Source organism: Methylomicrobium sp. Wu6 (assembly GCF_035916875.1).
Lineage (GTDB): Bacteria > Pseudomonadota > Gammaproteobacteria > Methylococcales > Methylomonadaceae > Methylomicrobium.
The window spans coordinates 1-57,671 of record NZ_JAXUHN010000068.1 but is presented as its reverse complement, the minus strand read 5'-3'; the positions used below and the strand labels follow the sequence as shown (position 1 = coordinate 57,671).

The window sequence follows — 57,671 nt, the reverse complement described above, 5'->3', positions numbered from 1 at the left end:
TGATTTGCTCGACCTCCTGGTAAAAATCGTTCCAGTTCCAGACATCCCGCAGTACCGTAACGTCCGCATGGTAGCGGTCCCGATAAAAGGCTTTCAGAATGTGGGCAGGCTGCTCCGACCACCGTGGGCTCTCGGTCGTGTGCGGATCCCTGCTCAGCAAAGGCGCAAGCAGCACTCGCCTTGGCGGGTTCCGAAAATGCAAGTTGTTCAAACTGCCATGAAAAGGCTGGCACGACGATAAGTGACTTTCATGACCGTAAACATCGGCCGTACCTATCCACAGTAACAGCAAGGAAACCAAAAACCGGATGTGCGTGATTAAGTTCACGTTAAATTCCTATAAAACGGCCCTTTTGAGGCGCCCTCATAAAATACGATTAAAATCGATTTTACCAGTTTCCGTTGGCATAGGCTCCGGAATTGCACTGATGCATTGAATCCAAAACTCAATCGTGAAAGTCGTAAAGCAATGGAAAAAACGGCTGTCGCCTATCAGCAAATAGATTCACCCTTACAAATTATCATAATCCGCTCAAGGGCGTGGGCATGGCCAACCCTTCCATGTTATTCGATACGTCGACAAACCGTCAAAACGTCTTGAACAGGGCTCGTACCAGAGAAGCCGAGACAAGGAGGCCCTTCTGATGATTGAGTGGCCACACTCGTGTATCCTGTCTAGCAGCAAATGTTTTCCACATAATCGCCTAATGAGTGTCAGTATGAATGGTGGCGACTCCAATTACGCCACCACGGCAACTTCATCGGCCATTCTTTTCTGCCCATTCGGCAGCATTCCATACATTCCCAACTTATGCCGCAATACGTTGCGGCTGATATTCAACAGCTTTGCGGTCTGCACCTGGTTTTCCTCGCAAAACTCGAAAGCGGTGCGGATGACGGTTTCCTCGATCACATCGTATAGCTTCGGCGGCGCCTGTTCGCACAGCCGCAATAACGCATTTTCCAATGACGTGGTGGATACCGACGGCGAAGTTTCTACGACTCTGATCCCTGAAAGTTTGAAGTCTTCCGGCCGGAGACGGTTGCCAGGGCAGACCAGCAATGAGCGGTGAATGGCGTTTTCCAGTTCGCGGATATTGCCGGGCCAATCATAGTTCAACAGTAACTGTTCGGCGGCGGGCAGCAACTTGATCTCGCCATAGCCCAGGCGGTCGCCGTAGATTTTTAGAAAATGCCGAGCCAACGGCAGAATATCACCAGGGCGGTCGCGCAGCGGCGACAGATGAACGGTGGCGACATTGAAGCGATAATACAGATCGGCACGAAAATGTGAGGCCGCCACAGCTTCTTCCAGATTGACGTTGGTGGCGGCGATAATCCGCACATCTACCGGCACCGGCTGCCGGGAGCCGACTCTGACCACTTCGCGCTCCTGCAATACCCTGAGCAGCTTGGCCTGCAAGCTCAACGGCAAATCACCGACCTCGTCGAGAAACAGGCTGCCTTTGTCGGCGATTTTGAACCAACCATCCTTACTGGTGACCGCGCCGGTAAAAGCGCCTCTTTCGTGACCGAACAGTTCGCTTTCGATCAGGTTTTCGCTCAGCGCCGCGCAGTTCAATGCGCCGAAAGTATTCCGGTTGCGCCGACTAAGAGCATGAATATGACGAGCGACCAGTTCCTTGCCGGTTCCGGTTTCGCCGATGATCAATACGGTGGCATCGCTGGGCGCAATGCGTTCGATCTGTTCGAGCAAACGGTGAGAAACCGGGTCCTCGAAAACCATCGCCGTCGCCCGAAGCGAAAGCGATAGCGAGCGCGACTGCAGTTCGTCAAAAGCCAGTAATGTCATCTGTATGCCTCCTTACCAGAATCGGCGGCATTGCCGCCAAAAAAATATATTTTATTCAAGCGATATCTCCGATGGGCGGAACCTCCCGGTGCCGCATTCACCATCCGAACCCGCTCTGCTCTGGCCTGTATAATAGAGTCTTTGCGATCTGCTCAAAAACGATATTATTCGAATTATAAATGCATTTATGGCATATGATAGTGACACCTCATTGCAACAAGGATCTATTTCTGAAAGAAGATGACGAGAGAAGTAAATGTTGCCGATAAGGCACGAGGCTATAACAATCCCTATGGCTCTGGGGTACCGGCCTCGTGGCCGGCGATCGGGTCCGCAAAAGCCTCCATCGCTGCGTTGATGTCTATGATGGCGGCCTCGCTGTCGTCCAGCGCGCTTTGAAACTCGGCGGCGATCAACTGTTGCCGGAGTTCTTCGATCTGCAATTCGCGTTGCATTTCGGCTTTGACCGCAGCGATCGACCTGCGCGTCTTGCCCAGCCAGAAGCCGGCAAGACGCGCCACAGCAGGCAGCCGTTCCGGGCCGATTACGACCAGCGCCACTAGACCGACCATCAGCACTTCGGATAAGCCGACCTCGAACATGGTTACGGTTCAAACCTTGTATTTTTGCGGCTCGGCGAGATCGGCTTCCAATGCTTCGCCGTCTCGACGGACGATGGCCTGTGACTCCTCGCCTTCCCTGACCGCGCTGCGAAAACCTTTGATCGCCTCGCCCAGATCGGAACCGACGGTTTTGAGACGCCGGGTGCCGAATACCAAAATGACGATTGCCAGTACCATTAACAGATGGGGAATACTAAAGCCCATGTTTATTGCTCCAAATTAAAATGTTGATTTAAGTTGCATAGACCTGCCAGGTTTTTAAAACCTAGCAGGCCTTCTGATAAGCTGTCAGCTCGCGTTTTCGGTCTTTAGTCTGGCGGTAGCTAAGCCCTGCGGGACAGCCTGTTTTTTCCGCGCTAGCGCCTTCTTCAACCGCCGCCAGCCTATCACCACTGAACTCGCCCCCAGCACCAGGCCGAACGAAATCCAGACCAGCATCCAGGCATCCCATAGCGGCCGATAGTACAACCAGCCGAAATCCCAATGGTGCAATGCCGAATACAGCCAGCGGAACACGCGGCGGCTGCGGTCGAATTTGCCGATCAGGCGGCCGTCTTGCGGATCGAGGTAGATCAAGGTGCCGCTCTCATCGCCCAGTGTCGCCAAGCGCACCGGCAACGGCTTTTCGGCTTGGCCTTGATGATGCCGGGGATAATAGTAGCTGTCGTATTCGTGTAATTCTTCCAGACTGACCACCTCGGCCTCGCCTGCCAGCCGCTGCACCGCATCTCTTATTGCGGCTTCGCCGAAGCGACTGCTCGCGCCATTCGGCGTTTGCGGCAGGTGCTGGCCGTCGCGGGTATCGGCGAACAATACCGCTTCCCCGCCCAAACGCCGCCAGCCTAGCTCGACCACCTCACGGCCGTCCGCCGCGAGCGTCTGATACTCTGGCCGCCAGTCGCGCATCGCCGCCGGCAACTCGCCGCCCAGGAAGCGGCTCAAGTCCGCCCTGCCGTAATTCTCCTCGGTAAACCATTTGCCCGGATTGGTATCGAGAAAACCGCTGAACGCCCAACACAACGCGATGCTGCCGCCGAGCAGGCCGCTCCAGAAGTGCCATTTGGCCCAGAATTCGCGGTAAGGCTGTGTGCGGCCTTGCGAATAAGTCGGCCTGCCGCCGAAGCCCGGCCGCCAGCGCAACCAGCCGATGATCAGGCCGGTCAGCGACGCCGCCGTTGCGAACAAGCCCAGGCCCAGCTGGATGCTGTGACGGTATTCACCCAGACCGATCGCCTCCAGCGGTTTAAGCAGATGCAGCCAATTGCCGCCCCAATAAAGCGCCCGGTCCAGACGGGTTGAGGCATGCAATACCTCTCCGGTACGCGCGGAAATCAGCAACTCCTTGCCGTCGCCGGTGGAGATATGATGGAACGGACGCAGGGTGTCTTGATTGCGCAGAATGATGGGTTTTTCGACCGCTTCCAAATAGCTGAGTACGACCGGTTCAGCGCCCTCGGCCTTGAACCAGTTCCTGGCGATCGTTAGCGCCTGCTCCGCCGAGGTTTCGCGCAAAGCGCCGTCCACGGCCGACAACGCAAAGCGCATGCCGCGCGTATCCTCGACCAGCCACACCGGTTCGCCGGCCATCCTGAGCAAACGGGCATCCGCTATCGCCAGAGGGATGATCGTTTTTTTACTTGCCGCCTCGGCGTTGCCGGCGGGTTCGACTCTGCGCTCGGCCGCCGCCGCTTGACGTTGCTCGGCGCTGCGCTCCCAAACATCGCCCAGACTCAGCCAACCGGGTTGCGGCATCAGGATTTCGGCGTGGGCCAGTTGCTGAATCCGACTCTGCGTGGTCGGCGTCGAATACATGATCGCGATGCCGGTCGAAAACCAGGCAAACATAAACACGGCTAACAGAATGCCTAGCCAGCGGTGAACTTCATAGAGCAGCCAGTTCAAAAGCTTCATCATTGTGATCCTAAACTTTGTTCATTAATTACTACGGCGGCTGGAGCCCGGACAGATAATCGGCCAACGCGTCGATGTCGTCCTCGTTCAGTCGCTTGGCGACTTCGTTCATCACCCCGTCAGGGCTGTTATGCCGCTCGCCCAGCTTCCAGCTGACCAATTGTGAGCGCAAATACGCCTTGCGTTGGCCGCCTAGCACCGGATAAACCGTGCCGCCATCGCCGCTCACCCTGCCCTCGCCGTTCTTGCCGTGACACTCGGCGCAAGGCTTAATTTCGCGTGAGGCATCGCCGTTCACGAACAGACGGCGCGCCGAAGCATTGCCGATGCCGTCACGGCCACGCATCGGTTTTTGCGCGGCAAAATAGGCCGCGATATCCGCGATATCGGCGGCATCGAGGTCTTCTGCCATCACCGACATCACCGTATGTTGACGCGCGCCGGCCTGAAAATCGCTAAGCTGTTTGGCCAGATAACCGGCATATTGACCGGCATGATTAGGAATCCGGGTGTCGCCGCTGTTACCATCGACGCCGTGACATTCCTGGCAGCGGCCGGCATCCGACTTTTCCTTGCCCGCGACCGGATTGCCGCTGCCTAGGCGTTGGGACAGCTCATTGCCGCCAGACCCGGCCGAGGCAACCTCGATCGGTGTGAACAACGCCAGCATAAACAACGCCATCCATTGCGCCAGCGTCATCCTCAGATAGCCTTTTGTCCGGTTTTCAGTTGCTGCACGACTTCCAAGGCTTTGTCGACGTTTTCCTTCGGCTTCAGGCCGCCGATATTGGCAGCGATCTTGCCGTCGGGGGTAATGATGAAAGTAGCCCGCTCGGCGAACCCGTGATTGATTTCCGCGCCGCGCGTGTCTTTCTTGCCGGGCGCCGCATCGCGAACGGCCACGTCGAAGGACTTGGCGATCTTGCCGTCGGCATCCGCGACCACCGGAAACTTGCCGGCGCAATACTCAGGATCTGCGGAAAAGTCGTTCAGGCGCTCGATGCTGTCCAGCGAAACGCCGACGATGCTGGCGCCGGCGGCGGCGAATTTGTCGTGGTTGACCGCAAAACTATGCGCCTGAATGTTACATCCGCCGGTATAGGCCGACGGAAAAAAATACACGACGACAGGGCCTTTTTTCAGTTTCTCCTGCAGCGAGTAATCGAGAGCTTTGCCGGCCAGAGACGCTTGCGCCTCGATAGCCGGGGCCGGATGGCCCTCGGGAAGTACGGCCAGCGCCGGTAAGGCGAACAGATGAGAGAGTACAATTTTCAAAAATAAGCGTTTCATGGTCATTCCGTTTACAGGGGTTTGTATTTGTCGTGGCAGGCGCCGCGGCATTGTTTGGAAAAATCGGACGCGACACTCGCCGCGGTATTGGCATCGCCGGCGCTCAGCGCGTTCTGAATCGCCTCGGCTTTTTTCTGGTAATCCTGTGCATTGGTTACCGCGTCGGCGGCATCGCCGCGATCGGCAAAATACCCCTCGACCAGCTTGAAAGCGTCTTGCAGTTCCTTGGCTTCCTTACCCGCGGTAGCGAAGTCCTTGGCCGCAATATTGTTCTGCACGTTTTGCGTCTTGGTTTCGACATCGTTCATCAATTCCTCGAAATCGAAATCGCTTTCGGCGGACGCGCTACCGCTCCCCAGCGCGAATGCTATCGCGAACATAATCATTGTGCTGCGCATCTTAACAATCTATCCTCTCGTTAATCCCTGCCGCGCCACCAACCGTCGGTTTATCCCGAACGGAGCCGACCGACCTTGATCGGTTGGCAGCGCAAGCGTTTGTATGGCTGCGTCCTCAGGCGATCAATTCTTTGATCACCTTGCCGTAAACCACGGTCGGCCGTTCGGAACGGCCTTGATGTTTGTAAATCAATTTCAGGTGATCGAGTCCCAGTTGATTGAGGACCGTCGCATGCAAGTCATAGGTATCGACTTCGGTACCCTTGACAGCCTGCACGCCGAGTTCGTCGGTGCCGCCGTGGGTATAACCGGCCTTGATGCCGCCGCCGGCAATCCATTGGGTGTAACCCCAAGGGTTGTGGTCGCGGCCGTCGCCGGATTCGCTCCACGGCGTTCTGCCGAACTCGGAGGTCCACACCACCAGAGTTGAATCCAACAAGCCCTTTTCCTTCAAATCCTTCAACAAACCGGCAATCGGTTTGTCGACGATGTGCGAATGTTTGCTGTGATTGTCTTCGATATTTTGATGGGCGTCCCAGTCGCGGCTGTCGCCTTTAATGTCGGTCGGACCGGAAACCACCTGAATGAAGCGCACGCCGCGTTCGGTAAGCCGTCTGGCGCGCAACAGCAGTTCGCCGTAGGGTTTGGTCAATTCGTCATTGAGGCCGTACAACTCCTTGGTGGCATCGGATTCCTTACTGAAATCCACCGCTTCCGGCGCGGTTTCCTGCATCCGGTAAGCCAGTTCGTAGGATTCGGTGCGGGCTTTCAGTTCGCTGTCTTGCGGATAGTGCGTGCCGTGTTTTTGATTCAATGTTTTCAACAAATCCAGCGCATGGCGTTTTTCCGATGCTGCCAAATATTCCGGGTTGTTCAAATGCAGAATCGGCGAATTACCGGGACGGAACGGCGTACCCTGATAAACCGCCGGCAAAAAGCCCGAATCCCAGTTGGTGACGCCGCCTCTCGGTTCGCGTTTGTCGTTGTAGAGCACCACATAGGCCGGCAAGTTGGGGTTGGCCGAACCCAGCGCATACTGTACCCACGCTCCGAGCGTCGGACGGCCGGGATTCAAGCCGCCGGAGTTCAGTTTCATAATAGAAATATCGTGGGTTGCGCCAATCGTGACGCTGGATTTGATGAAGGCCAGTTCATCGGCGTGTTGCGCCAGATTCGGCAGCCAGTCCGAGAACCAGGCTCCGCTCTGTCCATGCTGTTTCCAGGTACGTTTGGTAGCAATCAATTTGGTCACGCCGCCCTGCGTACTGGTTTTAATGCCTTGCAGATACGATGCCGGCACTCCGGTTCCGGCGAGTTTGACCAATTTCGGTTTGTAATCGTACAAATCCAGGGTACTGGGAGCGCCCGCCATATGCAGCCATATCACGGTCTTGGCTTTGGGGGCGAAATGAGGCGCTTTCGGCGCCAACGGATTGGCGCCGGCCAAAGCCGACAGACCGGCATCGTCAGCCAAAGCAGTGGCGATGACGCCGCCGCCCGGCATCATGCCGGTAACAACCAGTCCGCCCAATCCATAGCCGGTGTTCACTAAAAAATCTCGACGCGATTTATTCTTCATGCTGTAACCCTCTAAGTATCAATTATTTTTTCAGTCATCTATCGGGGTCGAGAGGCGCCCGCAAAACCGCGGGGCACCCGGCCATCATGCCTCGACAGCGCTCATTTTTTTTAAAACCGATAGATGAACTCGTTCGAATTGGCCACGACATGCACCAAATCCACGAACGCGGCCGCTCTGATCGGATCGTCCAGTTTCTTGTCCTTGATGCCGGTCGGCACGTTGATCTCGAACTTGCCGTCCGATGCCTTCTCGCGAATGACACCTTCCTGTTCTTTCAAAAACGTCAGCAGCGACTCTTTTTCGTCATCGTAGGCATTTCGGGCGAACAAGATTTGATACAAACGATCGATTTGACTGGATTCATCTTTGCCGGCCTCGTTGATGACTCGCCCGGCCAGAGATTTCGACCAGTCGAAAATCAGTTCGCTATTGAACAGGGTCAGTGCCTGCAATGGCGTGGTGGTGACCTCGCGCTTGCTGTGAGCTTCCTGCGGCGACGCCATGTTGAACGAATCCAGTATCGGATAGGGGATACTGCGGCGAGTAAACACGTATAGACTGCGACGATTGTGATCGTGACTGTCCTTGGAAGTTTTCCAGGCCGGATCGTTGGCGAAGTTGCCGCCGTTGGCGTTGATAGCTTTAGGCAGCGGCGGATAAACGCTCGGACCGCCGACTTTGTCTTCCAGCTTGCCGGCCGCGACTAGCAGCGAATCCCTGACTTGCTCGGCTTCCAGACGTTTGCGCGGAAAAACCGCCAGCAATTGGTTGTCGGCATCGGCTTTTTGCACGTCTTCGCGATAATCGGACGACTGGCGGTAAACGCTGGACAGAAGAATTTCGCGATGCAGCTTTTTGATGCTCCAGCCATTCTTCATGAAATTGTTGGCCAGATAATCCAGCAGTTCCGGATGCGTAGGTTTTTCGCCGGCCTTACCGAAATCGCTGACCGTCGCCACGATGCCTTTGCCGAAATATTGATCCCACACCCGGTTCACATAGACGCGCGCGGTCAACGGATTGGTCGGACTGGTTAACCATTTGACCAGCGCCGAACGACGGCCGGACGAGAACGGTAACGGCTTGATGTCCGGTTTTTCGTCGGTGATCGCTGCCGGGAATGCCGGCTGCACTTCTTCCAATGGCTTTTCGTGATCGCCAACCGCATAGACAAAACTCGGCGGCGCGTCAGGATGACCCAGCTCGGTCATCGCCGAAATGGTGTTAGAACTGGTGGCCGGCTTCAGATCATTGAATTTTTTAAGCTGTTTATCCAGTTTGTCCAGTTCCGCCCATTGCGCCGCGATCTGTTTGTTATAGGTTTTCGGATCGGTGCTTTCGCCTTTTTCCTGGAAGAAAGACTCCAAGCTGCGCTCGTCGGTCACATTGGTCAGCCGATGGTTGACCCAGCGATCCTGCGCCGTCCATTTTTCTTTGGGCTTGAAGATCGCTTCCCGTGAATCGGTCAAATAACGTTCCTTGTGATATTTGAGCGCTTCTTCCCGATGCGTATCGATGATGGCTTTTTGTTTGGCGCGGATATCTTTGGTCGCCTCATCCCATTTGGCGTACTGCTGTTCATATGCACGCTCGATATCGCCTTTTTTGGCCGGTATATTGTCTACCGGCGCGATATTCGCAAAGAACGCTTGCAGCGAGAAATAATCCTTCTGACTGATCTTGTCGAATTTGTGATTGTGGCAACGCGCGCACTCGACCGTCTGCCCCAAGACCACCTTGCCCACGGTATCGGTGATGTCGGTGGTGATCTGGTATTTGCGCTGCACCAAGTCGCGCGAGTTCGCGTTGTCGGGGAACTGCGCCATGAAACCGGTAGCGATCAGGGCTTGCTCGTCGCCCGGCCATAACTCGTCGCCGGCCAATTGCTCCTGAACGAAACGGCTATAAGGTTTGTCCTGGTTGAAGGAATTGATCACATAATCCCGGTAACGCCACATGTTCAGCCGATCGTTATCGTTCTGAAAACCGGTGCTGTCGGCATATCGGGCCAAATCCAGCCATTTCCGCCCCTGACGTTCGCCATATTTCGGCGAAGACAGCAGGCGGTCTGCCAGTTTTTCGTAAGCATTGACGGACTTGTCGTTAACGAAGGCCTCGACTTCTTCCGGGGTCGGAATCACGCCCCAAACATCCAGGGTCGCGCGACGGATGAACGCTGCACGATCGGTATCCTTCGACGGTTTCAAACCCTTGGCTTCCAATTGCGCCAGAATATACGCATCAATGGGTGTTCTAACCCAATCCTGCTGTTTGACGGCTGGAACCCCCGGTGCTTTTACCGGCTGATAAGACCACAATTTCGACTTGGACTTCGCCGCCGGCGCGCTTTCATTCGCCGCTGACGGCTTGTCGTCCGCCGTGGGGGTATCGATGCTCAACGCCACCGCTATCCCCCAAACGACGACATAAGATAATTTTCTTTTCATTGATCTACTCCAAAACAAACGAAGACGAGGCGTCGGGGCTCTACTTGGCTTTCGGCGCAGGCGGCACGATCCGGATGATCTTGCCGCCTTCTTCTTCATAATTCTGCGAACCTACCGCGCCGGCCACCTTGAAACCTTTCTCGGCCAGCGCATCAGCCGCAGCGCCCGCGCGGCCGGCGTGATTAGAAACGGTAACGATCGCTCTTTCTCTTGGAATGAAAGGCAGCGCCGCTTCCAGCTCTTTGGCCTGAACACTCAGATAAACTGGAAAGCTTCCGATTTTGCTGACTTCGTCGGGACGGCGCACGTCGATAATCAACAACTCCTCCGGTTTGGCCAGCAGGGCATCGAATTGAGCGCGGCTAAGTTTCGGCGTTTTGTAACTATAAGGTTTGGCGCCTGAAGCGGTCGATTTATGGTCATGCTCCGCCGCTGTCGCCGGCCCGACCTGACTGACCAGCATCATCGTCAGCAGAAATAGTGTTGTGGTATTTTTGATCATCGCTTTTCTCTTTTCTTTTTTTGGCAAAAAACGCGCCTAGGCGGCGCACATGGGTCGTGTTGTACCCAGATCATTTTGCAACATATGTGCCAGACGCGACGGTTCTCGACGACCTGCCAAAAAAAAATCGTAATTAACTGTTTTATATTGATTGTTTTATATGTAGGTGGAATGATGAACGAAAAATAGGCGACCCTAACTAGCGCCCCGCAAACACGCTGATGAAATAACAACAGCACGACAACACACGCTGTTGCTGGACTAGCAAGGCGGGCTCGCCTCGTCAAGGCCCAGGATAATGGTTAGAGCAATAGCGCTAAACACACGCCCTTCCAATACTGTTGAGGTAAGCCGTTCACTGGGCGGAGCCGAAGCGAACAGCCGGCTTCGGCTCCGTCCAGTGAACGGTCGCTATGGAGGGCCATGGTGTTAACTCAACAGCATTGCCCCCGAACGGGTTTTGTAAACCCGTCCGGTACCTTTATTGGGATTGAAAAATGAGGATGAAACGTTCAGGACGGGGTCGAAAACCCAGACCTGGTTGATGCTTGAAGGCCGCAAACAAAAAAACGGGCCAAGGAATAAATCCTTAGCCCGCCAAGAGAGCACACTACGAGACTAAAGCTTATGATATTACTTGGCTCGGCCGCTGATCCCCTGCGCCAACAACGCTATCTTGTATGCGGCGCCGCGCCCTACCACATATAGAGTTTTTTTGTCGGAACCGGCAAACGCCAAATTTTGCGGCTTTTTCGGCAGCGGAATCACACCCAGCGCTTCACCCTTCGCATCAAACACTTCGATGCCGGCGTTCGACGCCACATAGAGCCTGCCCTCGTCATCCAAGGCCAGGCCGTCGGCGCCGCTCGACCAGCCGTCTTCCCCTTTTTGCCAGCCCGCCAGTTTGGCGAAATTGCGCCGATTACCTATCGAACCGTCCGCGGCGACATCGTAGGCCAGAATGTGTTCTCCCAATGTATTGGCGACGTACAGCACACTTTCGTCCTTGCTCAACTGAATGCCGTTGGGACGTTCGATGTCGTTGGCCAGGCGTTTCAATTCGCCGGCGGGACTGATGTAGAACACGCCCGGATGCGACGGCGGCGGATTGGGGTTTTCCTTGGTCGGCCGGGTGCCGCTATCGGTAAAATAAATAGCGCCGCTGTTCGCGCGCACCAAATCGTTCGGACGTTGGAATTCGACACCTTCGAATTTCTCGGCCAAAATCTTTTTCTTGTTGGCCGGATACACGATGCCGACCTTGGTCTTCACGGTCTGTACCGCAACGATTTCGCCGCCTGGCGTCAACGCCAGGCCGTTGGCGCCGTTGGAATCCTTAAGAAACACCGAGACCTTGTCGTCGGGACCGATGCGCACGATGTTGTTGGCCTGGGTTTCGGTGAACAACAGGCTGCCGTCGCTGTAGCCGATAGGGCCCTCTGTGCCTTTGAAGCCGTCCTTGATCAGTTCGATCACCACACCGCCGGCCGCCACGCCCGGAATCGCCGGGGTCACCGGATCATCAGCCTGCACCGCAGCCGCAAAGAGTAAAACGCCTAATGTAGAAAATGATTTGAATAACATATAATTCTCCTGAAATTGCAAATTGCGGAATAACTAAACAAGGTTAGGCGGCATCCTTTAGAATTTGGCTCTGAAATGCACGCCGTAATAACGGGCTTCGCCGAAAGTCCCGGTCGAGGCCCCGGTGCTGGACCAGTTACTGGAGTTGGTCAGATAAATGGTGTCGAAGAAATTTCTGCCGACCAGATCCAGGTTGTATTGACCGTTTTTAGTGCCTATGCCGATACCGCCGTCGGTTACGTGATAGGCAGGCTGTTTGCCTGAGGTGGATAGGCTGGCGTTATAGTTGGCTGCGGATTTGAAGCTGTCCACCATAAAGGCGTGCCACTGGAGGCCGTAATCGTCCCCTATGCCGAAACCGAAAGGCACCCGGTAATCGAAACCGAAGTTGGCGGTAAATGCCGGCGCATTCGGCAAGGTCATGCCGGTCTGGTCGCATATCGGTTTATTGGCTTCAGGCGGGCAAGGCGCGTTTCTAAAGTCGGTGTAAACCGCGTGGTTGTAGGAACCGTTCAGGAACAGATTCAAACCGCGCGTGACATCCCAACTGGTCTCCAATTCGATACCTCGCAATTGGATGCCCTCGATATTGCCTAGCTTGGTTCGGTACTGGCCCGGCCGGGTTTCATCGGGCAACACCAACTGCGATTGAAAGCCGTTCACATCGGTTTGATAAAGATTCAAATTGGCTACCAATTTCCGATTAAACCAGCTGCTTTTAATGCCCAATTCGTAATCCATCACATCTTCGGGATCGACGTTTTCGACCGCGCCGGTATTGGCGTTGAATTGCGCGGCGCCGGACTTTTGTCCGCCGGACACCGAGAAATAAGCCATGACATCCTTGGTGATTTTATAACTCGGGTTAACCAGCCAGTTTTGCGAGTTCTGATCGAAACCCTGCCTTTCAGCCGTCCAATTCGACTTTATTTGGCCACTGCGAATGGCCTGCGCATCGGTCAGGTTTTGCGCGCTGGCGCCTATCGAGGAGGCCAACGCGGTCAAGTCGGCACCGCCGAATGCAGTATGGTTGCCCGAATTGGATCGTTGTTCGAAGGTATTGCGCAAGCCCAAAGTCAGCGTCGCCGCGTCGGTAATATGCCAGTTGAGCTGACCGTAGCCGGCATAACTGTCGGTGGCCGGATTCAGATAAGCGGTATCCATCACCTCAAGTAACGATGCCCGCATCATCTGGCGGCCAATGGCGGTCGAATTCAAGCGGCCGTATTGCCCATTGGAGGCATAAAAAGCGCCCGCATCATTGCCATAAAAGTTTTGGCTAAAGGTATCCGCGATGCTGCGCATCGTAAATATACCGGCCTGATAATCGATCGGCCCCGGCTCTTTGGAAGAGATACGAAACTCCTGCGACCATTGTTGGTTTTTGACGGTGACCCCGCCGATACGCATGATGTCCGCAACTGAACGGTCGCCGTCATGATGCGGTTCGAACAATGAATCCCGATACGCCGAAACCGAGGTAAACCGGTGCCCCAGCACATCCCAGTTGATTTCAGCAGACACGCCCTCGCCATCGGCGCGGGACACTTGCTTGTTGTCTTGCGCGACTTTTCGTGGATCGCCGATCACGGTTATCGGTTGCCCGGAACGAGTGAAGACATCGAACCAGTCGCGTCCCAGGCGGGAACTATAGGTTATCGGCCGCGCCGTGCCATCCGCAAATGTAGCTGGATCTTCCATGTTTGGGTTCACACTCATGCTTTGCGTGGACGAGGTGCGATCCACGATCAGGCGTGCGGACAACTCGTCGCTGGGCGTCAGTAAAAACTGCAGGCGGCCGCCCAGTGAATTGGTTTCCTGCAGCTTGCCATCGGTGACCGCCACATCGAGGTTTTCAACGAAGCCGTCGCGCCGGTCGATATAGCCGGAAGCGCGGTATGCGAGCAATCCTGGGAGAATCGTACCGGTCGCGCCGAACTTGCCTTGCAGCGAATTGCGATTACCGGCAAAGCCATCGGCGTAATAACCTGACTTAAAAGTAGGAGCCTGGGAAACGACATTGACCAGACCCAAGTTGCTGTTCTTGCCTTGTAAGGTTCCCTGGGGTCCGCGCAGCACCTCGACATGATCGATATCGGCAAAGTTAGCCCAGGTCGAGCCGACCCACGACTGCCAGACGTTATCGATCATCACGCCGACGCTGGATTCCATCGATTCGTTGCCGCTGTTCTTGCCCAAACCACGCAACGCGATACTGGTTTGCCGCGCATTGGTGGCGGTGACGCCGAGGTTGGGCACCCGGCGCGCGAAATCCTGCACACTGACGATGTTGTCCCGCTTCATCTGCTCCCCGCTGATCACCGCAATAGGGATTGGGACTTCCTGCAACTTTTCTTCCTTACGCCGCGAGGTGACGGTCACTTCCGCCAGATTCTTCGGCTCTTCCTGAACCTCCGGCGCTTTACTTTCCGGTTCGGCCGCCGCCACTGTACTGCCCTGCCCGACCGCTCCGGCAACGGCGCCAGTTTCAGCCGCCGGCGTTTCCGTGGCCGCCGCGGCAGTACCCTTGGTAATCAAATCCTGCTCGCGCTGCTTTGACGCTTCCAACTCACGAGTCAAACGCTCGACCTGGGCTTTCAGATCGGCCACGGATGGATCGCCTCCGACCTGCGCGTCTTTAGTCTGCTTAACCGGCGCCGCAGACACATTCTGCGATGCCAACATGGATGCGCCCGCGATAGCCAAAGCCATGCAGGATACTAGGTTACGATGGCGACTGATCGAGGGTGGAACACCCGGTCGCTCAGCGTATGTCGAAGATACGCCTGTTCCTTGTTCTTTCACTAATTCACCTATGCGTTAAAGATTGATAAAGCCGTTAATCGCCAAGGCAGGCCGTTTTGCCGCGAGGACTCAGATGCCTTGGTAGTCAAAAAGCTTTAACGCAAACGGTGTGCCAATCATTACTTCATGACCGGACCATGCCTGCAATAACAGATAACACAATGATATTCGTATTGTTTTAATTCATTTCCTGATACTGAAACCGTATTGGAAAACGGCGGACACTTAGCCAAGTCCTGCTGATTTGTCCACATACACTGCTGCCAAACTGTGCTTCAGCCAGCAGAAAACTCTCTGTGACATCAAGGCGCTTCATGCTATCTCTGACGAACGGATCAGGAACAAGAACAGGAAAAAAGCTTTGGCGATAAAAGCCACGAAAGCCGTTCAATCTCAACCGTAACGGCATCGCCGCCGCAGTCGCGAGTGGAATAAAACTTGCTGTACTTGAAACTCACCCCATTTCCACAATCCAGCCACCTTTACTCAATATGACAAAATTCAGTATATCGAAACCTTTTCCAGCACGTGGCTTAGCGCTGATGTCGCCGGTATTGCACACAACCCTGCGCGGCGCTGCTTACACCCTGGCCAGCGGCTTGCTTGCCGTCACGGCCTCTGCATCGCCCAGCATTTATCCAACCGGAACGACCCGCTATGATCCGGCCAAAGCCTTCAACAGCTTCGTCCTGTTTACCGGCGGCGACAATATCGCCCACCTGATCGACATGAACGGCAATTCGGTTCACGAATGGAAAGACGCGGCCAGCCACAGCACGCTGATCGATCCGGCCGTGAACGGCGGCAAGCTGGGGCATGTGTTCGTGACGCTGGAAACGACTGAAGGCAAAGGCACCGGCCTGGTGCCGGGCCAGATCAACCGACGTATAGCCAAGACTATCGGCGAGTTGGACTGGGAGGGGAAAACAGTGTGGAATTTCGGCGACAAGGCACCCGGAGGCGCCGCGCAACAACATCACGACTGGGCCAGACTGCCGAACGGCAATACCGTGGTGCTGGCCAATTGGGTCCATCCGGTGAAGGGTTTCAAACAGCCTCAGGTTCTGGACGATGTGATTTATGAAGCCAATCCGGCCGGCGAAGTGGTCTGGAAATGGGTCGCTTCCGAACATTTGAGCGAATTCGGTTTCACGCCGGCAGAGCTGAAACTGGTCAAAAATTCGGCTATTGCGGACTATTTACACGTGAACAATCTGAAGGTAGTCGGCCCGAATCACTGGTTTGCCGCCGGCGATAAACGCTTCGCTCCCGATAATCTGCTGTTCGACGCCCGTAACGCCAATTTCATCGCGATCATCGACCGCAAGACAGACAAGATTGCCTGGCCTGGGGCCACACTATGTCGCGGCCTCCCTCGAAGAACAATCGGCGCGCAAGGTGCCGAGGCCGGTCGATCAGATCAGCGCCCAGCATGACGCACACATCATTCCGGAAGGTCTATCCGGCGCCGGCAATATACTGGTATTCGACAACCAGGGGGTAGCCGGCTACCCGCCGGCCGCCGTGCCGCGAACCGGAGGATCGAGAGTATTGGAAATCGACCCGGTCAAAAACGAAATCGTCTGGCAGTACAGCGGCGAAAGCTCCGGCGGGCCAGCCTGGTCGTTCCGAAGCACGCACATCAGCGCCGCTCGCCGCTTGCCGAATGGCAATACCTTCATCGACGAAGGCCAGAGTGGCCGACTGTTTCAGGTGACGACCGACGGCGACATCGTCTGGGAGTACGTCAATCCTTATAGCAAAGCGGGAAAGGACGCACTGACCGGCAAGGAAACCGCCAACCATCAACTTTATCGCGGCCAACCGGTGCCGTACGAATGGGTGCCGGCAGGTACGCCGCACAGCGAAACCGCCGTGATGCCGCCTGAGTTAGCCCACTATCGAGTTACGGCGGCCCCTTGAGCCGTTCGCCACATCGAACCCACATACTTTTCCACCCGTCCGAACAGGAGTCTCATAATGGTACGTATATTTAGCGCGCGCCGCCCTCAAAAACTGGTGCTGGCGATCGGCATGTCCCTGGGCTTAGGCTCCGCCATCGCGGCGGACCTTGACCCCAAGGCCATTTCAATCAAACTGCCGGATCAAATCAAATGGGTTGCTAACCCCAGCGGATCGGAAAGCGCCGTGCTGGTCGGCGATCCGTCCAAGCCCGGCCTGTATGTGGTGCTCAATAAATGGAAAGCCCACCACAACAGCAAGCCGCACTCGCATCCCAACGACCGCTTCATTACGGTCATTTCCGGCACCTGGTGGGTTGGCACCGGCAGCGACTACAATCCGGACAATTTGCAACCGGTGCCGGCCGGCAGCTTCGTCACCCACTTCGGCAATGAAATCCACTACGATGGCGCCAAGAATGAAGACACAATCTTACAGATCGTCGGCATCGGTCCTGCCACTTCCACGCCCTCACCGGCCAAGTAACGGCAATTGACCACCGGAGTTTTCACATGAAATAGAATTTCTCCGGCCTAGTTTGCGGATTTTTCATATAGCCGAAATTCGGGGCGAAAAAGTGCTTTACCTGCCCGCACAAAGCTGAGCTCACCTTGCCCCGGTATAATCGGCGAGCCAGTTCCAGCCACATCCTTGCATTAAGACTTGACGACCAAGCTGCTGCTCGGCGGGCAGCCATTCAGCAAGCCCTGTTTGATAACTAACAGCACATTCGGCCTTATACCTTAATTTTATTTCATAATCATGCATTTAAAGATTGGCATATATATTGATTAGTAGATTATGACGATAAGATATGCTGACAGTCTTTTGCAATCAGCGAGTCAATTGTTAAAAAAGATCGCTTCAATGAATAGGCAATGTCTGGCGTCTGATTGTTTTTGAACCAATCCCATAATCTATGTAGGTGAAAATATGAAAAAAAATATTGCGATACTTTGTGCCTTGCTATTTACCAGCACCGGCGTATTTGCCGAGGAACATGCCGCCGAAGCCTTGAAACACGCAGGACACGCGGTCACTCATGGTCAGGCCGGTCATGCGCAGCAATTGGTCGATCATGCTGAGAACGCGCTGAAACATGCCCAAAAAGCCGAAACCGCAGCTAGCGGAGAAGCCAAGGAACATGTAGCCGCCGGCATTAAATCGCTGGAAGAATCAATCGCCCATGGCAAACAAAATCATGCCGAAGTTGCTACCAAACACGCCGAAGAAGCCGTTGCGCATCTGAAAGCAGGTAATAGCTAATCCGCGTAAGTCGGGCATCGAAAGCATGCCCGACTTTTCATGTTTTGATACGCCGACGACTTTTGAATTCGGCAACCGACATTGTCGTCGTATTGATAGGCCACTATTTTTGCGAAAGCTTGTTTTGGGCATCCAAGCCTAATCAAGCGGCAAAAATTACGCGGCAACCATTGCCTTCGGAGGCACCGATTCGTCCTGCTTCGCCCGCCCCGACCCACAAGGAGATCGGGGCTTCGCTTCGCAATGACTTTACCCCGTGTCGCGATGCCTTGAAGGTTTGCTACGCTGCGCTTTGCCCCCCGGCGCTACGGCTGTCGGGGGCTAAAAATCTTCGCTTCGCCTTGCTCCGCTTCCGCGATTTTCAGAGGGGACGTTTAATTGTCCATCCGGCCAAGTCATGGATTCGATGCTCCGGTGGCCGGGCCTAATCAAGCAAATTCCAAGCAGGAAGTGTCAGGATGTTAAAGGCCTGGCCATCAGCCGAGACGAAGACTTAAAACTGTCGTATGCACTCTCAATAGCAAGGTAAAATTGATCGTCTCTCGGGAATAATGGGAAAATAGCATCGGTCTTTCGATCATTCATTTAGGAGTCTTCAATGACAACGATCCACGAACCGCGTCCTCCATTCCCCCCGTTCACGCGCGAAACCGCCGAGCAAAAAGTCCGCATGGCGGAAGACGCCTGGAACAACCGCGACCCCGAGCGCGTCGCCCTCGCATATACCGCCGACAGCCGGTGGCGTAACCGCGCCGAATTTCCGGTCGGCCGCGAACAGATCATCGAGTTCCTGATTCGCAAATGGCAAACCGAGCTGGAATATCGCTTGATCAAGGAATTATGGGCCTTTGACGGCAACCGGATCGCGGTCCGCTTTGCCTACGAGTGGCATAATCAGCACGGCGAATGGTTCCGTTCTTACGGCAACGAAAACTGGGAGTTCGACGAAAACGGCCTGATGCGCCGCCGCCATGCCAGTATCAACGACTTGCCGATACCAGCATCCGAGCGCAAGTTTCATTGGCCACAGGGCCGCCGCCCCGACGCTCATCCGGGACTCAGCGACCTCGGGCTTTAGCGAAGCTGATCATTCGTGCGCGAAAGGCTGGGCTGCCCAGCCTGCAAACTTAGAACGCCCCTCGAAGCGCGATTGCCCTGTTGTTTGCGCGAACAGGCACGGGCTTGAGGAAAGGAGGGCTTTATTAGGGACGCAGGGACCATGCGGAAGTGGCAAGGCTCAAGACGAAATGATTTTTTATCGTGTCAACGGGATGCTCGCGACGATGCACATCCCCTGTTGCGGCTGGGTATTGATGTTGAATTCCCCGCCCAAACTTTGGATACGCTCCTTCATTCCCAACAGTCCGAAACCGGTTTTGATTTGGTCGCCGACGCAGCCTTGGCCGTTATCACGTACTTCTAGCCGCAATCTCTCTTCCTGCGCATGCTCAATTTGAATTTTAATCGATGCCTGATTGGCCTCCGCATGGCGCACGATATTGGTCAGGCATTCCTGCACGACCCGGAAAATCTGAATGGTGATTTTCTGATTGAGTTCATCCACGTTATCGGTACAGTCGAGACTCAGGCGCAAATCCGGATACCTGGAAGCCCAATGCCCCAGCAAATCCTCGATCGCCGCCTTCAAACCGAGTTCGGTCAACACCAGTGGATGCAATTGGTGCATCATCGACCGCACCACGTTCATCAAATGATCGGAGATGCTCACGATCGCCTCGGTAGTTTGCTGGATGTCGGCTTTTTGGTGTGCCGCGGTGACCGCCATCACCTTGATCGCGGTCAGCGACTGCCCTAGTTCGTCGTGCAGTTCCTGCGCCAGACGTTGCCTCTCGTCTTCCTGTATTTCGAGCGAATGCTGGGTCAAGGCCCGGTTTTCCTGCTGCGACTTGCTGAGTTGGTCGGTCATGTGGTTGATCGCCTTGGCGATGCTGTCGTATTCCAAGGTCGAAAATGCCGGCAGTTTTTCGAGATAGCGGCCTTTTTCGATGTTTTCAAGCGCATTCACGATGATCGCGATCGAGTTCAGCGCTTTGCTGAATGCCAGATGCACCGCCAGAAAAGTCAGCAGCGTCAGTACCGCAAGCGAAATGAAAAACGCGACGCTTTCCCCCCAGACCTCGGTAATTTCGTCAAGCGGATTGGCCTGAATCAGCAGGGTAAACTGCTTGCCGTCCGCGGTCACGATCGGCTGTTCGGTTTTGCTGTGTTTGCCGCCGACCAAAGCGATGAACCATTGCGGAGGACGTTCCTCGTCGGATTTTCCCGCCTCCTTTTGTACAACGTTCAGAATTTGTCCCGAGGGCGTCTGCAACTGGAATTGAAGATGCCTCGTTTCTTTCAGCGAATTGATCCGGCGCAGCCAGTCGGACTCATTGAACATCGTTTGCGAAAAACCGAGGCGAATCAATTGCGCCGCCAAACTGACCGACGCATCGATTTCCTCATTAACCGCCTGCCGCGCCTGCCAGACCGCGATGCTGCCGCCCAGCAGCAAAATACATAATGAAGAAAACAGGATTCTGATATTGATTTGATAGCGTAAGCTCATGGTTCCACGCATGTGAAGGGGGGATTTTTTCCAAATAAGCCGGGAGTTTTCCTGAATGTGCGGCGCATGTCAACCGTATTCACCCCGCCGGCACAACAGGAATAAATACCCTTCCATTTCAGGAAAAACCCCCTCGGCTTTCCAAATAAAGCTTTTGATAATGGTGTATTTAATCAGGGACATCACCTCATGAAACGCTTACTTATCATTCTGCCGAGTATCCTGCTGTTTTCCATGGCCGCCTTCGCGCACGGCCCAACGCCTCAGAAGGGGCTGGAAAGCATTACCATCAACGCGCCGCTGGATAAGGTCTGGGGCATGGTCAAGCAATTCGATGCCATCGCCGACTGGCATCCGGATGTGAAGGAAAGCTCCGGCGACGGCAAGCACGAGTCGGGCGGAATCCGCACCCTGACCCTGCACAACGGCGGCCAGTTGGTCGAGGAGCTGGATTTCTACAGCGACAAGGACCATGAATACAGCTACCGGCTCAAGAAAGAAAACGTCGAGGCGTTTCCGACCAGTTCCTACTCGATGGAAATCCAGGTCAAGCCGGGCGAGGCCGAAGGCAACTCGGTGGTGACCCTGAAGAGCCGCTTTTACCGCGGCGATACCGGCAATACGCCGCCGGAAAACCTGAGCGACGCGGCCGCCGTCAAAGCGGTCACCGCATTTTTGAAAAACGGTCTGGATGGCTTAAAGAGCAAGCTCGAAAAATAAACTCCGCGCTTCTCATCGCGACTTGATGCCCGACATCGACAAATAATTCATCACGACGATGTCGGGTTGATACCGATTGTAAAGCTGACAGGCCATTTCGACGCGATCCGTGTATAAATCCCACCTTTCCCATGCGAATAAGGCCAGGAAAGTTCTATAGGGGGTTCTCACCCAACCTCATGATCGACGACCAGAAAGACATTGATCTTATGCATTACACACTCTCTAGACTCAATTTTTTATGATGCCCGAAGTCACGAACGTTACTGTCGGAAATTCTTCCCGGTAAGTATCAAAAAACCGTTTTTCAGGAATTTTTCTCGGCTTTTTTCGGATTTTTACCTAACAAAATTACAGGTTTATTCCGTAACGGTCACGGCGCATGCTCGGCTACCATGTCGCCAGCTCGGACCAGCGTCTCGGTACCCCCCTGTGAACGTTTTGATCAAGAAAGCCGAATATAAAACTTTACCGATACGTCCGGTCCTGGCTTTTCAAATTCAGGTAAATAAATATAACCCTTGGAGGGGAACTATGCGGATTTCCAAACTCACCCGCACCGTCGCGTCAGTCCTTTGCGGCGGCGCGTTTCTGGCGGCCGCGCTGCCGGCAGAGGCCAATAAAGAACTGGACAGGCTGTCGAAAGCAGACAGCAACTGGGTCATGCAGACAAAGGATTACGGCTCGACCCATTTTAGCAAGATGACCCAGATCAATACGCGCAACGTCCATCACTTAAAACCGGTGTGGTCGTTTTCGACCGGCGTATTGAACGGCCATGAAGGCGGACCGCTGGTCGTCGACGGCATCATGTATGTGCATACGCCCTATCCGAACAATGTCTATGCGATCGATTTGAACAATCCCGACAAGATATTGTGGCAATACAAGCCGAAGCAAAATCCGGCCGCGCGCGCGGTCGCCTGCTGCGACGTGGTCAACCGCGGCGTCGCCTATGCGCCGGCCGGCCCCGATTATCCGGCGACGATCTTTCTGAATCAGCTGGACGGCAATGTCGTCGCGCTGCACGCGAAAACCGGCGAACTGCTCTGGAAAATGGAAAACTCCGACATCGCAATGGGTTCGACGTTGACCGTCGCGCCGTTCGTCGCCAAGGACAAGGTGATCGTCGGCACTTCCGGCGCCGAGCTGGGCGTTCGGGGCTATGCCACCGCCTATAACATCAAGGACGGCAAACAGGCCTGGCGCGTCTATGCGACAGGGCCTGACGAAGACATCAAGCTGGCGAAGGATTTCAACAGCGCCAATCCGCACTACGGTCAGTTCGGCCTGGGCCTGAAGACCTGGGAAGGCGACGCCTGGAAGATCGGCGGCGGCACCAACTGGGGCTGGTATGCGTTCGACCCTGAGCTTGACATGCTCTACTACGGATCGGGCAACCCCGCGCCGTGGAACGAAACCATGCGCCCCGGCGACAACAAATGGACGATGACGATCTGGGGCCGCGACATCGACACCGGCGAGGCCAAGTTCGGCTATCAGAAGACGCCGCATGACGAATGGGATTACGCGGGCGTCAACTACATGGGCCTGTCCGAGCAGATGGTCGACGGCAAGATGACCAAATTGCTGACCCACCCGGATCGTAACGGCCTGGTCTATACCCTGAACCGTGAAAACGGCGACCTGGTCAACGCCTTCAAGATCGACGACACCGTCAACTGGGTCAAACATGTCGACCTGAAAACCGGCCTGCCGGTCCGCGACCCGGAATACTCAACCCACATGGATCATCAAGCCAAGGGCATCTGCCCGTCGGCGATGGGCTACCACAACCAGGGCATCGAGTCCTACGATCCGGAAAAGAACCTGTTCTTCATGGGCACCAACCATATCTGCATGGACTGGGAACCGTTCATGCTGCCTTACCGCGCCGGCCAGTTCTTCGTCGGCGCGACCTTGAACATGTATCCGGGTCCGAAAGGCACCCTGGGCCAGGTCAAGGCGATGAACTCGGTAACCGGCAAATTCGAATGGGAAGTGCAGGAAAAATTCGCCGTCTGGGGCGGCACGACGGCGACCGCGGGCGACCTGGTGTTCTATGGCACGCTGGACGGCTACATCAAGGCGCTGGATTCGCGCAACGGCAAGGAATTGTGGAAATTCAAGCTGCCGTCCGGCGTCATCGGCCATCCGATCACCTACGGACATGACGGCAAGCAGTATGTCGCGATCTATTACGGCGTCGGCGGCTGGCCTGGCGTCGGTCTGGTGTTCGACCTGCAAGATCCAACCGCCGGTTTGGGCGCGGTCGGAGCCTTCAAGGAGCTCGCACACTATACCCAGCAGGGCGGCGGCGTGATGGTTTTCGCATTGGGCGACTAACAGGCGCGAAGGAGAGCGTAGGATGGGTAGAGGCGTCAGCCGAAACCCATCGTTCAGAATCCATCACGGCCTAATGATGGGTTTCGCTTCGCTCTACCCACCCTACAAATCTACACGGATCAATAAACACCAAAGAGAATTGCAACAATGGATCAAATGAAACTGTTATCGGCCGCATTCAGCCTGACGGCAACCTTGCTCGCCGCCAATGCGCCGGCAGCGGCCCAAGAACCATTAAAAGTCTGCGCGGCCGAAGACGAAATGCCTTATTCGAATAAGGCCGGCGAAGGCTTTGAAAACAAGCTGGCGGCCTTGCTCGGCAAGGCATTGGAGCGCAAAGTCGAGATGGTGTACTGGACCGATCCGCGCTACTACGTGCGGGATTATCTGGACAAGGGCTTGTGCGACGTCACGCTGGGCGTCGACGCGGGCGATCCCAGAGTCTTGACGACCAAATCCTATTACCGTTCCGGCTATGTGTTCATCACCCGGGAACAGGACGGCATCGAGGTCGAAAACTGGGACAGTGAAGCCCTGCGCAAGGCCAAGAAGATCGCCTTCGTGCCGGGTACTCCGGCGGAAGTGATGCTGCGCGCGATAGGCCGCTACAACGACCTGTTCAATTATTCGCAGGAACTGGTCGGCTATAAATCCAAGCGCAATCAGTACGTGAAATACGACCACGCCAAGCTGGTCTCGGAAGTCGCATCCGGCAACGCCGAGATCGCGGTGTTGTGGGGGCCGGCGGCGGCGCGCTACGTGAAAACCTCGTCGACGCCGCTGACCATGACCGTGATCCCGGACGACAATAAGCGCGCCGACGGACAAAAGGTCGGTCATCATTACAGCAGTTCGATCGGCGTGCGCAAGGACAAACCGGCATTGCTCGCGGAATTGAACAAAGTGCTGGAAGAAGTCGAGGACGACATCGAGGATCTGCTGGAAGAGGAAGGCATACCCTTGCTGGACGAACCGGAATCTGCCGGTTAAACAAAAACAAATGGGACCACTTATGAAAACGATACAAATCTTTACTGCGGCGTCACTGAGCCTCGCCATGCTGAGCACGGCGGCCATCGCGGAAATCACTTTCCATAACGCGATTAACGGTGAAACGCTGGATATGAGCGTCGCCAAGAAAGGCGGCGATACCGAAGCCTTCAAGCAATTCAAGGAAACCGGAAAAAATCCTTACAACGGCGACGCGGAAGCGGTCAAGAAGGGCCATGACCTGTACATGACCGCCTGCTCGGGTTGCCACGGCCACGAAGCCGAAGGCAAACTGGGACCGGGCCTTGCCGATGACTACTGGACTTATCCTGCCAACGCAACCGATAAGGGCTTGTTCGAACTCCTGTTCGGCGGCGCCAACGGCATGATGGGACCGCAATACGTCAATTTGAACACCGACGAGATGCTGTTGATCATGTCCTGGATTCGCGACATTTATAAAGGCGATCCGAAAAAAGCCAAGTGGTTGAATAAATAACGAGGAGTAGACGATGAAGAAATTTTTGTTACTGAGCGCCTCTGCAATGCTGGCGGCAATGAGCTTTACCGCCGCGGCTTATGACGGCACCAACTGCAAGGAGCCCGGCGTGTGCTGGGAGCCGAAGCCTGGCTATCCCGACAAGGTCGAGGGCAGCAAATACGACCCGAAACACGATGTCAACGAACTGAACAAACAGTCGCAGTCGATCGCCGAAATGGAAGCACGTAACCAGAAGCGCTGGGAACATTTCAACAAGACCGGCAAGCTTGTTTACGACGTGGACGAAATCTGAGTCTTGTTCTCGATCCCACGCGCTGCGTTACTGCCATTAAGTTAAGGCGGTTATCTCCCTCTCCCTTCGGGAGAGGGTCGGGGTGGGGGGAATAAAATAAGGAAAAATACTTTATTTTGATCCCCTCATCCTAGCCTTCTCCCGGAGGGAGAAGGGACCGGCCATCCTTAACTTAATGGCAGTGACGCGCTGCGTGGGATCGAAAGAAGTGAAAATTTAACTGGCGATTTTTACCGGCATCGATATTTCCCCCTAAGGGCGCCGTCCACCATGCTGCGGCGCCCTGCCCCATTGATATCGATGCCTGCTTTACCCGGAATCGGCGGCGAGTCTTGTGTGTTCACGGTGACCAGCCGTGAAACGGAAGGCCGATTCCAGCTTGTTTTTGACTAATCCCACTCATAACTCCGGCATGTGCTTGCCGGAGTTTTTTTTGAAAAACCATGATGACAGATGCGGAATTAATCCAGTGGCGCGCCAACGCGTTGCGGTTTGAACAACAGATCAACCAATGCGTGATCGGCCTGCAAACAGCCGTCAGGCAACTCGTGATCGCGGTCTTCGCGCGCGGCCATGTGTTGCTGGAAGGCCAGGTCGGCGTCGGCAAGACGACCCTGCTGCGCGCGGTCGCGCAAGGCCTGGGCGGCCATTTTGAACGTATCGAAGGCACCATCGATCTGATGCCTGCCGATCTGATTTATTACACCTATCTCGACGAAAACGGCCGTCCGCGCGTCGATCCCGGCCCCTTGCTCAAAAAGGGCGAAAGGCTCAGCACGTTTTTCTTCAACGAGATCAATCGCGCCCGCCCGCAGGTACATTCGCTGTTGCTCCGGGCTATGGCAGAACGCAGCGTCAATGCGTTCAACCGCGATTACGCGATGCCGCACTTTCAGGTATTCGCGGACCGCAACCGCGTCGAAAAAGAAGAGACCTTCGAACTGCCCGCGGCCGCCAAAGATCGTTTCATGATGGAAATCCGCATCGACCGGCCCGATGACGATGCACTGCTCGATCAGCTGATGTTCGATCCGCGCTTTCACGACACCGACCGGCTGATCGCCGGCGTCGAGTCCGGCGGCATGGCCTATGACCGCCTGAATGATGTTGCGGAAACGGTGCAAATCAAAATTCAAACCAGTCCCAAACTGCGCCAGTATGCCCTGGACTTGTGGAAGGCCACGCAGAACCCCGGCGAGTACGGCATTCAATTGGCCGACGCGGACATGAAACAATTATTGCTGAGCGGCGCGAGTCCGCGCGGCATGAGCTATCTGATCCGGGCCGCGAAAATCCGCGCCTGGCTGGAAGGCCGCGACTATGTGCTGCCGGAAGACGTCCAGGCGGTGTTCGCGGTCTGCACCCAGCACCGGCTGTTCATCAATCCGGTGTACGGCTACCGGAAAGAACAATTGGTGCCGCAACTGGCCGCAGCGATCCTGCAGCACGTCGCGACGCCTTAAATGGCTTTGAAAGCGAAAATTAGACCGCACAAAAATGTCTGAAGCCGACCTCCTTCAATACCGTTTACCCTGGCTGTCCGGCGCGGTGTACCCCGGCGCGCATCTGGGGCGCATGACCGGCGCCGGCCTGCTGTTCAAACAGCATCAGCCGATGGCCGCCAGCAGCGACCCCAGGCGCATCGATCTTCGGGCCAGCGTGCTCGATCCTTTCGAGCACTATCGGGTGCGCGCCTACCAGCAACCGAGCCGTATCGACGTCTATCTGCTCGCCGATTTATCGGCATCGATGGGCCATGCCGGCAAACAGAAAATTCTGGGCACCCTGCTGCGCACGCTCGCGCGCTCGGCGTTCGGCTACGGCGACCGTTTCGGCTTCATCGGCGCGGGCGAACGGGTCGAACCGCGTTGGCTGTTGCCGGCGGGCATGCATTATGAACCGGTATCCCGTGTCGCCGGCCAACTCGAAAGCGCGCGTTTTTCCGGCACCGCGATCGGGCTCGGCAACGCCCCCGCCTATCTGCCGGCTGAAAGAGCCCTGCTGTTCCTATTGACCGACGGCCATTTTCCGCTCGCCCACCTGCAAGGCCTGCTGGCCTCCCTGCAAATGCATGATGTCGTCCCCCTGGTGCTGTGGGACGCGAGCGAATACCGCCGGCTGCCCGCCTGGGGTTTATTGCCCGTTCGCGACCTCGAAAGCGGAGTGTCCCGCACCCTGGTCATGCGCCCGGCGCTCAGGGAAGGCATCGTGTACGCCTACGCGCAACGGCGGCAGGACCTGCTCGGGACCTTTCGCGCCTTCGGCAGCGAACCCTTGTTTATCGAACAGTGCGACATCCCCGCGATCAATCGCCATTTACACCAGAGAACGGCATGAAACGCCTATTGATCCTGACGCACCTATTACTGCTGGGCTGCTCCGGCGCGAACGACGATGCGGTCATCGACTTCGAAGTCGAAACGCCGAGACCGTTCGGCTATGTGATCGGCGACGAGATTCCGGAGCGGATCATCCTCGAAACCCGGCCGGGCGTGATCCTGAACACCGCCAGCCTGCCCGCCAAAGGTCCGGTCAATCGCTGGCTGAACCTGAATGCCATGCACATCCGGCAGAGTGGCCAGCGCTACGAAATCGACTTGCGCTACCAGGTGTTTTATGCGCCGCTGTCGGTCAGGACCCTGACCCTGCCCGGTTTCGACCTGCACTTCGGCAGCGGCGACAGCGCCTTCAGCAAGCCAGTCCCGCCCTGGCGCTTTACGATGTCGCCGCTGCGCGACCTGGCGGTCAAGGGCGCCGAAAGCGGGGCCACACTGCGCCCCGACAGTCCGCCGCCGCAACTGGACACGCGGCAGACTTTGACCCTGATCGTCGCGGGCTCGGGCGCTTCCTTGCTCGCCGCCGCCACGCTCGGCTTTTTGTACGGCTACTTCCCGGCCTTGCGGCGCCGCACCCTGTTCAAACAGGCGCTGAAACGTCTGGCCCGCCTCCCGGAAAAAGACATGGCGTCGGCCCTGCACACCGTGCATGATGCCCTGAACCGGCTGAACCGGAAGCCGCTGTATCAACATCAGCTGGCCGGATTTTACCAGGCCCATCCCGAGTATCGCCGCGTGGATAGTCAACTGAACTGGTTTTTCAACTATTCCAACCATTATTTTTTCAGCCGCAATGTCTCGGCGACAGCGTTGGACCGCGAAAAACTGATCGCGCTGTGCAAGGCATGCCGGCAAATCGAACGGGGCAGCCGATGAGTCTGGGCGTGGAATCGCCGTGGCTGCTGACCGCTTTGCCGCTGGCCCTGCTGCCGCTGATCAATAAGGGCATGCGCGACCATGCGCATCCGGGCTTGCTGCTGCTGCCGTCGGACCCGCTGTCGGACCTGTTGTCCTGGCTGCTGCGTGTTTTCGCGATGCTGGCGATGGCCGGGCTGATCTTGGGCATGGCGGGGCTCCACCTGCAAGGACAAAGCGTCGAACGCATCGGCCACGGCGCCGAAATCGTCCTGCTCCTGGACCGCAGCAACAGCATGGACAACAGCTTCGCCGGGCGCGCGCCGAACGGCAATAACGGCGAAGAATCCAAAGCCGCCGCCGCACGGCGTTTGCTGACCGATTTCGTGAACCAGCGCGAGCACGATCTGATCGGCGTAGCCGAATACAGCACCGCGCCGTTGTATGTGATGCCGATGACCGAAAACAAGGCGGCGGTCAAGGCCGCGATCGCGGCGACCTCGACGCCGGCGCTAGCCTATACCCATGTCAGCAAGGGCCTGGGCATGGCGCTGTCTTTCTTTCAGCAACCTGTCGTCACGGGATCGCGGCTGATCGTCCTGGTCTCCGACGGCGCGGCGGCGATCGATCATGACAGCGAGCAGAAGCTCAGGCAGTGGTTCAAGGAAAAACAGGTGCGTCTGTACTGGTTGTTTCTGCGCACGGCCAACAGCCCGGGCATTTACGACCCGCCGGCCGATCCGCGCGACGACAACGCGCAGGCGATGCCGGAACGCTATCTGCACCAGTTCTTCACCAGCCTGGCCATCCCTTATCAGGCCTATCAGGCGGAGAGCCCCGACGCGATGAAGCAGGCCATCGCCGACATCAGCCGGCTCGAAAATCTGCCGATCCATTATTTCGAACGGATCCCCCGTCGGGACCTGACCGGCATCTGCTATCTGGCGTCCGCTATCCTGCTGCTGTTGCTGCTGGCCGCCAAAGGCGCCGAAGTAAAACCGGAAGCATAACCATGAACACGAGACCCTTATTGCATCCCCTGCTCTGGCTGACATTGGCGTCAGGCCTCTCTGCCACGCTGTACGGCGCAGCCGATTGGTACCGGATTCATGCCGGCAATGCGTTGATCGCCAAGCTCGTCTCGGGCCGCGATGTCGAGCTCGATCGGGTGATCGGCGGCCCCTTCGAGCTGCGGCTGGCAAGAGCCTATTATCTGAAGAACAAGCATCGCTATGACGAGGCGCTGGCGACTTTGAGCCTGGTCATCGACCAGGGCGACACCGCGCGGCAGGCCAGAAACCGCTACAACCTCGGCAATCTGTATCTCGAACAGGCGATAGCCCAGGCCGAAGCGATGAACATCAATGCGGCCATGCCGCTGGCCGGCCTGGCCAAACAGGCGTACCGGCAGTCGCTGGCATTGGACAGCAACCAATGGGACGCCAAATACAATCTCGAAGCCGCGATGCGCCTGTTGCCGGAAATGGACCGGATTTCGCCCGAGGACGAAGAGGAACCCGTGCAGCAAAAGACCCAATTATGGACGACCGTGCCGGGATTTCCGCGCGGTTTGCCTTAGGCCCGGTGAAATGATGCGCTTTTCGTTGCAAGACTACCGAACCGTGTGCCTGCTGCTGGCGGTTTCAGCGATGGCCGTATTGTTCATACGGCCTGTCGAACAGCAAAAACAGCCAGTTTACAACCTGACCTTCATCGTCGATATCACTCGCAGCATGAATGTGGCGGACTACGCCGAAGGCGACCGCGCCGTCAGCCGGCTGGAATTCGTCAAACGGACCTTGCGCGAATTGCTGGTCAGGCTGCCCTGCCAATCCAAAGTCGGCCTGGGCCTGTTCACCGAGCGCCGCTCGACCTTGCTGTTCGAACCGCTGGAGGTGTGCGGTTCCTATGCGGAGATCGACGCCGCGATCAGTCAAATCGATTGGCGCATGGCCTGGGCGGCCGACAGCAATATCGCCCAGGGCCTTAAGAGCACGCTGGAAATGCTGCAAAACCGGGACGGCGCCGTCGTTTTCATGACCGACGGCCATGAAGCGCCGCCGCCGAATCCGCGCTACCGGAGCGATTTTTCCGCGCTGAAGGACAAGGTCAAGGGCATCATCGTCGGCGTCGGCGGCTTGACGGCCATGCCGATTCCGAAGTTCGACAACCGCGGCGAACCTGCCGGCTATTATTCGGCGGACGATGTGCCGCAGCGCTCCTCGTTCGGCGAATCGAATCTGGACCCGTCGCAGATCGAAGGCTACAACGCGCGCAATGCCCCGTTCGGCAGCGCCAAAGCCGGCGGCAGCGAGCACCTGAGCGCGCTGCACGAGAGCTACCTGGAAGAACTGGCGCTCGAGGCGGGACTGAAGTACGCGCGCTTGAGCGATGCCGAGACCCTGGCTGCGGCGGTTCAGCGTCCCGAACTCGCGCTGACGAAAAAGGTTGCCGCCGACGTGCGCTGGCAACCGGCCTGGCTGGCGTTGCTGATGACGGCTGCCGTGTACTGGCCGTTTAGCCTGAGCCGGGTCAAAAGTGCTTTAGGGTTTTTGCGGAAAAAGCCGTGAGCAAAGTTATCTTTTAATCAACCCCTTCGAGATGAGACATGATCAAAAACATCCCACTGACCCCGCATCGTTTATTTGCCGGATTGCTGGCGTTGTCGCTACTGGGCGCTTACATCACCCACAACGCCCAGAAAAACTGCCACTATTACTGGCTGTTCATGTTGCTTATTCTGGGCCTTGCCTCGATTGCGCCGATCTACCTGCAAACCCCAAGCGATCGCAAAAGTCTGCAAAACCGCTTGCTGCACTGGGCCGGCTGCGTGTTCGCGACCGTGGTGATCTATGCCTACCATAATGCCGGCAGGCTGTATCATGAGGAAACCGGCCTGTTGATCCTGCTGGTGCTGGCCATCGGCGCTTACACCGACGGCCTGAAAAACAGCTTCCGTTTCACGCTGATTGGCATCTTCCTCGGGCTGGTCGCGATTTCCGCCGCCTATGTCGATGCTTACCTGTGGCCGCTGGCGATACTCGCGAGCGCTGCCGGGGCATGGAGTTATCATAAAGACAAAAAGGGTTCGGGGGCTTAGACGATACCATAAAAGAACGGGCACGGGCTCCAGAAAAAATCTGCGGACGCCTTGAAAGCGGCCGCAGACCGAGTGTGAGGAAAACAATAACCCATGGGTATGACCGACGCGCATGTAGGCACATACATGATCCGCGGCGGAGCGGTCCAAGCATTCGATGTGTCGATGACCGAATAACGGCCAACACCTTTCTCGCCTGAGTTCACCTGATATCCGAACCAGGACGTCCGTGCAGGAAACATCAAGGTGAACGCTCGGCATTGTAGAGGTATGCCTGGAAACCCGGCAGGGAAATTTTCCCGCTTTTCTTTGGGATAAATTCTTTAGTGCGCGTTTTTAAAATTTTCCGGCCTTGTTGATGGCTGAAACGCCGGCTCGTCACTGCAGTTTGGCAGAGAGGATACGATACCCCGTTCCAAGCGGGCCTCTGTTCGAATCGTCATCCACTGTCTAAACGTGCTTTAGCTATGCTAGAGCGTAAAATTCAGGAGGTTTTCCTATGGATTTTTCCGCCAATCACGACATCCTGCGCGCTTCATTTGGAGGATGAGCATGCCGAAAAAAAATCAACATGTTATTGGCCGACCCTGGCTTGCGAGCCAGAAGCCTTTAGAGGGCGAATTTATAATCGAACCCCACCCAGAAGGCGCGTGGCGCTCCAGGGCCGATAAAAGTGCTGTTTTGCCAATCCCTGGAATTGTAATTCCAGCCGCTGGGGCCAATCGCACCCCGCTCCGAGGGCGAAAACGGATTGATCCCGAGCCTGCCGGCGGTGGCATACTGCCGATCGAACAGGTTATTGACCATGCCAAACACTGATAAGCCTTTAGTAAGTTGATAACGGGTTTTGAGGTTGAAAATGACATAACCGGCTACGCTGCCTGGATCCTTGAAAGGCTGTCCTTTCAGCAACAATCTATCCCGACTGCTACCGGGATCAAAACCATAGTAGCGATCGAAATCACCTTGCTGATGCTCATTGTTTTCATTCCCTCTTACGAAAGAGGAGGAATGGGCGATCATATTGATGCCGAACTCCCATTTTGGGGCGAGATGAAAGTTCAATGTCGCATTCATGTTATGCTGGGGGATGCCCGGCATGCGGTCGCCCGACTTAATTTCGATCATATCATCCAAGGCTTTCATCGGCCTTCCCTCTGCGTCATAGGGAACACTGGCAAGATAATCAATATCGTCAGGCGATATTACCGCGGCACTGCTATTATGCGGACTCACCATGACCAAATTCGACTGAAATGTCGCATCGGTATAACCATAATTCAGGCTAAAATCGACAATTCCGACTTTACCGGAAAAACCAAACTCGATCCCTTGCCGGCGGGTATCGCCAATGGTATCGAAAAAGCTGCGGTCAGGCGTCAAACCGACCAGATAAATATCGTCCCGTAAGTCAGTGCGATAGACGGTAGCGTTCCACCCCCAATCTTTAAAAAGACTTCCCCGCACACCGAATTCAAAGCTATTGGCAAAAATCTGCGGCAAGTAGGGATCACCGGAGAGGGCGGTGGGTAAGGTACAGGCTCCTCCCACTGTAGCAAAACTTTTCGGAGTCAAGGGTGAATCAGGGTCGCTTGGGTCTTCGGGAACCAGGGTACCGTCATAGGCACAGCCCAGTTCGACGGTTGAGGGCGCACGAGTACCTTGACTCCAGTTAAAAAACAAGTTCAAGTCTTTGTACAAGACATTTTTGTCCTTAAAAGGAAGATAACTGATTCCTAAAGAGGGATTAAATGAGGTGTAATCGAACGTTTCCGAAGTCGGAGTTTCGCTGTATTTCCCTAAACCCAGTGTCGGATCTAGCGGTTGCCTTACATCCTGATCAAATTCTCCAATATTGTAATTGGCCTCCGGCGGGCAAGAAGCGGGATCTGTTCCTTTACAGAGGGTTACGTTGGGCCTGAATTTGTGAATGTCCAGAATTTGGTGCAATGCTTCGAAACCAACACGAGTTCGAGCCCGAACGCGATTTTTTACCCTGGTTTGATTAAATCGTCCCGAAACACTCAGATGCAAATTCTCCCGAGGAGAGTAAGTCTCGCTGAAATAGCTGCTGAAAGTCGTTGACTTACCCGTAAATGAATTATTACGGATATCTTCGCGGGCAGCCACATATATCGGGTCAATTTGGGCCGGATCACTGTATACGCGATGATCCGCATCGATTAATCCTAAGCGCTGGCTAGTCTCGAAATCAGTATCCGCGGCATCGATGGAACCGCCCGCCATGAATTTGTGTTGGTCGCTGTTCCAATTTAATTGTAGCGAAGCACCATCCGTTTTTTGCTTAACAGCCGTGTTACTGAGCACGCCGATAGGAGTCCCTTCGGCCCAGCCTTTGGAGGCCACGGAACCTGCGGGCCACTTCTTGCCGTTACGCGGACGCACAGGCGAGCCGGGTCCGCCCGGATTGTTGTAACGAAGGCGTCCGCAATTTCCGTTCAGCGGCGGCAATAATTCGACATTGTCTTCCGCGAGTTTATGAGTAAGCGGAGCATTAATGGTGCTGCGGTCAATAATCTCGTATTCATCATCGTCCAGAAAACCGTCTCCATTCAAGTCCTTTACCACATAGTAGTCCGGAACGTTGTCACTATTGACGTCTTGATACTGACAAACGGGGATGGGCTTTCCATTACTCGTCGGCTGCTCGGGAATGGCTTCTAGTTTATTTACTCCTCTGCCTTCATCCATTTCGTCAAAATCTTCGTAAATATCTCCGGCCAGGGAGGTCCGGTTGCTATCGCGCCGATAAATCTGCCCGGTTAAACTCAAATTATCGTTGAAAAAAAGTTCGCCACCCAAGTTATATTGCTGCAGTTCGTTTTCGGTACTATCCGGCGAAGTAAACACAGACTCCGGATGGAGATTATACATATCCTTCGGGATCAAGCCATTACCCAGCAACGTGTTGCCAACTGCCAACGTGCTGAAACGCAGCGAAAAATTATCGTCCCGCCAATCGAAGCGGGCAAAACCTTGATTGACCTGAGAAGGGGAATTGACCCGCCAGCCTTCCTCGTCAAAGCCGGTAAAAGCGAGGAAAGCGCCCAATTTCCCCTTATTCCAGCCCGCGGTCAGTTCGCCTTTTTTGCGGTTCCACGAACCGCCCTGGAAACTGACATCCACACCCGCATCCTCGAATCCATTTTTTGTGCGTAAAGCCAACGCGCCGCCTAAAGTATTTAATCCGAACAATGGATTGGAACCGGGAAATATATCTATCCCGGATAAGGCATTCATCGGTATCAAATCCCAGTTGACAATGTCGCCGAAAGGTTCGTTGACCCTGACTCCATCGAGAAACACGGAAAGTCCCTGCGGGGTGCCGAGTTGGGGAGAAGCGGAAAATCCGCGAAAGGTAATATCCATCTGAAACGGATTGCCCGCATAATCATTTATGTTAACCGACTGCAACTTGCTGTTCATCAGGTCACCCAGGCTGGTCGCCAAGGATTCTTTAATATCTTTACTGCTCAACGATTGAACATTGGCCGGTAATTCTTCCCTGGATAATTGCAGCCCCTCCCATGGGCCGATAGTGGTCGATTTATCTTCTTCGACAGTAATGGTGTCAAGTTCATTAAAGCCCGATTCGTCAACTTCTTTAGAAAAAACCGGACTGCTCCATGGAATTAGAATCAACAAGCACAACGGACGCAACCGATACCCATAGGGCAAAAAAACTACAAAATTTGAAATCGACAACATAGGGAATGGCTTTGTAATGAGGGAATTTGCAGTTATCCCTGAAACTGGCCAGCTATGATAAAAAGCAGCAGAAGATACAACACGGGAAATTTTCCCGCATTTTGAAGGAATAATTCTCTTATTCGCTTATTTATTGAGATGTAAGATGGGGAGTCTTTTTTGCCAGGTTGTTAAAAATGAACAAAAAATTACTACACAGAGCGCTGCCCGGCGCATTATTGCTGGGTTCCACCACAGCAATGGCTACCGGTTTTGTACCTTTGTCCTCAGGGGGATTCCCGGTTGGGAATAATAGTGTTTCAGCATACACCGTATGTAACTTAACGGGTGAGTTCGGTGCAGATGAAGAAGGTTCTATACCTCCAACTTTTGAACCTGAGGGAGGAAGCAACAATACCTGCGCTATTCCAAGAATACCTGAAGGCTATCAACAAATAAAAAACGCCATCCGCCCTATTAAGTTGCTGGGATTGACCAAAAGATTTCGGCCTGTGAAAATCACTATTGGCCACGTCACTGATCGAGTGTGGCGAAATAACGTAGAAAACAGCTGTATTTATGGGGCAAAAGTCAGACTAAGCAATACCGATGCTGATCGATTAACCCCAGGCAAACAATATTTCGAGGTAAACGATATTCTACGAGGAGGGTTTGAAAATCAAATCCCTGAAGCCGCTTACTGGTACTCTAAAAATGCCGACGAAGTTATCTACCGTATTGGGTTGACTTCTACATCGCTCGTTTTCGAACCCGAAAGTGAAAGTGAAGCGCAACCGCTAATTAATGAAGCTCCGGTTGATACCAACTGGGTCGACTTCTCAACCGATATAAACTATCGTGACGATGACGGATCGTCGTACAGAGATTCTCCATGGCTCTTGGTTAAAATCGCTTGCACAGCGGAAGAAAAACCTGTTGTTCTGCCCGGCGCATTAAAATTTCGGCAAATGGGACAGGAAGGCCAACCTTTAAAAGAAATCGAAGTAGACGGCTTTGCACCTGCGGGAGCTACTGCAGATATTACAGCTCCTTAATTCTTAAGCACCTTCAGCCTTAACCTCCAATTGTTATAGTGGGCCGTGTAGCCAGCGGCCCACATACTCTAAAGATTGCTTCAGCAGTTCAATTCCTGCTTTCTGCGGGAGACGAATCCTTGATTTGGATCGTGCGGAAAGCACCTCTACTATGCCTACCTCTAAAAAATCGGTGATCGGCTTCATGTTGCCCACGGATAGTGTCAGGAAAAAAATAATCTGATTTTCTTCGTCATGCTGGCACAGACATATCCGAAGACAAAGCGATTTACTTGATAAAGTCAGGAATTTTTCCTATGGATTTTGTTGCCAATAACAGAGATCATGCGCTCTTTGTAATTACGGAGTAGAAAAGGTGTCTGAAAAAATCAGCGTATTGCTGGTTGATGATCATGCAGTGGTTAGAACTGGCTATAAAACTTATCTCTCCCTTTGCGATAAAATCGACAGGATCTATGAAGCGGACCGCGGCGAAGGAGCCTGTCAATTGTACGACCGGCATCAACCGGATGTCGTTGTGTTGGATATTTCAATGCCTGGGATCGGGGGGTTTGAAACGCTCCGCAGGCTCATCCAGCGCAACCCGCGTTGTAAAGTTTTAATGTTCAGCATTCATGACGAGCCGATTTATGCATCGCGCGCGTTGAAGGCGGGAGCAAAAGGCTACATCATCAAATCCAGCGTGCCAGAGACTTTAGTCATCGCGGTCTGTACGCTCGCCCAAGGCGGAACGTTTATCGCCCCGGAAATGGCGCAAAAACTTGTCTTGACGATGGTATCCGAAAAAGATGATGACAATCTTAAACAACTGTCGCCGCGCGAATTCGATATTTTCTGCCTGCTGGCGAATGGCCTGACGCCTCGCGAAATCGCCCAAAAACTGTGCCTGAGCTATAAGACCGTATGCAATCACAGCACTACCATCAAGGACAAGCTGGAACTGAAGACTATGGCAGAAATGACTTTGCTGGCTAGCCGCCACGGCCTGATTCAATCAGCTTATGCGAGGGCGGCGGATCCTTTAGGGTCTGCTTGAGCGGGCACATGTCCGGCTGTGCGTCACCCTTCCCGAAACATTTTTAGATAATATGGAAAGACCATGAAACGAATCCTTTGGGCAATCTTACTGCTGGCCGGAGGCCAGCAGGCGCACCCCGAAACCCTTTTCGTAACGCTGGAAAAAGACAATGCGCTGGCGGTCGTCGATCCGATCGAAGGCAAGCTGATCGAAACGGTCACGATCGGCCAACGACCGCGCGGGATCGTGCTCAGCGAGGATCAGAAACATCTGTACATCGCCGCCAGCGACGACAATACGCTGCAGATCGTCGACACGAGCACGCTGAAGGTGGTCGGAACGCTGCCGTCCGGCGAAGACCCGGAAACTTTCGCGATGAATCCCGAGGGTAACCGTCTCTATGTCTCGAATGAAGACGACAGCCTGGTCACGGTCATCGATATTCCGTCAAAAAAAGCGGTCAAGGAGATCAAGGTCGGTGTCGAACCGGAGCCGGTCGCGGTCAGCCCGGATTCGAAATGGGTCGTGAATGCGTCGGAAGCAACGAACATGGTGCACTGGATCGACCAGAAAAGCCTGGAGATCGTCGACAACACCCTGGTCGATACGCGCCCGCGCGGCCTAGCTTTTACCGCCGACAGCAAGCAGCTGTGGGTGACTTCGGAACTGGGCGGCAGCGCGACCGTGATCGATGCGGAAACGCGCCAGATCGTCAAGACGATCAAATTCGAGATTCCAGGCGTAACCCCGGACAAGATTCAGCCGGTCGGAGTCGCGATCGATCAGAACCGCAAATGGGCCTATGTCGCCCTGGGGCCGGCGAACCGGGTCGCGCAGATCAATGCCCAAACTTTGGAAGTGGAGAAATATTTCCTGGTCGGCCAGCGGGTCTGGAATCTGGCCTTTTCGCCGGATCAGAAACGGCTCTATACGAGCAACGGCGTCAGCAACGACATTTCGATCATCGATCTCGAAGCGATGATCGCCAGCAAATCGATAGGCGTCGGGCATTACCCATGGGGCGTTGTGGTCAAGCCTTGAGGTTAAGCGTCATCCCCGCACCGAAGCGTGGGAATGATTCGAATGACTATCTTCTGTCTTCCTTTTCTTCGCCGATTTCCCATTCTTCAATCGACGTCTCGATGATCTTGCCGGTGGCAGCATCGACTTCGACCTTGGTTTCCATGCCTTTGTCGCCGACGATATCGAATTCATACGACGCATCGCCGTTTTCCTCGATTTCGTATTCGGCTTCTACAATCTTGCCAGGATGCGCTTTCAAAGCGATGTCGGCGGCTTCCTTTTCGCCGACCTTCATTTTGCTCTTGAACGATTTGTCGTCCGCATTGCTAACTTCACTCTCCTGTTCGGTGATTTTGCCGCTGTTCGCATCGCACATGAACTCCCATTCCATGCCCTGAGCATCCCTGATTTCGAGTTCGTACATCGGTTTGCCGCCAATATCCAGTTTTTCGAGCTTGAGCATGTCGCCTTTCTTGATCGCTTGCGCGGCGGCGACGCACTTCTCCAGCCCTTCATCGGCGGCCTGGGCATTCAAGACGGAGGAAACCGATAAGACAACGGCGCTCAACATGATTTTTTTTCATGGCATTCTCCCGTAAAAAACGTAAATTCTTCCCAAGAGGGACTCTAACTTGACGGGTATCAATCAGCATGCGGGATTAATACCAATTTCTACGTCTTGAAGGGCGGATTATTGGTTTCATTATCCTGATATAATGGCCCGATTTTTAAAGGCGTGGAATGAGTTCCCGCATTCGACCGTACCACCTTGACTCCGATTACCCCATGACCAACGTTAATACCGAAAAACTTTCCAGCGCCCGTTTTGCCGAAGCGACCGATGCCTTCGTCGAAGTTTTTACCGCTTCGGTCGATTTCGACAAACGCATGGCCGAGCAGGACATTCAAGGCTCGATAGCGCATGCGAAGATGCTCGCGAAGACCGGCATCTTGAGCGACGACGAGTGCGCGGCGATCGAGAAGGGCCTGACCCAGATCGCCGGCGAAATCAAAAACGGCGAGTTTACCTGGTCGATCAAACAGGAAGACGTGCACATGAACATCGAGGCGCGGCTGACCGATCTGATCGGCATCGCCGGCAAGAAACTGCATACCGGACGCTCGCGCAACGATCAGGTCGCAACCGACATTCGCCTGTATCTGCGCAGCGAAGTCGGCCAGATCGAACGGCAGTTGACCCGCCTACAAACCGCGATCCTGGATCTGGCCGAGCAGCACGCCGACACGATCATGCCCGGCTTCACGCATCTGCAGGTCGCCCAGCCGATCACCTTCGGCCACCATTTGATGGCCTGGTTCGAGATGCTGCAACGCGACCGCGAACGCTTTCGGGACTGCCTGAAGCGGATCAATATCATGCCGTTAGGCGCGGCGGCCCTGGCCGGCACCAGCTATCCGATCGACCGTTCGGTTACCGCCGAACTGCTCGGTTTCAGTCGGCCATCGGCGAACTCGCTCGATTCGGTCAGCGATCGCGATTTCGCGATCGAATTCACCGCCGCGGCGAGTCTGGTCATGATGCATTTGTCGCGCTTTTCCGAAGAGTTGATTCTCTGGTCCAGCGCCCAGTTCAACTTCATCGAGATCCCGGACGCATTCTGCACCGGTTCGTCGATCATGCCGCAAAAGAAAAACCCGGACGTGCCGGAACTGGTGCGCGGCAAATCGGGACGCGTGACCGGGCATTTGGTCTCGTTATTGATGCTGATGAAAAGCCAACCGCTCGCTTACAACAAAGACAATCAGGAAGACAAGGAGCCTCTTTTCGACACCGTCGATACGGTAATCAACTGCCTGCGCGCCTATGCCGACATGATGCCGCGCATTCAGGCCAAGAAAGACAACATGTATCAGTCGGCGAAAAAGGGTTTCGCGACCGCGACAGATCTGGCCGATTATCTGGTCCGCAACGGCATGGCCTTCCGTGATGCGCACGAGGTCGTCGGCCTTGCGGTTCGCCTCGGCTTGACCACTGGCCGCGATTTGTCCGAATTGACGTTGGCCGAACTGCAACAGTTTTCATCGCTGATAGGCGTCGATGTGTTCGACTCGTTGACGTTGGAAGGCTCGGTTGCCGCGCGCAAACATCTTGGCGGCACCGCGCCGGATACGGTAAGGCAGGCGATTCGGACGGCCCGAAAAATTTTGGCGGCAGCTTCTTAAAAACTTGAAACAGCAGGCATTAGCTGCGATCTTGGTTCCTGGCATGATCGATATGAACGCGATTGCTAATTGCCTGCTGCATGCAGTAAAAAAAATAACCTGTTCTATACTGGGAAGGTTACATTTTCCCAATCGTACTTTGTGTCCAACCCACTATCATCTATACAGCTAGGCGCCCCCGAAGACGAGATCAGTTTCAGAGATCTCCGCGCCATTTCCCAACGTTTTAAAAAACTGCACCAGCTAAAACGAGAGAGCGTTAGGCATATTTTGAATAACGATCAGCGGCAATTTCTGGATGTATTGCCGCTGATACTCAACATGAACCACCCGGCATTGCCGGGCTTCATCTCTACCGCGACGCCCGCGGGTATTTTTGCTTATCAACCCGAAAAACGGAGCATAGACGCCGCTCGGCAAATCAACCGAAGCTTTAGCCTTCAACCACAACGGCGCCGCAATCAAAATGCTGCGATCGACGGCTTGTTCCTGATGGGCAGCGTCGGCAGTATCGCCTTTACGAAAGCCAGCGATATCGATATCTGGCTATGCCACCGGGCCGATCTGACTCAGCAGGAACTCGACGAACTGCAAAAAAAAACCCAAGCATTGGAGAAATGGGCTACGTCGCTGCATCTGGAAGTACATTTTTTCCTGATCAACAGCAAACAGTTCCTGCTCAATCAGAAAACGCCGATTTCCGCCGACAGCAGCGGCGAAACCCAGCATTATCTCTTGCTCGAAGAATTCTACCGGACCTCGGTCTATATCGCCGGAAAGGTACTGGCCTGGTGGCTGGTTCCTCCCCATCACGAAAACGACTATCAAGGCTATCTTGCACATTTGTTGGAGCGCCGGTTCATCAACGAAAATCAGATTCTCGATCTGGGCGGGCTCGCGCATGTACCCGCCGGTGAGTTCATCAGCGCAACGCAGTGGCATATCTATAAGGCGCTGCATTCGCCGTACAAGTCATTATTGAAGTTGTCGCTGCTGGAATGCTATGCGAGCGAATATCCGCATATCAACTGGCTATGCGTCGATATCAAGCGCGCGGTATATCAAGGCAAATTGGCAGGCCTGGAGATCGACCCCTATGTGCTGATATACCGCAAACTGGAAGATTATTTGCTGAAAGCGCAGAGCAGTGAAAGACTCGCAATGATAAGACAGATTTTTTGCCGCAAGGTCACCGAAGCGGCCGGCGATCATCGACAAACCGGCGCACTTTCGCCTTACGAAGATTATTTTCGTGAAATATCGGAAAGCTGGCAGTGGCCGAATAATCTTCTTCATGTTCCATGCGATCCAGACCCATGGAATATTGAAAAATTACTGGTCGAAAATGAAGCGATCGTAGAGCAATTGGCGCATTGCCATAGTAAAATTATCCGCTTTGCGCACGATCATATCGATCCTAATTTTCAGGGATGCAACGATATGAAGCTGCTTTGCAAAAAATTGATCGCTTTTTTTGCTCGAAAACCGGGCAAGATCGAAATCACAACGACTCGGGGGAACGAATTGCCGATCGAACCGATCCTCTCGATCGTAGAAATTCGGCACGATGCGAAAGACTCTGAATGGTGCTTGTTTTTCGGTAAAAAAAACCGTCAGGATGCGGACCTTCAAGCGCCGCTGTATCGCAGGCCGACCCTGATCGAAATGTTATGCTGGTTAACCGTCAACGGCTTTTATCGTCAGGGCGCAGCCCTTCATTGCGAAGTTGAATCACTCAATCTGATGTCCGGCGAGTTGAGCGTGATACTCGGACATCTAAATGAGTTTTTCAAAAGCCATTTCGATTTTTCAGACTCGCTCAGCAATTATGAGGGCAATAACAGCTTAACGCAGTCATTGTTGATCATCAATATCGGCCAGACGCCGCCACAGAGCGAAGCCGGCCCGTATCTGATCAGCCATCGCGACAACCCGTTGAGCCATGGAGCGCGGCGGGAATGCCTGGTGCGGACGGTCGACAGGGTTTCGATCAGCCATTGGAACGAAGTGATGACAAACCATGAACAGGGCATCGAAGGCCTGTTCGACTGCCTGATAGAGATCGTACAAGGCACCCCGCAATCGACGACTAATTGCCTGAACGTCATTTGCCGGACGCCCGGCTATGCCCATAGCATCATCCGGCGTATCGAACAATTGTTTGAAGCGTTGCTCGAACTCCATCGCCATGATCCGGCAAACGCTGCTCCCCGTTATTTGCTGGCGGGCGGCGATCGCTATGCCGTTTTTTCCAATCAAGACGGCCGATTGCAATATCAATGGTTTGACGGAGAAGCCCAATTGATCAAAGCATTGTCCAATCCGCAAGCACTCTACGGATCGGTCGCTTTCGATAGCGAGGTGTTGGCGCAAACGCCGATTCCCGCGATTTACCAGGAAAACCGGCCACACACCCTACAGTGCTTCATTTATCAGGAAGCCAACGCAGCCAAGGTATACATCCTGGATGAAAAAGGCTCTCTGCATATTCGGCAACATCAGGAGGCGGCTTCGAACCCGCAGGTGAATCAGTATGCGCGTTTTTTGCATGCCGTGTTATCCCGAAAAACGTCGGAAGCAACCGCGATGGAGTTTTTTGAAATCAAAAAAAATTGCGCCGGCAACTGGTCATTTCTTCCGCTTTCATATCATTTAACTCAGCTACAGGATCAAAGCGATCTTGATCTGCCGCCTTCGATGTTTGGCATTGCCGACGCCGACGGCTTGCAAACGCAGCATTTTTTGCAATACAAAAAATGCAACAAAACAAAACTTGACGACAAGCAACATTGAGCCATTTCAGGGGAGATGCATAGCGCGCAGCCGCCTACTTGTTGCCTGCTTTCAAATGATCGACCGCTTCCTCGGCTGCTTTGGTCGCGATGGGTACGTGACCGGCGCCCATTTTGCCGTGTTCGATCGCGGCTTCCAGCGCTTTAACCGCCGCCTCGATATGGGTTTTGGCTTCGCCTTTTGCAATATCCTCGGCCGCGTGTGCATGTTTCAATGCTTCCGTGGCATGTTCCACCAGCATGGCCGCATGTCCGGCCTCGCCATGAAGCACCGCCTGATTGGCGTGTTCCAAAGCCGCTGCCGCGTGCTCTTCGGCAACCGCGACTGAAGCGGAACCGATAAGCATCAATAAACCGGCGATCAACAATGCAATTCTGTTCATTTCTCTCTTCCAAATTCTATGATAGGGTTGGTTTGCCGCACAGGCATCAAAGCATATGCCGGCCAAACCTTTTTGTTATTCAGTGTAAACACTCCTGAGAAGAAGCGCTCATATAAGACACGGATGATAATTGTCAGTTCCGTCGGAGCTGTTTAAACTGCACTTTTTGTCTACATTCGTCCCGATCAGCCATGACCAAACGGCCACCCTGGCAACATGCCTCCATCATCATCCTGTTCTGGGGGCTGGCTTTTTGGGCATGCAGCCGGATGATCGTCCCCCCCGCAGTCGATCGAGATCAATCTGTAACGGCTTCTTATTCGTTCGAGAATGCGCTTTTGCATTTGCGGCATATCGCCGTCACACCACACCCGGTGGGCTCCCGATCGCACGATGCGGTCGCCGCTTATTTGCTGGAACAAATCAAAGCGCTTGGTTATCACGCCGAGGTACAGGAAACGATCGCTTCCGCGCTGTTTGACACGGAGAAACCGTTCGTCAAAGCCGCGCCGATCAAAAACATCATGGTGCGCGTGGCAGGTAAAGAAAGCCAGGGTGCGGCGCTGATCGCGGCTCATTACGATTCGGTCGAGACCTCTCCCGGAGCCGCCGATGACGGTGCGGCGGTCGCATCGATGCTGGAAGTGCTGCGCATTTTAAAACAGGGCGCCCGCCCCAAAAACGATATGATCTTTTTGTTCTCCGATGCGGAGGAATTGGGGCTTTTAGGCAGTCGCGCGTTTATCGAGCGGCATCCGTGGGCAAGGGACTGCGTGCTCGCGCTCAATTTCGAGGCGCGCGGCAACGGCGGCGTTTTGCTAATGTTTGAAACCAGCGCACACAACGGCCGTCTGGTCGAGCATTACGCACGCGCCGCGGTACAGCCGGTCGCTTCATCGCTGATGTTTTCGATCTATCGGAAACTGCTGCATAATGACACCGACTTCAGCATCTTCCGGGAAGCCGGTATCGCCGGGATGAACTTTGCGTTCATCGAGGGTTGGACAGATTATCATACAGCGCTCGACAACCTGGAGCGCCTGGACCCGCGCACGCTGGCGCTGCAAGGCCATAACATGCTGCAACTGGCCCGGCATTTTGCCGATGCGGATTTGAAAAACTTTGGGCAAGACGGCGACTTCGGTTATTTCAACCTGCCTTTTGGCAAGTTGTTCGTGTTTTCTTTGGATGATCATCTCCCGCTGCTGCTCGCCGGCGCGGCGTTGCTGTCATTCGTTTTGCTCGCGATGATAGGCGGTTATTATCGTCGGATCGGCATGCTGCAATTTTTTCAGCAAACGGGTATTTTTCTGCTGCACGTGGGCCTGATTACGGGGATTAATTTTGTTTTCCATGCCGCCCTCCTGCATATTTATGACAATAATCGCTGGCTGCCGGAGCCTTATAACGCGATACTCTACTTTCAGGCTTCCTGCTGCATAACCTTCGCCCTATTTATGCTGCTGCATGCAAGTCTATCCCGATCGATCAAACCCCAGGAATTTACGGCGGCTGCCCTATGCCTATGGCTTTTGGCGGGTATCTATCTAGCCCTGGCGTTTCCGGGCGGCGTTTTTTTTGCGGTGGTTCCGGGTTTGGCCATGCTCGCCGCTTGGACATTCAGTCTATTCCGACCCGGCACCCCTAGCACCTTCATCACCGGCGTCTGTTCGGGCGCTGTTTTGTTCATCGTCGCGCCGACACTGTATCTGGCCCATCATGCGCTCGGCTTTCATTTCGATTGGCTGCTGATGATCGTCGGCGCGTTGACTCTGGGTCTGGTTACCCCTGCCCTGGAGATTCTTCGCCGTGCGTACGGCAGAATGCTACCGGCTATTTTCCTGGCATTAGCGAGCATTTTGCTGGTCCGGGCCGACCTCTCTTCCGATTTCAGCCGTGTTCATCCCAAGCCCAATAGTATCATTTATGCCTGGGACGGCACGCGCAATAGCGCCCAATGGCTAAGTTACGACCCCGAACCGGACAACTGGACCCGGCAATTTCTGACCGCAAAGCCTGGGATCAGCACTGCCGGAATTTTTGATGATTTCATTCCGTCGCGTCGCATGTTGGTGCTGGAAACGCAGCCCGTTCCGCTTGCAATACCTTCGGTCCGCGTCGTCGAGCAAAGGATCGCCAAAGGAAAAAAATATCTCGCCATCCATATCCGATCGCGCCGCGATGCCCCTCTGATCCGATTGAAGGCGGACAACATGGCGGCTGCGATCCAAATTTATGCGGGCAATCAATTGATCCATCAGAATTTACCGGCGGCCTCGCCGCTCGAGTACATTGAATTCCATGGGCTTCCCTCTGAAGGTGTCACGTTTACCTTTGTGCTGCCGGCCGATATACCAATGAAGATGTTACAACTCATCGAAATTCGCCCCGATCTGACCGAAGTCTGGCAGAAAAATTTTAAATCACGCCCGGAAAATACCATCCCGATGCGATCATCGTCGTCAATGCCGGTTGATGCGGTTATTTTACGGCAGTCGTATCCGCTTTGAATCGGCCGTCGCCAACCGCGGCTAATGCGCAGCCATGAATATACATAGCCATTATTTTTCAAATACTTGAGAAATTCTTTTTAGGTAAAACAGGAGATTGAAGCGAAGGCAATCATAGACTTTTTGACTTGGCAAATACGCCTCAAAAGTTTGCGCCTGGCGTCATAATGCGATAAGCTGAAAACCGTCGTCAACACCAAGCGAGTCTATTATCGACACTTTTTTCTTTATTTTTCAGGCAATTGTCATGATTTTTAGCCTGATGTTGCCGTTTAACCCCGGGTTTGCCAAGCGGTGTGGCGCTGACGGCAACAACCTGTTAATCCAAAGAGGCCGAATATGCGAACTCAAATCTTGCTAAAGCGCGCTTACCACGATACCGTAACCATCCCAATGCTGTTTTTGATCGGCGCTGGGCTAACTCATCAAACTTCACGGGCAGCGGTGCCATCGTTGGAATTTGACGCGAACAATTTGCATGAATTTCCTAAGGAAGCAGCCAACGCCGACCCTAATACTCTAAAAATCAAGACGTTGGCCAGCTACATCAAGGAACGTTTCAAAATTTCCGAAGGCAAGGCGGCGATGATCGTCTCCGAAGCATTTAGAAACGGCATGAAACAAGGTCTGCAACCTGAATTGATCCTGGCCGTGATTGCGGTCGAATCAAGATTCAAGGAGAAAGCGGTCAGCCCGGCCGGCGCGCGCGGTTTGATGCAAGTACTGGCCAGCGCACATTCGAAGAAAGTCAAAAATATCGGCGGTTTGCCCGCCTTGTATGACGCGCGAAAAAACATCAAGCTCGGCACTCATATCCTGGCGCAATACAAAGACGTCAGCAAGGGCAACATCCGGCGCACCTTATTGCGCTATAACGGTAGCCTGGGCAGGGCGCAATCGCGCTATCCCGACAAGGTGATGAGCGTATACAAACAAATGAAATCGACGGCCAGACTGACTGAACAATTGCAGTTGGCGCAAGCCAGTCGTAGTACTCTTCAGCAGTAATCCGGCTACTGGGCAAAACGGCCCTGCTGGATGAAATGCAAGGCCTGCCGGATTACCTGATCACTCCTCATGATGAACGTATGCGAGTAAGGCAGCACGATAAAGTCTCGCATGCCATCGACCTGGGTTCTGCTAACCGCAACCTTGCCGTCATTCGCTTCCGGAAACAGCAGCGAGAGGAAGGGATTGATCGTTTTATTGCCGGCAATCACGCCGGCTTCGAAATTGACCGTACCGAGGCGATTCGGCAAACTGTCTTGGTCCGTGCCAAGCTGCAATCCGGCCGGACCGTTCAGCAGATAAAACAAGCGCCAATTGCCGAGCTTATCGACAATCTCACTGCCCCGGTTCGGCGGCGCGAGCATCACCACGCGCCCCAGTTTATCGACCGCTTCCACTGACAGATAATAGCGGATCAAGATACCGCCCAAGGAATGCGTCAGGAAATGGATTCTTTTGACTTCGGCGGCTTCGCATTCCTTTACCGCCTGACCGATGCATTGCAGCGCCAGCGTCTCCGCTTTCTGCTGTGTCGAAGGATAGCTCGCATTGACGATTTTATAACCGTAACCCGCCAACACCCTACCCGCTTTGTCCATGCTGTGGAAAGTGCGCTTCAGGCCATGCAGTAAAACAATCGCTTCGGAATCTTTTTCAATCGTAGTCAAGGTAAAGTCTTTCATTCGCTTTCTTTGCCATCAATCCCACGACTCCATATAAACCGGCGCTTGTTGCTGGGTGTGCCGGCGCATTAAACACTGAAAAGATTTAACTGGGGAATTTACTCTCCGGCATTCGAGTCTTTCGCACATCTAGTGCATATACCCTGAATTTCAATCGCCTTGCTGTGCGCGATAAAATCCGCTTGCTCGATTTCGGTCGAAAGCGCGCTCATCACTGCGGGCGCAGGACGCTCTTCGACTTCGTGACAGTGCTTGCAGATCAGCAACAATTGCTCGTGCTGCTGTCCGGAACAGTTGCAGCCGATGAAGGCATTCAGGCTTTCGATCCGGTGAATCAGGCCCTGTTCGATCAAAAAATCGAGCGCCCGGTAAATCGTGGCTGGCTTGGCTTCCTGTTTCAAGGGCTTGATGCGGTCCAGCAGTTCATAGGCCTTGACCGCTTGATGGCTTTCCCAGATCAGTTTCAATACTTGCAGACGTATCGGCGTCAATTGGACGCCGCGCACGACGCAAATCTGTTCGGCGGTGTCCAGGGCGGCGCTGACGCATTTGGTATGATCATGTTTTACCGGAACATGCGCGGGCGATTGGGATAACGATCTCATGAGAAGGCGAATAAACTAACAAGCATGTGATAATATAACACAGATTGCCTTTTAATCGGTCGACCCGATTCACCGCACCTAACCCAGACATGAACATTCGCGATATTGAAGCTGTAAAAGACTATTTGTTAAACCTGCAGGATCAAATTTGCGCCGCTCTTGAGCAAGAAGAGGCCGAAGCACATTTTATTGAAGATCTTTGGGAACGCGCCGAGGGCGGCGGGGGTAGAACGCGCGTGTTGGCGGGAGGTTCTGTTTTTGAACAGGCCGGCGTCAATTTTTCGCATGTATCGGGCTTCAAACTGCCGCCGTCGGCGACCGCAAAACGGCCGGAACTGGCCGACCGGCAATTTCAAGCGATGGGCGTGTCGCTGGTCATTCATCCCCAAAATCCCTATGTACCCACATCGCATGCGAATGTGCGGTTTTTGATTGCCGAAAAACCCGGCAAAGCGGACGTCTGGTGGTTTGGTGGCGGCTTCGATCTGACTCCTTATTATCCGTTCAAGGAGGACGTGATCCATTGGCATCGGACCGCCAAGACGGCTTGTGAACCGTTCGGCGAAACGGTCTATCCAGTCTATAAAAAATGGTGCGACGAGTATTTCTATTTGAAACATCGCGGCGAAACGCGCGGCATAGGCGGACTGTTTTTCGACGATTTGAACGAATGGGGGTTCGAGAAAACATTTGCGTTTATGCAAAGCGTCGGCAACCATTATATTCCGGCCTATCTGCCAATCGTGCAGAAGCACAAGAACACCCCGTATGGCGACCGCGAACGCGAGTTTCAACTGTACCGGCGCGGACGTTATGTCGAATTCAATCTGGTCTATGACCGCGGCACGCTGTTCGGTCTGCAATCGGGCGGGCGCACCGAATCGATCCTGATGTCAATGCCGCCGGTTGCGCATTGGCGCTATAATTGGCGCCCCGAAGCGGGTAGCCCGGAAGCGGTGCTTTATGAGCAGTATTTAAAGCCGCAAGACTGGCTGGAAAGTTAATCCCTCCCTTGTTTTTGAAATTTAGGCTTGCGCAAGGCTTTCAGGCAACATAAGATAATTCCTCACGTTAAACCCATATTAAATGAACGAACTGTTAAATAAGGCATCTGCTTTTTCTAACCGTCGGGGCATTGAGAGGGGGAATTCATGACAGAGAGGCGACATGAATAAGATCACAAAGAACGGTAGCGATGGTCGACAAAACTACCGTATTTTTATGGTGATCAATTCGGTCGGCTATGTCGGCATCGCGGTTCATCTAGTCCTGATTCCACTGTTTTATTGGCTGGGTTTTCCCAGCTTGTCCTGCCTGAATATTTTCAGTTCGATGTTGTGGATCAGCGCGTGGATCGTGAATCAGCAAGGCCGGCACAATCCGGCCATTGTGCTGATGACGATGGAAGTAATGCTGCATACTCTGCTGGTCGTTCCCACGGTCGGATGGCAGGCTGGTTTTCAATATTATCTTTTTGCCGCGGTTCCATTCACACTGTTCAATAACAAGTTCGATGGCAAAGCGATCATTTTTGTTTCGATCGCGCTAGGCTTGGAGTTTATTCTGCTTAGCGTCTTTACCGGCGATCAACCGCCCAATCCGACACTTTCCGATGGACTGGTCAGACTGCTTGACCATGCCAATATCATCATTTCCTTTACCGCGCAGTGCATCATCAGCTATTACTTCCGCTTGGCGTCGATTAGCCTGGAACAGGAACTCGAGAATCAGGCTCATACCGATCCTTTGACCGGCTTGTACAATCGACGCAGAATGACCGATTTTTTGGTCGAGCAAGGCAAACTGTCGGCGCTCGAACAAACCACGTTATCGGTCGCTTTTGTCGATATCGACCATTTTAAGAAGATCAACGACAATTTCGGGCATGAATGCGGCGACGAGATTCTGAGATCAATCGCGGATTTCATAAAGCGACAATTGAGAAAAGAGGACACGCTTGCACGCTGGGGCGGCGAGGAATTCCTGCTGCTGTTACCGCATACCGACATCGACGGCGCGCGGGTGCTGGCCGAAAAAATCCGTAAAACGATCGCAGAGCATTATTTTCAGATCGGTGGTTGCGAATATGCGGTAACGTTGACAATCGGCCTTTGCGAACATCAAACCGAAAACCCGATAGAGGAAAGCATCAAATTCGCGGATATCGCGCTCTATCGGGGCAAACAGGCCGGGCGTAATCGGGTGATGTGTTATTCCTGATCAGCCGGTGGGGGGCATCTTGCGGAGGATTTTAGGCCTCGACCAGCAGGGCGAAGGTGTGCACCCAAACCAAGCTGTCCGGATTCCATTCCATCCCGGGATGCATTCTAATGATCAGTCCTTTATAAGTATCGAGATCGGGAAACCCTTCCGCCTGCGCATCGGCATCGGTCAAATCGCCCAAACGTTGGCGAACCAAACCGGTGACCACAAATTCCTGGCCGTCCAGAATGAATGTTTCGCCAGGCCAGCCATAAACGCCATCCCGGCGCTGTTGAGTTTTGGCGCCCGTTTTGGCCGCCTCAACGAGTCTCGGTTGAGTCACCAGACGATCGATCGAACAAGTTTTCTTCGGATACATTTCCATGCGCGTTACTCTAATTACGTGAAGTTTGGGGTAGACATGTACATGATAGTCTAATTCATAAATTTTTCATCCCGCGATTGTTTGCGGAAATCATTCTTTGCAACGGTGAACCCCATGAAAAGCGATCAGCTACATGCAGCACGCATTGAGATCGAGGATGCCTATCTGGGCGATGAAGCCCCTATTTCCGAGGCGCTTGCGCGTAATTTGCAGACTTATGACGCACTTGCCGCCGCCAATTTATCAAGGAGCCTGGTCTCCTCGGTCAGAGCCGAAAGCGGACGGCAATCGCTAATCGATACGCTGCTGCATGAGTATCAATTGAACACGCAGGAAGGCATCGTGCTGATGGAAATGGCCGAGGCTTTGCTGCGAATTCCGGATTCCGCGACTCAGGATGCTTTTTTGCAGGACAAATTGGGCTCTGTCGATTGGGGGCGACATCAGGCATTGCACGATACGCTGCTGGTCAAGCTTCTGACCGGCGCCTTGTCGGTGACGGGCCGAATTGAAAATCCGGAGAATGTTGGCGGCGCGTGGTTAACGAAGCTGAGCGCACCGCTCATCCGCTCTGCGGTCAAACGGAGTATGCAACTGTTGGCAAGCCACTTCGTTTTCGCCGAAACGATCGAGGACGCCATCAAAACGATCCGTTTACAGTCCGGCGTCCGTTATTCGTTTGATATGCTGGGCGAAGCCGCATTGACCGCGGCAGACGCCGAGCGCTATTTCCAGACTTACCAGCAGGCAATCGAGCATTTGGCGCAACTAGCCGCACATGACGATCTCTTCACGAATCCGGGCATTTCGATCAAATTGTCCGCGCTCTGTCCGCGTTACGAGCCGCTGCAAAAAAAACGCGCGGTCAACGAATTGAGCATTAAGCTGCTCGCGTTGGCGACACAGGCGCGGCGTGCCAACATCGGCCTGACTGTCGATGCGGAAGAATCGGAACGTCTGGATATGTCGCTGGATATTTTTTCCCAGGTGCTCGGCCATCCCGGACTTGCCGGCTGGCCGGGCTTCGGGTTGGCCGTGCAGGCTTATCAAAAACGCGCGCTGCCTATCATCCGCTGGCTGGCCGCGCTGGCTGAAAGCCATCAACGCCGGATTCCGGTCAGACTGGTCAAGGGGGCGTATTGGGATGGTGATATCAAACGCGCGCAGGAATCGGGGCTTGCGGGCTATCCGGTCTTTACCCGCAAGACCGCGACCGATGTATCGTATCTGGCTTGCGCAGAAACGCTTCTGGCTCACCCTGAAGCTTTTTATCCTCAATTCGCGACGCATAATGCGCATACGGTTGCGGCGATTTTAACCTTGGCGAAAGCGCACACGGGATTCGAATTTCAACGGCTGCACGGGATGGGAGGACCTCTTTATGAACGCCTGACGCAAACCCACGCCCTGCCCTGCCGAATTTATGCGCCAATCGGCAATTTTGATGATTTGTTACCGTATCTGGTCAGGCGCTTACTCGAAAACGGCGCGAATACGTCATTTTTGAATCGGGTTGAAAACCCGTCCTTCAGCGTGGACGAGATCGTCGCGGACCCTGTCGCAAGATTGCAGGAGCCGCATATACAGTTCGTTCAGCCTTCCGGTCTTTTCGGTCAGGAGCGGTTGAATTCGGCCGGAATCAATCTGAGTGATTCCAAAGTCATTACCGAATTCCAAGCCGATCTCGACGCCCTGGCCGGGCGATATTGGGAGGCATTTCCTCTGATCGACGGCAAGCCTTATCACAGTCAAAAACATCCGACATTCAACCCCTGCGATCTTCGCCGGCAAATCGGCCATGTGATGTACGCAGACTCGGAGGCAATCGGTAAAGCCGCCGACAGCGCATTGAAAGCTTTTAATGGCTGGCGGCTCAGGCCGGTTCAAGAACGCGTAGCCTGTCTGAAAAAAGCGGCGGATCTGTTGGAATTGTACCGGATTGAGTTGGTATCGTTGTGCGTGCGCGAAGGCGGCCGAACGATCAAGGATGCACTGGCCGAAGTGCGCGAAGCGGTCGATTTTTGCCGGTACTATGCGGCCGAGGCCGATAAACTGTTTGCTAAACCGATCCGGCTGCCGGGACCTACCGGGGAAGAAAATTATCTGGCGCGAACCGGGCGCGGCGCGATGGTCTGTATCAGTCCCTGGAATTTTCCGATCGCGATTTTTGTCGGGCAAATCGCGGCGGCGCTGGCCGCCGGCAATACCGTGATCGCAAAGCCTGCGACCCAAACCTCGCTGACCGCGATGCGCTGCGTGCAACTGTTGCATCAGGCCGGCATTCCGGGCGAGGTCCTGCAATTTCTGCCAGCCAATGGCGGCTTGACCGGCAAGCATTTATTGACCTTTCCCGGCATCGGCGGCGTCATCTTTACCGGCTCCACCGCGACCGCGCGCCTGATCAATCAGACCCTGGCGCAACAGCAAGCGGCCATCGTGCCGTTGATCGCCGAAACCGGCGGCCAGAACGCGATGATCGCAGACAGTTCCGCGCACGTCGAACAACTGGTCATGGATGCGATGGTTTCGGCCTTTAACAGTGCCGGCCAGCGTTGCTCCGCCCTGCGGGTGCTGTATGTTCAGGAGGAAATCGCGGATAAGGTGATTCAGCTTTTGATCGGCGCAATGCAGGAATTGACCGTCGGCGATCCCGGCCATTTGGCGACCGACATCGGGCCGATCATCAATGTCCACGCCGCCGGAGAACTGGCGGACCATATCGAAAGGATGCGGAGGCAGTCTAAAATTCTTTATCAAGTTTCTTTACACGACGATTTGGCTCAAGGCAATTTCTTTCCTCCCAGCCTGATCGAAATCAGCGGCATCCAACAACTCGAACGGGAAGTGTTCGGCCCGGTTTTGCATGTGGTCCGATATCGTGCGGATAAATTGGCGCAGGTGATCGAGAGCATCAATGCAAGCGGCTACGGGTTGACATTAGGCATACACAGTCGAATCAACAGCCATATTCAAGCGATTATCGAACGAGCCCGGGCCGGCAATATTTATGTCAACCGGAACATGATCGGTGCGGTGGTTGGTGTGCAGCCGTTTGGCGGGATGGGGTTGTCCGGGACCGGACCGAAAGCCGGCGGTCCCGATTATCTGCGCCGGTTGGTATCAGAGCAAACGGTGACGATCAACAGCGCGGCGGTCGGAGGCAATGCGGCCTTGTTATCCAAAACTTTGCTTTAAATGCTAGATCGACTGTCAATCAACGTTGAAAATTTTCCACCTGGGGTAGATATTTCCCAGGGTGAGGTGCGCCAGGAAAAAATGTCAGATATTGGTTGAATCTACATTTGCCGACTTGTTCCGCTTACCAGATTATAAAAATATTTGGATTCACGATGAAAAGCGGTTCAAGATAAGAATTAGCGCTATCGGCCAACTCCGGCCCTTTGCGACTGCCAAGTGCAGACTTTCGATTTGCACTTTGTCAGATTCAAATGAGGATAATTTTTGAAGCCGCCAGATCAAGCCTCAACGCTCCATACCATCAGGTTTCTTCCTCCTCTTCTTTTTGTATCGCTTGCAATGACAGCGACCCGAGCCCTCCGCTCTTGGCGCCGCCCGACTCCTCGGGCTTGGCCGAAGCCGAACCTATGCCTTCACTCAGATTGATCTTCAGTTTCAAATTGTTCGGTGAATCGGAGTTTTGCAGGGCCTCGTCGAGCGAAATTACGCCCGACTTGTAAAGCCGCAGCAAGTGGCTGTCGAAGGTCTGCATGCCGATATTCTCGGATTTTTCCATCGCCTCCTTGATGCTGTGCACATCGCCTTTTTGGATCAGATCGCGGACCAGCTGCGTGCCCAGCAAAATCTCGATCGCGGCGACGCGCTTACCGTCGACCGTCGGCACCAGACGCTGCGAGACGAACGCCTTCAGATTCAGCGACAGATCGAGCAACAATTGATTGCGGCGTTCTTCCGAGAAAAAATTGATGATACGGTCCAACGCTTGGTTCGCATTATTCGCGTGCAGGGTAGACAGACAGAGATGCCCGGTTTCGGCGAAAGCCAGGGCATGTTCCATGGTTTCCTGGCTGCGGATTTCACCGATCAGAATCACGTCCGGTGCCTGCCTCAGGGTATTTTTCAACGCATCCTCATAGCTTAAGGTATCGACGCCGACTTCGCGCTGGTTGACCAGCGATTTTTTGTGCGGATGGATGTATTCGATCGGGTCCTCGATCGTGATGATATGGCCGGACGCATTCGAATTACGATGGTCGATCAGAGCGGCCAGCGACGTCGATTTGCCTGAGCCGGTGCCGCCGACGAACAGGATCAGGCCGCGCTTTTCCATGATCGTTTTTTTCAAGACGTCCGGCAGGCCGAGCTTGTCCGCATTCGGGATGTCCACCTTGATATTGCGGATCACCAGCGCGAAGCTGTTGCGTTGCTTGAAGATGTTGACCCGGAAGCGGCCGATGCCGGGCTCCGAAAGCGCCAGATTCAGTTCGGGCACATGCTCAAAGGCTTTTTGCTGGTCTGCGTCCATCAGGCCGTAGGCGATTTCTTTGATCCTCTCCTTGGACAGTTTGATATTTTCCAAAGGCTTCAAAGCTCCCTGAAATTTAGCCGCCGGCGGCGCATCGGTCGTCAGATAGAGATCGGAGCCGTCGTGTTGCACCAAAATTTTTAAATAATCTTTGAATTCCATAGTCGTTTATCGGATAGCAATTGGGTTCTGACTAGGATTCAGTTTAGGTTAACTCCTCGATAAGTGAAGCCACGTTCAAAAATTACCGGGTATAATAAGAGTTTTTTGATTGAAACAAGATGAGCACACAACGCAAAGCCGTCGCGCTGATTTCCGGCGGCCTGGATTCGATGCTGGCCGCGAAAACGATCATGGACCAGGGCGTCCATGTCGAAGGCATCAATTTTTTCACCGGCTTTTGTGTGGAAGGTCATACGCATGCGATCCGGGAAAAGGACCGCAGCAAACCGAAGCGCAACAATTCGCTTTGGGTCGCCGAGCAACTCGGCATCAAGCTGCACATCGTGGATGTGATCGAAGAATATAAAAATGTGCTGATCAATCCGAAGCACGGCTACGGCGCGCATTTGAACCCCTGCCTGGACTGCAAGATTTTCATGGTCAACAAGGCCCGGCAATGGATCGCCGAAAATGGTTTCGACTTCATTATCACCGGCGAGGTGATCGGCCAGCGGCCGATGTCGCAGCGTAAGGCCACGATGCCGATCGTCGCGAAGGAATCGGGCGCCGACGACCTGTTGCTGAGGCCCTTGTGCGCGAAGAATCTGGCGCCGACGCTGCCGGAGCGCGAAGGCTGGGTCGACCGCGCCAAACTGCACGATTTCAACGGCCGTTCGCGCAAGCCGCAGATAGAAATGGCCGAGCGCCACGGTTTTCACGATTATTCGCAGCCGGCCGGCGGCTGCTGCTTTTTGACCGACAAGAAATATTCGGCGAAGCTGGTCGATTTGTGGCAGTCGCACGGCCACAAGGATTACGAGCTCGACGACGTGATGCTGCTGAAGGTCGGCCGTCACATCCGCCCTGCCCGCCATTTCAAACTGATCGTCGCGCGCGAGGAAGGCGAAGGCCGCTTTTTGCAGGGCTATCAAAAAGAGTTCATCAGCATGCTGGCATCGAGCCATAGTGGCCCGTTGGTGTTGATCGACGGCACGCCCTCCGCGGAAGATTTGTATCTGGCCGCCGGCATCACCGCCCGCTACGGCCAGGGCCGCGATGCGGAGCAAGTCGATGTCACTGTCACGGATAAGGACGGCTCGGAGCGAATGATCCAGGTCAAGCCACTTGCGAAAGACATGCCGCAGGAATGGTTTATATGATCCGTGAAACCCTGAACGCGCGGCGGCTTTTGTGTCCGCTGCCGGTAATCCGCACCCAAGACAAGATCAAACATATGCAGCCCGGCGACCAGCTGGAAGTGATATGCACCGATCCCGGAGTGATGCAGGACATTCCGGCCTGGAGCCGGATTCATGGCCACACGGTGCTCGAAACGCGCAGCGGCGATCATGAATATGTGATTCTCCTGGAAGTCGGCGGGCAAGCCGGATAGCAATCATCCGGGCGGCCATGGTAGCCGCCCTTTCTTCTGATTTATTTTTAACCAATAATGGGAAATCCCCCGGCTCTGCCGGGGAGACAGCAAAAGTTTGACAATAAGAGGAGTCCATCAGGAAACTGACTACCGTGAACCGCCAAGCACACGATAGAGGAGA

51 protein-coding genes (1 of these 51 running past the window's edge) are annotated in these 57,671 nt (G+C 54.4%); 29 read left to right on the top strand and 22 right to left on the bottom strand.

The annotated features are described in order from the left end of the window. The 13 genes from U2W12_RS08340 to U2W12_RS08280 all read right to left on the bottom strand — a co-directional run. Positions 1 to 328, bottom strand: partial view of a hypothetical protein gene (locus U2W12_RS08340; protein WP_326500215.1) — the start only. It extends 761 nt beyond the left edge of the window; only the first 328 of its 1,089 coding nucleotides appear in the window; its start codon is at positions 326 to 328; its stop codon lies off the left edge, out of view. A gap of 411 nt (positions 329 to 739) precedes the next feature. Further along, positions 740 to 1,813: a sigma-54 dependent transcriptional regulator gene (locus U2W12_RS08335; RefSeq protein WP_326500214.1), complete on the bottom strand. Its 1,074-nt coding sequence runs from the start codon at positions 1,811 to 1,813 to the stop codon at positions 740 to 742. 290 nt (positions 1,814 to 2,103) lie between these two features. Then, complete coding sequence (gene tatB, locus U2W12_RS08330; RefSeq protein WP_326500213.1) at positions 2,104 to 2,415, bottom strand: Sec-independent protein translocase protein TatB; 312 nt, start codon at positions 2,413 to 2,415, stop codon at positions 2,104 to 2,106. 9 nt (positions 2,416 to 2,424) lie between these two features. Continuing rightward, entirely contained in the window at positions 2,425 to 2,640 is a 216-nt protein-coding gene (locus U2W12_RS08325; protein ID WP_326500212.1) for a Sec-independent protein translocase subunit TatA, read from the bottom strand. 84 nt (positions 2,641 to 2,724) lie between these two features. After that, entirely contained in the window at positions 2,725 to 4,350 is a 1,626-nt protein-coding gene (locus tag U2W12_RS08320) for a PepSY domain-containing protein (RefSeq protein ID WP_326500211.1), read from the bottom strand. A gap of 28 nt (positions 4,351 to 4,378) precedes the next feature. Further along, positions 4,379 to 5,047: a c-type cytochrome gene (locus U2W12_RS08315; RefSeq protein WP_326500210.1), complete on the bottom strand. Its 669-nt coding sequence runs from the start codon at positions 5,045 to 5,047 to the stop codon at positions 4,379 to 4,381. A gap of 2 nt (positions 5,048 to 5,049) precedes the next feature. Then, positions 5,050 to 5,637 (bottom strand): peroxiredoxin, encoded by a 588-nt coding sequence (locus U2W12_RS08310; protein ID WP_326500209.1) that lies wholly within the window; start codon positions 5,635 to 5,637, stop codon positions 5,050 to 5,052. A gap of 11 nt (positions 5,638 to 5,648) precedes the next feature. Next, positions 5,649 to 6,035: a hypothetical protein gene (locus U2W12_RS08305; protein WP_326500208.1), complete on the bottom strand. Its 387-nt coding sequence runs from the start codon at positions 6,033 to 6,035 to the stop codon at positions 5,649 to 5,651. A 115-nt stretch (positions 6,036 to 6,150) separates the two neighbouring features. Further along, positions 6,151 to 7,614, bottom strand: a complete 1,464-nt coding sequence (locus U2W12_RS08300) for a DUF1501 domain-containing protein (RefSeq protein ID WP_326500207.1) — start codon at positions 7,612 to 7,614, stop codon at positions 6,151 to 6,153. 110 nt (positions 7,615 to 7,724) lie between these two features. Continuing rightward, complete coding sequence (locus tag U2W12_RS08295) at positions 7,725 to 10,064, bottom strand: DUF1549 and DUF1553 domain-containing protein (RefSeq protein WP_326500206.1); 2,340 nt, start codon at positions 10,062 to 10,064, stop codon at positions 7,725 to 7,727. 40 nt (positions 10,065 to 10,104) lie between these two features. Further along, positions 10,105 to 10,566, bottom strand: coding sequence for a rhodanese-like domain-containing protein (locus tag U2W12_RS08290; protein WP_326500205.1), 462 nt, complete (start codon positions 10,564 to 10,566; stop codon positions 10,105 to 10,107). Positions 10,567 to 11,199: 633 nt separating this feature from the next. After that, positions 11,200 to 12,150, bottom strand: coding sequence for an SMP-30/gluconolactonase/LRE family protein (locus tag U2W12_RS08285; RefSeq protein ID WP_326500204.1), 951 nt, complete (start codon positions 12,148 to 12,150; stop codon positions 11,200 to 11,202). A 57-nt stretch (positions 12,151 to 12,207) separates the two neighbouring features. After that, complete coding sequence (locus U2W12_RS08280) at positions 12,208 to 14,862, bottom strand: TonB-dependent receptor (RefSeq protein WP_326500203.1); 2,655 nt, start codon at positions 14,860 to 14,862, stop codon at positions 12,208 to 12,210. Between the two features lie 584 nt (positions 14,863 to 15,446). Between U2W12_RS08280 and U2W12_RS08275 the strand changes: the two genes are divergently transcribed. The 3 genes from U2W12_RS08275 to U2W12_RS08265 are packed head-to-tail and all read left to right on the top strand — an operon-like array spanning position 15,447 to position 17,403. Next, positions 15,447 to 16,391: an aryl-sulfate sulfotransferase gene (locus U2W12_RS08275; RefSeq protein WP_326500202.1), complete on the top strand. Its 945-nt coding sequence runs from the start codon at positions 15,447 to 15,449 to the stop codon at positions 16,389 to 16,391. Continuing rightward, the gene (locus U2W12_RS08270; RefSeq protein ID WP_326500201.1) at positions 16,354 to 16,878 is read left to right on the top strand and encodes an arylsulfotransferase family protein; all 525 of its coding nucleotides are present in this window, start codon (positions 16,354 to 16,356) and stop codon (positions 16,876 to 16,878) included. The genes U2W12_RS08275 and U2W12_RS08270 overlap by 38 nt, the downstream gene beginning before the upstream one ends. Before the next feature lie 57 nt (positions 16,879 to 16,935). Further along, complete coding sequence (locus U2W12_RS08265) at positions 16,936 to 17,403, top strand: cupin domain-containing protein (protein WP_326500200.1); 468 nt, start codon at positions 16,936 to 16,938, stop codon at positions 17,401 to 17,403. Between the two features lie 120 nt (positions 17,404 to 17,523). Here the strand turns inward: U2W12_RS08265 and U2W12_RS08260 are convergent, their stop codons facing one another. Next, positions 17,524 to 17,685, bottom strand: coding sequence for a hypothetical protein (locus tag U2W12_RS08260; RefSeq protein WP_326500199.1), 162 nt, complete (start codon positions 17,683 to 17,685; stop codon positions 17,524 to 17,526). Positions 17,686 to 17,850: 165 nt separating this feature from the next. Here U2W12_RS08260 and smbP (U2W12_RS08255) point away from each other — a divergent pair, with 165 nt between their 5' ends. Together smbP (U2W12_RS08255) and U2W12_RS08250 are read left to right on the top strand one after the other, a co-directional pair. After that, entirely contained in the window at positions 17,851 to 18,183 is a 333-nt protein-coding gene (gene smbP, locus U2W12_RS08255) for a small metal-binding protein SmbP (protein ID WP_326500198.1), read from the top strand. Between the two features lie 598 nt (positions 18,184 to 18,781). After that, complete coding sequence (locus U2W12_RS08250) at positions 18,782 to 19,261, top strand: nuclear transport factor 2 family protein (RefSeq protein ID WP_326500197.1); 480 nt, start codon at positions 18,782 to 18,784, stop codon at positions 19,259 to 19,261. A gap of 177 nt (positions 19,262 to 19,438) precedes the next feature. On the opposite strand, the gene U2W12_RS08245 is transcribed toward U2W12_RS08250, so the two are convergent. Then, on the bottom strand, positions 19,439 to 20,752 hold the full coding sequence (locus U2W12_RS08245; protein ID WP_326500196.1) for an ATP-binding protein: 1,314 nt from the start codon (positions 20,750 to 20,752) through the stop codon (positions 19,439 to 19,441). A 189-nt stretch (positions 20,753 to 20,941) separates the two neighbouring features. Between U2W12_RS08245 and U2W12_RS08240 the strand changes: the two genes are divergently transcribed. The 12 genes from U2W12_RS08240 (at position 20,942) to U2W12_RS08185 (ending at position 31,893) form a co-directional block, all read left to right on the top strand. Continuing rightward, positions 20,942 to 21,472, top strand: coding sequence for an SRPBCC family protein (locus U2W12_RS08240; RefSeq protein WP_326500195.1), 531 nt, complete (start codon positions 20,942 to 20,944; stop codon positions 21,470 to 21,472). A 534-nt stretch (positions 21,473 to 22,006) separates the two neighbouring features. Next, on the top strand, positions 22,007 to 23,818 hold the full coding sequence (locus U2W12_RS08235) for a methanol/ethanol family PQQ-dependent dehydrogenase (protein WP_326500194.1): 1,812 nt from the start codon (positions 22,007 to 22,009) through the stop codon (positions 23,816 to 23,818). Positions 23,819 to 23,965: 147 nt separating this feature from the next. Next, a complete protein-coding gene (gene moxJ, locus U2W12_RS08230; RefSeq protein ID WP_326500193.1) occupies positions 23,966 to 24,808 on the top strand; it encodes a methanol oxidation system protein MoxJ in 843 nt (280 codons plus the stop codon). A 22-nt stretch (positions 24,809 to 24,830) separates the two neighbouring features. Then, on the top strand, positions 24,831 to 25,307 hold the full coding sequence (gene moxG, locus U2W12_RS08225; RefSeq protein WP_326500192.1) for a cytochrome c(L), periplasmic: 477 nt from the start codon (positions 24,831 to 24,833) through the stop codon (positions 25,305 to 25,307). Positions 25,308 to 25,320: 13 nt separating this feature from the next. Beyond that, on the top strand, positions 25,321 to 25,602 hold the full coding sequence (locus U2W12_RS08220; RefSeq protein ID WP_326500191.1) for a methanol dehydrogenase [cytochrome c] subunit: 282 nt from the start codon (positions 25,321 to 25,323) through the stop codon (positions 25,600 to 25,602). A 443-nt stretch (positions 25,603 to 26,045) separates the two neighbouring features. Next, positions 26,046 to 27,065: a MoxR family ATPase gene (locus tag U2W12_RS08215; RefSeq protein ID WP_326500190.1), complete on the top strand. Its 1,020-nt coding sequence runs from the start codon at positions 26,046 to 26,048 to the stop codon at positions 27,063 to 27,065. A 34-nt stretch (positions 27,066 to 27,099) separates the two neighbouring features. Next, the gene (locus U2W12_RS08210) at positions 27,100 to 27,939 is read left to right on the top strand and encodes an MxaS protein (protein WP_326500189.1); all 840 of its coding nucleotides are present in this window, start codon (positions 27,100 to 27,102) and stop codon (positions 27,937 to 27,939) included. After that, positions 27,936 to 28,814 carry a nonribosomal peptide synthetase MxaA gene (locus U2W12_RS08205; RefSeq protein ID WP_326500188.1) on the top strand — a complete coding sequence of 293 codons (879 nt, stop codon included), beginning with the start codon at positions 27,936 to 27,938 and terminating at the stop codon, positions 28,812 to 28,814. The genes U2W12_RS08210 and U2W12_RS08205 overlap by 4 nt, the downstream gene beginning before the upstream one ends. Beyond that, positions 28,811 to 29,803: a vWA domain-containing protein gene (locus tag U2W12_RS08200; RefSeq protein ID WP_326500187.1), complete on the top strand. Its 993-nt coding sequence runs from the start codon at positions 28,811 to 28,813 to the stop codon at positions 29,801 to 29,803. The genes U2W12_RS08205 and U2W12_RS08200 overlap by 4 nt, the downstream gene beginning before the upstream one ends. Positions 29,804 to 29,805: 2 nt before the next feature. Further along, complete coding sequence (locus U2W12_RS08195; RefSeq protein ID WP_024296734.1) at positions 29,806 to 30,372, top strand: hypothetical protein; 567 nt, start codon at positions 29,806 to 29,808, stop codon at positions 30,370 to 30,372. Between the two features lie 10 nt (positions 30,373 to 30,382). Then, positions 30,383 to 31,363 carry a vWA domain-containing protein gene (locus tag U2W12_RS08190; protein WP_024296733.1) on the top strand — a complete coding sequence of 327 codons (981 nt, stop codon included), beginning with the start codon at positions 30,383 to 30,385 and terminating at the stop codon, positions 31,361 to 31,363. A gap of 38 nt (positions 31,364 to 31,401) precedes the next feature. Next, positions 31,402 to 31,893 (top strand): hypothetical protein, encoded by a 492-nt coding sequence (locus tag U2W12_RS08185; RefSeq protein WP_326500186.1) that lies wholly within the window; start codon positions 31,402 to 31,404, stop codon positions 31,891 to 31,893. A 609-nt stretch (positions 31,894 to 32,502) separates the two neighbouring features. Here U2W12_RS08185 and U2W12_RS08180 read toward each other — a convergent pair. Further along, on the bottom strand, positions 32,503 to 35,622 hold the full coding sequence (locus tag U2W12_RS08180; RefSeq protein ID WP_326500185.1) for a TonB-dependent receptor: 3,120 nt from the start codon (positions 35,620 to 35,622) through the stop codon (positions 32,503 to 32,505). A 176-nt stretch (positions 35,623 to 35,798) separates the two neighbouring features. Between U2W12_RS08180 and U2W12_RS08175 the strand changes: the two genes are divergently transcribed. From U2W12_RS08175 to U2W12_RS08165, 3 genes are all read left to right on the top strand, one after another. Beyond that, positions 35,799 to 36,656 carry a hypothetical protein gene (locus U2W12_RS08175; protein WP_326500184.1) on the top strand — a complete coding sequence of 286 codons (858 nt, stop codon included), beginning with the start codon at positions 35,799 to 35,801 and terminating at the stop codon, positions 36,654 to 36,656. A gap of 355 nt (positions 36,657 to 37,011) precedes the next feature. Then, positions 37,012 to 37,692, top strand: a complete 681-nt coding sequence (locus U2W12_RS08170) for a response regulator transcription factor (protein ID WP_326500183.1) — start codon at positions 37,012 to 37,014, stop codon at positions 37,690 to 37,692. Positions 37,693 to 37,755: 63 nt separating this feature from the next. Continuing rightward, a complete protein-coding gene (locus U2W12_RS08165) occupies positions 37,756 to 38,715 on the top strand; it encodes a PQQ-dependent catabolism-associated beta-propeller protein (protein WP_326500182.1) in 960 nt (319 codons plus the stop codon). Between the two features lie 46 nt (positions 38,716 to 38,761). On the opposite strand, the gene U2W12_RS08160 is transcribed toward U2W12_RS08165, so the two are convergent. Next, entirely contained in the window at positions 38,762 to 39,268 is a 507-nt protein-coding gene (locus U2W12_RS08160; protein ID WP_326500181.1) for a PepSY domain-containing protein, read from the bottom strand. A gap of 215 nt (positions 39,269 to 39,483) precedes the next feature. Here U2W12_RS08160 and argH point away from each other — a divergent pair, with 215 nt between their 5' ends. Both argH and U2W12_RS08150 read left to right on the top strand, forming a co-directional pair. Beyond that, positions 39,484 to 40,881: an argininosuccinate lyase gene (argH, locus tag U2W12_RS08155; protein WP_326500180.1), complete on the top strand. Its 1,398-nt coding sequence runs from the start codon at positions 39,484 to 39,486 to the stop codon at positions 40,879 to 40,881. Between the two features lie 141 nt (positions 40,882 to 41,022). Continuing rightward, positions 41,023 to 43,674 carry a class I adenylate cyclase gene (locus U2W12_RS08150; RefSeq protein WP_326500179.1) on the top strand — a complete coding sequence of 884 codons (2,652 nt, stop codon included), beginning with the start codon at positions 41,023 to 41,025 and terminating at the stop codon, positions 43,672 to 43,674. Positions 43,675 to 43,708: 34 nt separating this feature from the next. Here U2W12_RS08150 and smbP (U2W12_RS08145) read toward each other — a convergent pair whose 3' ends face one another. Further along, complete coding sequence (smbP, locus tag U2W12_RS08145; protein WP_326500178.1) at positions 43,709 to 44,056, bottom strand: small metal-binding protein SmbP; 348 nt, start codon at positions 44,054 to 44,056, stop codon at positions 43,709 to 43,711. 191 nt (positions 44,057 to 44,247) lie between these two features. Here smbP (U2W12_RS08145) and U2W12_RS08140 point away from each other — a divergent pair, with 191 nt between their 5' ends. Further along, entirely contained in the window at positions 44,248 to 46,566 is a 2,319-nt protein-coding gene (locus tag U2W12_RS08140; protein WP_326500177.1) for a M20/M25/M40 family metallo-hydrolase, read from the top strand. Positions 46,567 to 46,905: 339 nt separating this feature from the next. Beyond that, on the top strand, positions 46,906 to 47,574 hold the full coding sequence (locus tag U2W12_RS08135; protein ID WP_326500176.1) for a lytic transglycosylase domain-containing protein: 669 nt from the start codon (positions 46,906 to 46,908) through the stop codon (positions 47,572 to 47,574). Positions 47,575 to 47,579: 5 nt separating this feature from the next. Here U2W12_RS08135 and U2W12_RS08130 read toward each other — a convergent pair whose 3' ends face one another. Next, on the bottom strand, positions 47,580 to 48,257 hold the full coding sequence (locus tag U2W12_RS08130) for an alpha/beta hydrolase (protein WP_326500175.1): 678 nt from the start codon (positions 48,255 to 48,257) through the stop codon (positions 47,580 to 47,582). Positions 48,258 to 48,355: 98 nt separating this feature from the next. Then, positions 48,356 to 48,862, bottom strand: coding sequence for a transcriptional repressor (locus U2W12_RS08125; RefSeq protein ID WP_326500174.1), 507 nt, complete (start codon positions 48,860 to 48,862; stop codon positions 48,356 to 48,358). Positions 48,863 to 48,951: 89 nt separating this feature from the next. Here U2W12_RS08125 and hemF point away from each other — a divergent pair, with 89 nt between their 5' ends. Together hemF and U2W12_RS08115 are read left to right on the top strand one after the other, a co-directional pair. After that, the gene (hemF, locus tag U2W12_RS08120) at positions 48,952 to 49,866 is read left to right on the top strand and encodes an oxygen-dependent coproporphyrinogen oxidase (protein WP_326500173.1); all 915 of its coding nucleotides are present in this window, start codon (positions 48,952 to 48,954) and stop codon (positions 49,864 to 49,866) included. Positions 49,867 to 50,029: 163 nt separating this feature from the next. Further along, positions 50,030 to 51,082, top strand: coding sequence for a GGDEF domain-containing protein (locus tag U2W12_RS08115; RefSeq protein ID WP_326500172.1), 1,053 nt, complete (start codon positions 50,030 to 50,032; stop codon positions 51,080 to 51,082). Between the two features lie 31 nt (positions 51,083 to 51,113). On the opposite strand, the gene U2W12_RS08110 is transcribed toward U2W12_RS08115, so the two are convergent. After that, positions 51,114 to 51,449 carry an ASCH domain-containing protein gene (locus tag U2W12_RS08110; protein WP_326500171.1) on the bottom strand — a complete coding sequence of 112 codons (336 nt, stop codon included), beginning with the start codon at positions 51,447 to 51,449 and terminating at the stop codon, positions 51,114 to 51,116. Between the two features lie 114 nt (positions 51,450 to 51,563). Here U2W12_RS08110 and putA point away from each other — a divergent pair, with 114 nt between their 5' ends. Then, complete coding sequence (putA, locus tag U2W12_RS08105; protein ID WP_326500170.1) at positions 51,564 to 54,644, top strand: bifunctional proline dehydrogenase/L-glutamate gamma-semialdehyde dehydrogenase PutA; 3,081 nt, start codon at positions 51,564 to 51,566, stop codon at positions 54,642 to 54,644. Positions 54,645 to 54,948: 304 nt separating this feature from the next. Here putA and U2W12_RS08100 read toward each other — a convergent pair whose 3' ends face one another. Beyond that, positions 54,949 to 56,115, bottom strand: a complete 1,167-nt coding sequence (locus U2W12_RS08100; RefSeq protein WP_326500169.1) for a PilT/PilU family type 4a pilus ATPase — start codon at positions 56,113 to 56,115, stop codon at positions 54,949 to 54,951. Positions 56,116 to 56,234: 119 nt separating this feature from the next. Between U2W12_RS08100 and U2W12_RS08095 the strand changes: the two genes are divergently transcribed. Continuing rightward, a complete protein-coding gene (locus U2W12_RS08095; RefSeq protein ID WP_326500168.1) occupies positions 56,235 to 57,275 on the top strand; it encodes a tRNA (5-methylaminomethyl-2-thiouridylate)-methyltransferase in 1,041 nt (346 codons plus the stop codon). After that, positions 57,272 to 57,508 (top strand): sulfurtransferase TusA family protein, encoded by a 237-nt coding sequence (locus U2W12_RS08090; protein ID WP_326500167.1) that lies wholly within the window; start codon positions 57,272 to 57,274, stop codon positions 57,506 to 57,508. The genes U2W12_RS08095 and U2W12_RS08090 overlap by 4 nt, the downstream gene beginning before the upstream one ends. Positions 57,509 to 57,671: the final 163 nt, after the last annotated feature.

Excerpts from the sequence above, each read along its gene's own strand:
- U2W12_RS08125 (WP_326500174.1), bottom strand. The coding sequence starts at position 48,862 with ATGAGATCGTTATCCCAATCGCCCGCGCATGTTCCGGTAAAACATGAT.
- U2W12_RS08280 (WP_326500203.1), bottom strand. The coding sequence starts at position 14,862 with ATGGCTTTGGCTATCGCGGGCGCATCCATGTTGGCATCGCAGAATGTG.
- U2W12_RS08305 (WP_326500208.1), bottom strand. The coding sequence starts at position 6,035 with ATGCGCAGCACAATGATTATGTTCGCGATAGCATTCGCGCTGGGGAGC.
- U2W12_RS08235 (WP_326500194.1), top strand. The coding sequence starts at position 22,007 with ATGCGGATTTCCAAACTCACCCGCACCGTCGCGTCAGTCCTTTGCGGC.
- U2W12_RS08190 (WP_024296733.1), top strand. The coding sequence starts at position 30,383 with ATGATGCGCTTTTCGTTGCAAGACTACCGAACCGTGTGCCTGCTGCTG.
- U2W12_RS08095 (WP_326500168.1), top strand. The coding sequence starts at position 56,235 with ATGAGCACACAACGCAAAGCCGTCGCGCTGATTTCCGGCGGCCTGGAT.
- U2W12_RS08285 (WP_326500204.1), bottom strand. The coding sequence starts at position 12,150 with ATGTTATTCAAATCATTTTCTACATTAGGCGTTTTACTCTTTGCGGCT.
- U2W12_RS08140 (WP_326500177.1), top strand. The coding sequence starts at position 44,248 with ATGACCAAACGGCCACCCTGGCAACATGCCTCCATCATCATCCTGTTC.
- U2W12_RS08160 (WP_326500181.1), bottom strand. The coding sequence starts at position 39,268 with ATGTTGAGCGCCGTTGTCTTATCGGTTTCCTCCGTCTTGAATGCCCAG.
- U2W12_RS08315 (WP_326500210.1), bottom strand. The coding sequence starts at position 5,047 with ATGACGCTGGCGCAATGGATGGCGTTGTTTATGCTGGCGTTGTTCACA.
- U2W12_RS08300 (WP_326500207.1), bottom strand. The coding sequence starts at position 7,614 with ATGAAGAATAAATCGCGTCGAGATTTTTTAGTGAACACCGGCTATGGA.
- moxG (WP_326500192.1), top strand. The coding sequence starts at position 24,831 with ATGAAAACGATACAAATCTTTACTGCGGCGTCACTGAGCCTCGCCATG.
- U2W12_RS08310 (WP_326500209.1), bottom strand. The coding sequence starts at position 5,637 with ATGAAACGCTTATTTTTGAAAATTGTACTCTCTCATCTGTTCGCCTTA.
- U2W12_RS08260 (WP_326500199.1), bottom strand. The coding sequence starts at position 17,685 with ATGCATGATTATGAAATAAAATTAAGGTATAAGGCCGAATGTGCTGTT.
- U2W12_RS08090 (WP_326500167.1), top strand. The coding sequence starts at position 57,272 with ATGATCCGTGAAACCCTGAACGCGCGGCGGCTTTTGTGTCCGCTGCCG.
- U2W12_RS08290 (WP_326500205.1), bottom strand. The coding sequence starts at position 10,566 with ATGATCAAAAATACCACAACACTATTTCTGCTGACGATGATGCTGGTC.
- smbP (WP_326500178.1), bottom strand. The coding sequence starts at position 44,056 with ATGAACAGAATTGCATTGTTGATCGCCGGTTTATTGATGCTTATCGGT.
- U2W12_RS08220 (WP_326500191.1), top strand. The coding sequence starts at position 25,321 with ATGAAGAAATTTTTGTTACTGAGCGCCTCTGCAATGCTGGCGGCAATG.
- U2W12_RS08335 (WP_326500214.1), bottom strand. The coding sequence starts at position 1,813 with ATGACATTACTGGCTTTTGACGAACTGCAGTCGCGCTCGCTATCGCTT.
- U2W12_RS08295 (WP_326500206.1), bottom strand. The coding sequence starts at position 10,064 with ATGAAAAGAAAATTATCTTATGTCGTCGTTTGGGGGATAGCGGTGGCG.
- U2W12_RS08165 (WP_326500182.1), top strand. The coding sequence starts at position 37,756 with ATGAAACGAATCCTTTGGGCAATCTTACTGCTGGCCGGAGGCCAGCAG.
- argH (WP_326500180.1), top strand. The coding sequence starts at position 39,484 with ATGACCAACGTTAATACCGAAAAACTTTCCAGCGCCCGTTTTGCCGAA.
- U2W12_RS08135 (WP_326500176.1), top strand. The coding sequence starts at position 46,906 with ATGCGAACTCAAATCTTGCTAAAGCGCGCTTACCACGATACCGTAACC.
- U2W12_RS08275 (WP_326500202.1), top strand. The coding sequence starts at position 15,447 with ATGACAAAATTCAGTATATCGAAACCTTTTCCAGCACGTGGCTTAGCG.
- smbP (WP_326500198.1), top strand. The coding sequence starts at position 17,851 with ATGAAAAAAAATATTGCGATACTTTGTGCCTTGCTATTTACCAGCACC.
- U2W12_RS08250 (WP_326500197.1), top strand. The coding sequence starts at position 18,782 with ATGACAACGATCCACGAACCGCGTCCTCCATTCCCCCCGTTCACGCGC.
- U2W12_RS08240 (WP_326500195.1), top strand. The coding sequence starts at position 20,942 with ATGAAACGCTTACTTATCATTCTGCCGAGTATCCTGCTGTTTTCCATG.
- tatB (WP_326500213.1), bottom strand. The coding sequence starts at position 2,415 with ATGTTCGAGGTCGGCTTATCCGAAGTGCTGATGGTCGGTCTAGTGGCG.
- U2W12_RS08210 (WP_326500189.1), top strand. The coding sequence starts at position 27,100 with ATGTCTGAAGCCGACCTCCTTCAATACCGTTTACCCTGGCTGTCCGGC.
- moxJ (WP_326500193.1), top strand. The coding sequence starts at position 23,966 with ATGGATCAAATGAAACTGTTATCGGCCGCATTCAGCCTGACGGCAACC.
- U2W12_RS08130 (WP_326500175.1), bottom strand. The coding sequence starts at position 48,257 with ATGAAAGACTTTACCTTGACTACGATTGAAAAAGATTCCGAAGCGATT.
- U2W12_RS08115 (WP_326500172.1), top strand. The coding sequence starts at position 50,030 with ATGAATAAGATCACAAAGAACGGTAGCGATGGTCGACAAAACTACCGT.
- U2W12_RS08185 (WP_326500186.1), top strand. The coding sequence starts at position 31,402 with ATGATCAAAAACATCCCACTGACCCCGCATCGTTTATTTGCCGGATTG.
- U2W12_RS08110 (WP_326500171.1), bottom strand. The coding sequence starts at position 51,449 with ATGGAAATGTATCCGAAGAAAACTTGTTCGATCGATCGTCTGGTGACT.
- U2W12_RS08320 (WP_326500211.1), bottom strand. The coding sequence starts at position 4,350 with ATGATGAAGCTTTTGAACTGGCTGCTCTATGAAGTTCACCGCTGGCTA.
- U2W12_RS08205 (WP_326500188.1), top strand. The coding sequence starts at position 27,936 with ATGAAACGCCTATTGATCCTGACGCACCTATTACTGCTGGGCTGCTCC.
- U2W12_RS08195 (WP_024296734.1), top strand. The coding sequence starts at position 29,806 with ATGAACACGAGACCCTTATTGCATCCCCTGCTCTGGCTGACATTGGCG.
- U2W12_RS08265 (WP_326500200.1), top strand. The coding sequence starts at position 16,936 with ATGGTACGTATATTTAGCGCGCGCCGCCCTCAAAAACTGGTGCTGGCG.
- U2W12_RS08100 (WP_326500169.1), bottom strand. The coding sequence starts at position 56,115 with ATGGAATTCAAAGATTATTTAAAAATTTTGGTGCAACACGACGGCTCC.
- U2W12_RS08325 (WP_326500212.1), bottom strand. The coding sequence starts at position 2,640 with ATGGGCTTTAGTATTCCCCATCTGTTAATGGTACTGGCAATCGTCATT.
- hemF (WP_326500173.1), top strand. The coding sequence starts at position 48,952 with ATGAACATTCGCGATATTGAAGCTGTAAAAGACTATTTGTTAAACCTG.
- U2W12_RS08215 (WP_326500190.1), top strand. The coding sequence starts at position 26,046 with ATGATGACAGATGCGGAATTAATCCAGTGGCGCGCCAACGCGTTGCGG.
- U2W12_RS08200 (WP_326500187.1), top strand. The coding sequence starts at position 28,811 with ATGAGTCTGGGCGTGGAATCGCCGTGGCTGCTGACCGCTTTGCCGCTG.
- U2W12_RS08180 (WP_326500185.1), bottom strand. The coding sequence starts at position 35,622 with ATGTTGTCGATTTCAAATTTTGTAGTTTTTTTGCCCTATGGGTATCGG.
- U2W12_RS08245 (WP_326500196.1), bottom strand. The coding sequence starts at position 20,752 with ATGAGCTTACGCTATCAAATCAATATCAGAATCCTGTTTTCTTCATTA.
- putA (WP_326500170.1), top strand. The coding sequence starts at position 51,564 with ATGAAAAGCGATCAGCTACATGCAGCACGCATTGAGATCGAGGATGCC.
- U2W12_RS08175 (WP_326500184.1), top strand. The coding sequence starts at position 35,799 with ATGAACAAAAAATTACTACACAGAGCGCTGCCCGGCGCATTATTGCTG.